Raw genomic sequence first — 57,671 nt, forward strand, 5'->3', positions numbered from 1 at the left:
CTGCGCAGTCGATCGCAGCCTCGTACCTCGGCAGCGGCTACCGGCCCGTGTAGCCGCTGGCGATAGCCTGCGATCGGCCGCGCAGCGGTCGTACGAAGTTTGTCTGGCCTCTCACGGGGCATCTGCCATGGCCTGTGGCCGCACGGCTGGCGCCAGCGGCGACCAGGAACGGTCGCTATTGCGCCTCCCACAAGTGTTGCGTTAGACCTTACACTGGAGCCTTGCGCTGTTCGCCATTCTGGATGTTTTCGCTCATGCCGCTATTGCCCGATTCAGAAACCGACACTGATCCATCCAACGTCCAGACCAAGGTCGTGCCGCCACGCGGGGCGCGCTTGCTGCTTGCCCGAGAAGGGCTTCTGGCGCGCTTGATGGAGGCGCGCCGACAGCGCTGCGTGGTGATCCAGGGCCCAGCCGGCAGCGGCAAGACCAGCACCCTGCTGGCCTGGCGGCGTGAACTGCTGGCACTGAATTTCGATGTGGCCTGGTTGTCGTTGTCAGCCGATGACAATGACCTGGAGCGTTTCTGCCATTGCCTGCAGGCAAGCCTTGCTGAAATAGACCCCACGCTGGTGCGCGAAGCCGGTTTCCTGCTGGGGCGCGACACGGGTGAAATGGCGCTGGAACATTGGGTCATTACCCTGGTGCAAAGCATTGCCGGCCACGGGCGTGAGTTGGTGCTGATGCTCGATGACCTGCACCATGTGCAGGACCCGTTCATCATCCAGGCCCTGCACTGGTTGCTCGACTACGCACCCGCCAGGCTGCACCTGGTGTTCTGTTCGCGGGTGGCCCCGCCGGTGGTCCTCGCACGCTTTCGTGGTCGCGGGCAGGTCAGTGATTTCGACCTGCGCGACCTGCGTTTCAGCGCTGAAGAGTCGGAGCGCTTTCTGCGTGAGCAACTGGGCAGCATTGATCCTCGCGATGCGGCGGTGCTGCATGAACTGACCGATGGCTGGATTGCGGGGCTGCAGCTGTTTGCCGTAGACCTGAAGGCCAAGCAGGGCGGCCGCTTCGACCGGGTGCAGGTGCGCGACCCCGGAGCCTTTGCCAGCTACTTCGAACGCGAAGTGCTGGTACGCCTGGCGCCCGAAGACTTGCGCCTGCTGACGCGGGTATCGATCTGCGAGCGCTTTTGCGCCTCGCTGTGTGCAACCCTGCTCGGCCAACCCCATGCCATTGCCCGGATGCTCACCCAATTGACCCGCCTGGACAGCGACAACCTGTTCATCACTCAGGTCAAGAGTCATGACCAGGAGACCTGGTATCGCCTGCACCCATTGTTGGGCAAGGTCCTGCACAGTCGCCTGGAGGCCGAGGCGGATACTCGCCCGACCGAGCTGCACGCTGCTGCCCGGGGATGGTTCAGCGCCCACGGTCACCTCGACGAGGCCGTGCGCCATGCGGTGAAGGCAGGCGATGCCGAAGCCGCTGCCGATATCGTCGAAGCCTGTGCCTACGACTTGCTCAACAAGGGCAACCTCAGCCAGGTTTCGGGGTTGTTGCGCAGCCTGCCAGCCGAGCAGACCGCCAGCCGCATCGGCTTGCAATTGGTGATGGCGCACCTGTCGCTGTACGCCCGCAATTACCCCGCTGTCGAGCAAAGCATGGCCGAACTGCGCCGCCAGCATGCCGTGCTCGACCGCAATCAACGGCATGTATTTACCGTGCTGCAAGGCAGCCTGGCACTGTTCAAGGACGATACCGAAGCCCTGTTGGCATTGCTGCCTGCGCTGCTGGCCATTCCTGACGATGCCGACGATTTTGCCTACTCCGGGCGTTGCAACACCCTGGCCTGGCTGTACATGTACCAGGGCGAGTTCGAGCGGGCCCGGGCGGTACTCAAGGACGGTGAACGCTTGCAGGGCTCGCCGCGTCGCAGCCTGGTGGGGCGCTGCTTCACCGGCATGAGCCTGGCCCTGGAGGGTCGCACAACCGAAGCCGAGCACCTGTACCGCGAGGTACTCGAACAGGCGGAAAGCCAGGGCGTGGCCTACCTGATCGTCAGCAGCATGGCGGCGGCGCTGCTGGGGATGGCGCTGTACGAGCAGGGCGATTATGAGGCTGCGTGCCAATTGCTGGAGCCGCGCATGAAGCTGCTGCAGCGCGTGGCCATTCCCGACAGCGTGCTGCAGGCCATGCAGACCCTGGCCACGGCCCACTGGCTCGCGGGTAGGCACACTGAGGCCTGGGGTTGGGTTGAACGGTTGGAGCAGTTTGCCTGCAGTTACAACCTCGACCGATTGCTCGCGGCGGCGTTGATACTGCGCATGCGCTGGGCGCAGCAGGGCGGTGATGAAACACAGGCAGATGCTGTGTTGCAGCGTATCGAACAGCTCGACCAGAGCGATGGCCCGCAAGGCGCAGGGACTGCCCTGGAGGTCCGGATCATTGCCCGTCGCGCCGCCAGCGAGCGGCGCCTGCACCAGGGCAACCTTCAGGATGCCGGGCAGCAGTTGCAGGCACTGATCGACACCTCGCGCCAGCATCGGCGCTGGCGCCGGGTGGTCCCCATGCTCTTGCAGCTGGCAGTCAGCGAGCATGGCCTGGGGCGACCCCGAGAGGCGCGTGAGCTCATCATGGAAGCGCTGCGCCAGGGCCATCGCCTGGGCCTGGTACGCAGCCTGCTGGATGCCTGGCCGGGGGGGGTGGCACTGCTCCAGGCGTGGCTGGAAGACGGCGCGCCTGACCCGGTGCTGGCGTTCTATACCCGGCGTTTGCTCGACATCGCCCGCAGCACGGCGGCAATCCAGGCGCAGGTCACAGACGCCGACAGCCCGAAAGTGCTCAGTGCCCGGGAACTGGATGTGCTCAGCCTGGTAGCCCGGACGCTGCCGAACAAGAAGATTGCCAGGGTGCTGAACCTGTCACCGGAAACGGTGAAGTGGCACATGAAGAACATCTTCTACAAGCTGGGGGTCACCGGTCGCGACGAGGCGATTGCCAAGGCTCGCGACCTGGACCTGAAACTCCCCGACAACACCGCGCTGTGATCAGCGCGGCTTCAAGGCATTTCCGATAAAGGTCGCCTTGCCCCGGGCGACCAGGCGCTCACCGTCGAGCAGGTCGAGGCTGGCGTGGTACAGGGTGCGACCCAGGCGGTGGATCTGTACATGCGCTTCGATCCAGGCCCCCAGCGGTGCCGGGCACAGGTAATCCATGCTCAGGTTGATGGTCGCTGGGGGCATTTCGCTGCCAGCGGCAAACTTGAGCGCGCGGCCGAAGGCCGTATCGGCCAGGGTGGCGAGAAAGCCGCCGTGAGCGATTCCCAGCGGGTTCAAGTGCTCGGGGCGGATTCTCGCGGCTATCACGGTGCGCTGCGGATGGAAATACAAGCCGGTGCATTGCGCCACGAAGCCACTGGGCACCATCGGCACAAAGCCGTCCAGTGGTGCATCGTCGCTGGCCAACGCAGCACCCTGGGCAAGGGTGGTGCTCATGATGGCTCGCTCCTGGCCGGCCGAGGCCAGCGGTAGCGCAACGGTTCCTTGCGCATGAAGCGTGCAGTGGCGTCCTTGAAGTAGTCACCCGACATGGCAATGGCCTGGGCCCAGGCTTCATCACTCAACTGGCTGTGCCAGTCATTGTTCAACGATTGGGCCAGCAGGCGCTTGGTCATGGCAAACGCAGAGGGTGATTGTTCGCTCATGCTGCGGGCCAGTTCGCTGGCCCTGGCGTGCAAGCCGGCAGTGGCCACGACCTCCAGCAGGATGCCCATCTCCAGGGCCTGGGCGGCGGTGACTTCGCGTGCCGAGTAGATCAACTCGCGGGCCTTTTGCAGGCCCACCAGCCGAGGCAGGATGTAGGTGGCGCCCATATCGGGCACGGCGCCGATACGCGCGAACGCCATGCTGAACCGCGCGCGCTCCGAGGCCAGGGTGAAGTCCGCCGCCAGGGCCAGGCTGAAACCGGCGCCAGCGGCAACGCCATCCACCGCGGCAATGACCGGGCAGGGCAGCGCGACCAGTTCGGCCACTACACGGTGGGTTACTTCCATGCGTGTGCGCAGCTCTGCCGCTGAGCAGTCCATGCGTGACATGCCGCCGACATCGCCGCCGGCGCAAAAGTCTTCACCGGCGCCGGTGAGTACGACGGCGCGCAGGTGCGGGTCGCGGCGAATCTCGTCCAGCGCTTGCAGCAACGCTGTGCCCATCTCGCTGTTATAGGCGTTCTTGACGCCCGGGCGTGACATCACCAGGGTGGCCACGCCCTCGTGCCTGGAAAACTCAAGTACCGACATGGGAAACCTCCGTTCCAGCAACAAAAACGCCCCGGCCTTGGCAGCCGGGGCGCATCGGATGTATCAGAAAGTGCGTGCGATCAGCTCTTTCATGACTTCGTTGGAGCCGCCGTAGATACGCATTGGACGGGTGTTGATGTAGAGACGGGCAATCGGGTACTCGAGCATGTAGCCGTAGCCACCGTGCAGCTGCAGGCACTCGTCGATGATTTGGCAGGCCTGGGTCGAGGTCCACCACTTGGCCTTGGCTGCCGTGGTTGCATCGAGCTGATGGTTGACCATCTTGCTCATGCAGTCGTCGATGAAGGTGCGCGCGATGGTGACGGTGGTCTGCATCTCGGCCAGCTTGAAACGAGTGTTCTGCATGTCCAGCAGCGGCTTGCCGAAGACCTTGCGATCCTGGGTGTACTTGATGGTTTCTTCTACGGCACGTTCCATCGAGCCCAGGGCGTTCATGGCAATGAACATGCGCTCTTCGGGCAGTTGCTGCATCAGTTGCACAAAGCCTTGGCCTTCCTGCGGGCCGAGCAGGTTTTCCACCGGCACGCGCACGTCGTCGAAGAACAGCTCGGAGGTGTCCTGGCCTTTCTGCCCGAGCTTGTCGAGGATGCGGCCGCGACGGAAGCCCGGCAGGTCCTTGGTTTCCAGCACGATGATCGAGATGCCCTTGGCGCCCAGGCTTGGGTCGGTCTTGCACACCAGCAGAACCAGGTCGGCGAGGTAGCCGTTGGTGATGAAGGTTTTGGAGCCATTGATGACGTAATGGTCGCCTTCGCGAATGGCCTTGGTCTTGACGTTTTGCAGATCGGTGCCGGCGCCGGGCTCGGTCATGGCGATGGCGGCGACCAGCTCGCCGCTGGCCATGCGCGGCAGCCAGCGCTGTTTTTGCGCTTCACTGGCGTAGCGCAGGATGTAGTGGGCGCTGATGGCGCTGTGGACGTTGGTGCCCAGGCTGGTGGCAACGGCGCGAGCGAGTTCGTAGCCGATGATTGCGTTGTGGGCATGGCTGCCGCCGCCACCGCCGTATTCTTCGGGGATGCCGGGGCAGAGCATGCCCATTTCGCCGGCCTTGAACCAGGTCTGGCGGTCGACGTGCTGTTGCTTGGCCCAGCGCTCTTCGTGGGGCACCAGTTCTTCGGCGGCGAAGCGGCGTACCGATTGCTGGAAGATCGCCATGTCTTCGGTTAGCCAGGAGGGTCTGTAGTCGCTCATTGCGGTCCTTGGGTCGGTTGGGGGCTGTGCGGTCATGCTAGGTGGCCGGCCGCGCGGGCAGGGAGCGCCGAAGGGATGATGCTGTGGACGATGCGTGGGCTCGTTCAAAGGGAGGAGTCGGGGGAGGGGCGGGCGTGCCCCGCGATCTGGCTCTTGCGTGCTGGCCATCGCGGGGCAAGCCCGCTCCCACAGGAATTTGTATGCACCGGTGGGCGTGGGCTTGCCCCGCGACGTTACCCCACCCCTTACTCCCGCCCCTCGTTCCTTCGAACGCCTCCCTGGTTGATCCGTAACTTCATCCCTTCGACGGTCGTAGCGCCACCCTTGCCACTCCTAGGATGGGCACCACAACGACCACCGGCCGGCCGGGCGGTTACCCCTCTGAAGTGCATGGCAAAGGACACGAATCGATGAACGACAAAGTGGTGGTAGCCGGGGTTGGCATGATCCCGTTCTCCAAACCCGGTGCAAGCCCCAGCTACACCGACATGGGCGCGCAAGCCACACGCCTGGCGCTCAAGGACGCAGGCATCGACTACGACAAGATCCAGATGGCCTTCACCGGCTATGTCTACGGTGACTCCACCTGCGGCCAGACCGCCCTGTATGAAGTCGGCCGCACGGGTATCCCGATCGTCAACGTCAACAACAACTGCTCCACTGGCTCCACCGCGCTGTACCTGGCCCGCGCCGCGGTGCAGAGCGGCCAGGCCGATTGCGTGCTGGCCCTGGGCTTCGAGCAAATGCAGGCCGGTGCGCTGAAGTCCCACTGGGACGACCGCCCGCAGACCCGCGCGAGTGTCGTTCATGTGATGGAAGACCTGACCCGCGATGTCGACCTGCCACGCGCCCTGAAAACCTTCGGCGGTGCCGGTCGCGAGCACATGCAGAAGTACGGCACCCGCATGGAAACCTTCGCCGCGATCCGCGCCAAGGCCAGCCGCCATGCCGCCAACAACCCGTTGGCACTGTTCAAGAACATCGTCAGCACCGAAGAGGTGATGAACGACAAGGTCATGTGGCCCGGTGTCATGACCCGCCTGATGGCCTGCCCACCCACCTGTGGTGCCGCCGCCGCGGTTGTCTGCTCGCCAGCCTTCGCCAAGAAGCACGGCCTGCGCAGCGATGTAGTGATCCTGGCCCAGTCGATGGTCACCGACCCTGTGGAGTCGTTCGACCCGCCGTCGATGATCGCCTATGCCGGTTTTCACATGGCTCAGCGCGGCGCCAACCTGGTCTACGAGGCGTCCGGCTTCGGGCCACAGGACGTGCGCGCGGTGGAGCTGCATGACTGCTTCGCCCACAACGAGCTGCTCACCTACGAAGCCCTGGGCCTGTGCCCGGTAGGCGGCGGCGAGCAGTTTGTACACGACGGCGACAACACCTACGGCGGCCAGGTGGTGACCAATCCCTCCGGTGGCCTGCTTTCCAAGGGCCATCCCCTGGGTGCCACCGGCCTGGCCCAGTGCTACGAACTGACCCATCAGCTGCGCGGCACGGCCGGCAAGCGCCAGGTCGATGAGCTGAACATCGCTTTGCAACACAACCTGGGCCTGGGCGGCGCCTGTGTGGTGACCATGTTCGGCCGTAACTGAGCCCGACGGCCCCTTACAACAACAAAAGGAACGAGACACATGGCTGACAAAAACCTGATCGGGCACAAGCTCGGGGTATTCAATACCGAGGTGGAGAAAGGCCGCTTGCGCTTCTTCGCCAAGGCTATCGGCGAAACCGACGCCGTCTACACCGATGAAGCTGCGGCCAAGGCCGCCGGCCACAAGTCGCTGCCGGTTCCGCCGACGTTTCTGAAGTGCCTGGAAGGCGAGGGTCGCGACCTGAACACCTTCCTCAAGCTGGTGGACTTCGACCTGGGCCGCATCCTGCACGCCGAGCAGTCGTTCGTGTACCACAAGATGGCCTACGCCGGCGACGTGCTGACCTTCGACGCGACGATCACCGATGTCTACGAGAAGAAGGGCGGGGCCCTGCAGTTCGTGGTCACCGAGTCGCGGGTGACCAACCAGGACGGCGAGCACATCGCCGATGTCCGTTCGTCTCTTGTCCAGCGCTGAGGAATTGCCGATGTCCCTTGCCAACCACGTTCAGTTTTCCGATATCCAGGTCGGCGACGAAGTGCCGCTGCTCAAGCTGCAGCCCGTCAACCGCACCACCCTGGCCTTGTACTGCGGGGCCTCGGGCGACCACAACCCGATCCACGTCGACATCGACTTCGCCCGTAAGTCGCGCATGCCCGATGTGTTCGCCCACGGCATGCTCTCGGCCGCCTACCTGGGTCGCCTGCTGACCCAATGGGTACCCCAGCAGCAAGTGCGCGCCCTGTCGGTGCGCTTCACCGGCATCACCCAGCTGGGCCACGTGCCGACCTGCAGTGGCAAGGTCACTGAAAAATTCGAAGAGAACGGCGAAAAGCGCGTGCGCCTGACCATTCGCTGCGCCAACCAGTACGGCGAAGACAAGCTGCTCGGCGAAGCCGTGATCGCCCTGGCCTGATCCTCAACCCCACGTTTAAGGAACTGATTGATGAAAAAGCTTGAAGGCAAAGTAGCCCTGGTGACCGGTTCCGGTCGTGGTATCGGTCGTGAAGTGGCGCTGCAACTGGCCGCCTATGGCGCCAAGCTGGTGATCAACGATCTGGACGCAGAGCCGGCCGAAGAAGTGGTTGCGACCATCCGCAACGCCGGTGGCGAAGCGGTTGCCTGTGTGGGCAGCGTCACTGCGCCGGACTTTGCCGAGCGTCTGGTCAAGACCGCTGTCGACAACTTCGGCGCCATTGACATCATCGTCAACAACGCCGGTTTCACCTGGGACAACGTGATCCAGAAGATGAGCGACGAACAGTGGTACGCCATCATGGACTGCCACCTGACCGCGCCGTTCCGCATTTTGCGCGCCGCCCAGCCAGTGATCAGCGCCGCCGCCAAGAAAGAAGCCGCCGAAGGCCGCGAAGTGCTGCGCAAGGTGGTCAACATTTCCTCCGGCGCCGCCGGCGGCAACGTTGGCCAGAGCAACTACTCCTCGGCCAAGGCCGGCATGCTGGGCCTGACCAAGACCCTGGCCAAGGAGTGGGGCCGCCTGAAGGTCAATGTCAACGCCGTGGCCTTCGGCCTGGTCGAGACCCGCCTCACTCAGGCCCTGGCCGGTGAAGACAGCAAGACCGTCAACATCGAAGGACGCGAGATCAAGGTTGGCGTGCAGCAGTCGCGTCTGGACAGCGCCAGCCAGACCATCCCCCTCGGTCGTCCGGGCAAGCCCGAAGAAGCCGCCGGTGCGGTGGTGATGTTCTGCCTGCCCGAGTCCGACTACTGCTCCGGCCAGGTCATCTACTGCGGTGGCGGCCCAGGCTCCAACTTCTGATCGCTTTTTTGCCCTGCAGCCCCCGGCGTCTTTGACGCCAGGGGCGCTTCGAACATGAGGTCCGTGCAATGCTGGAAAACTACCGCTCACCCTGGATGACCGAAGACCTGGAGCAGTTTCGCGACATGGTCCAACGTTTTGCCAAGGAGTACATGGAACCCAACGAACTGCACTGGCGCGAGCAACATTGCGCCGACCGCGCCGCCTGGCTGAAGGCTGGCGAGCTCGGCCTGATCCTGCCGGATGTGGGTGAAGAGTACGGCGGCGCCGGTGGCAGCATCGGCCACTACGCCTGTGTGGTGCAGACCATGAGCGCCTTTGGTGGCGGTCTGGGCCTGGGCCTGAGCCACATCGTGGCGCATTACATTCTTGAGTCCGGCACCGAGGCTCAGAAGAAGCACTGGCTGCCCAAGATAGGCTCCGGCGAGGTGATCTGCGCCATCGCCATGACCGAACCGGGCGCCGGCTCCGACCTGCAGTCGGTACGCACCCGCGCGGTGAAACAAGGCGACAAGTACGTCATCAATGGCGCCAAGACCTTTATCAGCAATGGCCAGACCTGCGACATGGTGCTGGTGATTGCCAAGACCGACATCAGCCAGGGCGCCAAGGGCGTTTCGCTGTTCATGGTCGACACCAATACCCCCGGTTTCCGTCGCGGCAAGCTGCTGAGCAAGATCGGCATGCACGCCCAGGACACCTCGGAGATGTTCTTCGACGACGTCGAAGTGCCGGCTGATTGCCTGCTGGGCGAAGTGGAGGGCAGGGGCTTCTACACCCTGATGAGCCAGCTGCCGTACGAACGTGCGCAGATTGGTGTTGGCGCCGTTGCCGTGATGGAGCGCGCGCTGCGCCTGACCGTGGAGTACACCAAGGACCGCAAGGCCTTCGGCAAGCCGGTCATCGACTTCCAGAACAGCCGCTTCGTACTCGCTGACGTCAAGGCCACCGTGCTGGCTGCCAAGACCTTTGTCGACCTGATCGTGCAGCGCTGGATCGACGGCACCCTGGACACCACGCTGGCCTCGATGGGCAAGTTCTGGCTGACCGAGCGCCAGGGTGAGGTGCTCGATCGTTGCCTGCAGTTGTTTGGCGGCTACGGCTACATGAACGAGTACCCGATCGGGCGCATGTGGGCCGACGCCCGGGTGGCACGCATCTACGGCGGTTCCAACGAAATCCAGCGCGAGGTGGTTGCCCGCTCACTGTAGACCTGATGACAGGCAGGGCTGGCGTCGCGTCGGCCCGCCGCACAGCGCGACTCGATCCAAATCAATCCAAAAATAAAAAGTTATTTGGAGTTCAGCATGTACATCACTCAAGGACTGCATCGTCAATTGCAGAGCCGACCGCAAGCGGTGGCCATCCGCGCCCAGGGCCGCAGCACCACTTACGCCGAGTACGGCGACCGGGTGGCGCGGCTGGCCAGTGCACTGAAAGGGTTGGGGGTTGCCAGCGGCGATCGCGTGGCGATGCTTGCATTCAACTGCCAGCGTTACCTGGAGTACTACCTGGCAGTGCCGTGGGCCGATGCCGTGGTCAACCCGGTGAACTTTCGCTGGAGTGTCGCCGAAATCGTCTACTCGCTGGATGATTCGGAAACCACCGTGCTGATCGTTGACGATCATCACAAAGACATCGGGCAAACCATTCTCGAGCAATCCCAGACCCTGCGCCAAGTGATCTACGCCGGCGATGGCCCGACGCCGGCGGGAATGCTCAACTATGAAACCCTGATTGCCAACAGCGCTGCCGTGGAAGATGCACGGCGCGGTGGCGATGCCTTGCTGGGCATCTTCTATACCGGCGGCACCACCGGCTTCCCCAAGGGCGTGATGCTCAGCCACACCAACGTCGCGTTCTCGGCAATGAACTCGGTCAATACCGGCAAGTGCGGCGTCGATGCGCGCTTCCTGCACTCGATGCCGATGTTTCACCTGGCCGACTTCGCCGCCATGGTGGCGCTGTTCGTCACCGGCGGCACCCATATTGTGCTGCAAGGGTTCACCCCTAAAGGCGCATTGGAGGCCATCGAGCAGGAGCAGGTCAACGAAGTGTTGTTGGCCCCGACCATGATCCAGATGCTGCTGGACTATCACCAGGGCGAAGGTCGGCACCTGGATGTCAGTGCGCTGAAGCGGGTCGGCTATGGTGCGTCGACCATCACCCCGGCACTGCTCGACCGCGCCCGCGCCATGTTCATCAACGCCGAGTTCTCCCAGGGTTATGGCATGACCGAACTGGCGCCGGTGGCCACTACCCTGGGCGCCGAGTACCACACCCCCGAGCACCAGGCCAGCGGCAAGATGTACTCGGCCGGGCTGCCTGGTATCTGCGTGGAAGTCCGAATCGTCGACGCCCAGGACAACGAAGTGCCACGCGGCACCGTGGGCGAGATCATCGTGCGCGGTCCGAATGTGATGCTCGGTTACTGGAAAAAACCCGAAGCCACTGCCGAAGCCCTGCGCGGCGGCTGGATGCACACCGGTGACGGCGGCTACATGGACGAGGACGGTTTCGTCTACATCTGCGATCGGCTCAAGGACATGGTGGTCAGCGGCGGCGAGAACATCTACAGCGCCGAAGTCGAAACCGCTATCGCCAGCCACCCGGCGGTAGCCCAGAGCGCGGTGATCGGCATTCCCTGCAAGAAGTGGGGCGAGACCGTGCACGCGGTGATCATTCTCAAGCCCGGCGTCACCGCCAGTGGTGAGGAAATCATCGGTCATTGCCGTGAGCGGATCGCCGGCTACAAGGTGCCCCGCAGCATCGAGTTTCGCGATTCGTTGCCGTTGACCAGTGTCGGCAAGGTGCTGAAGACCGAGCTGCGCAAGCCGTTCTGGGAGAACCAGAAGCGCGGAATCGCCTGAGTTCCTGAGTACTGCGCGGCCAGGGACGGCCGCGCGTTTGTTCCGTTTTCGCAAAGACCAGAACCGCACCCTCTAGTGCGGCACGCCTTCCTTGCGCACCTGTATACCGGAGTCATCATGAACCTGACGAGAATGCGTGGAGCCCGCGCTCCGCACCTGTTGGCCGTCGCCGTCGCGCTTGCCGTGCAATCCCAGGCCAATGCCAAGGATTTCAGCATTGGCGAAATCGAAGGCAGCTTCGATTCATCGCTGTCGATTGGCGCCAGCTGGGCCGTGCGCGGGCCGGATCCTGACTTTATCTCCAACTTCAACTCCCAAGGAGTGCGTGGCAACGCGTCCTCGCGCACCAACGACGACAACCGCCTGAACTTCAAGAAGGGCGAGACCTTTTCGAAGATCTTCAAGGGCGTTCACGACCTGGAACTCAAGTACGGCCAGAGCGGCGTGTTTGTGCGCGGCAAGTACTGGTACGACTTCGAGCTCAAGGATGAAAGCCGCCAGTTCTACGACATCGACGACAGCGGCCGTGATCGTGCGGCCAAATCGTCGGGGGCCATGTTTCTCGACAGCTTCGTCTACCACAACTACAACCTCGGCTCGCTGCCGGGCAACGTGCGGGTCGGCAAGCAGGTGGTGAGCTGGGGCGAGAGCACCTTCATCGGCAACTCGATCAACAGCATCAACCCCATCGACGTCGCCGCCCTGCGTCGCCCTGGCGCCGAAGTGAAGGAAGGCCTGATCCCGGTCAACATGTTCTACCTGTCCCAGGGACTGACCGACAGCCTGACCGCCGAGATGTTCTACCAGATCGAGTGGGAAAGCTCGGTCATCGACAACTGCGGCACCTTCTTCGGCAACGACGTCACCCCGCAGGGCTGTAACGACCGTGCGGTACTGGCCGGCCTCGACCTGCCGCCGGGCGTTGCGAACAACACCGGCACGCCTGGGGTAGCCGACGATGCCTACATTCCGCGCACCAAGACGCGCGACGCCCGTGACAGTGGCCAGTACGGCCTGGCGCTGCGCTGGTATGTGCCGGAGCTGAACGAGACCGAGTTCGGCTTCTATGCCATGAACTACCACAGCCGCAACCCGAGCCTGGACTTCACCCGTGCCACCAGCACCAGCAACCAGGTCGCGGCCATTCGCACCGCCAGCTACAACGTGGTGTACCCCGAGGATGTACGCCTGTACGGCGTGAGTTTTGCCACCAACGTCGACGGCACCTCGATCGGCGGCGAGGTCAGCTACCGGCCGAACATGCCGCTCAACCTCAACGGCGCCGACATCAACCTGGCCGCTATCGGCAACGCTGCCTCGCCGTTGTTCCAGAGCGGCAACTCGGTGAACGTCGCAGGTGCCGATATCGACGGCTACAAGCGCATGCCGGTGCTGCAGGCGCAGGTCAGTGCCACGCACTTCTTCGACCAGGTGATGGGCAGCGACCGCCTGACCCTGGTGGGCGAGGTGGGCTACAACCACATCAACGGCCTGGGCTCCAGCGACGGCACCGACCTGCGCTTTGGCCGCAACACCGTGTTTGGCGCCGGCGAACTGGTCAACCAGGCCGTGTGCGTGGGCGCCAACCAGCCGGTACCGGGCCAGCCGGGCGTGACCGCGGCCAGCAACCCGCAGCAGGAATGCAACAGCCACGGCTTCTACACCAGCAGCTCCTGGGGCTACCGCCTGCGCGGCAAGTTCGATTACCCCAACGTGATTGCCGGCATCAACCTGTCGCCCAACATCGCCTGGTCCCATGACGTGGACGGTGTTGGCCCGAACTTCGAGGAAGGCACCAAGGCCGTGAGCCTGGGGCTGGATGCCGAATACCTGAACACTTACACCGCCAGCCTGAGCTACACCGACTACTTCGGCGGCAAGTGGAACACCAACACTGATCGCGACTACGTCGCCCTCAGCTTCGGCGTGAACTTCTGATTCGCATCAGAGAGGAGAACAACAATGAAACCTGCACGTCTTTTGCTCACCGCCTGCACCCTGTCCCTGTCCCTGTCACTGGTGGCCGCCAGCGTCATGGCCGCTGTTTCCCCTGAGGAGGCGGCCAAGCTTGGCACCAGCCTCACCCCGATAGGCGCGGAAAAAGCCGGCAACGCCGACGGCAGCATCCCGGCCTGGACCGGCGGTCTCAAGGCCGACGCAGCCCCTGTGCAAAACGGCTTCATGGGCAATCCCTACGCCAGTGAAAAGCCGCTGTTCATCATCACCGCCGCCACCGCCGAGCAGTACAAGGACAAGCTGACCCCTGGCCAGCAGGCCCTGTTCAAACGCTACCCCGACACCTACAAGATGCCGGTGTACAAGACCCAGCGCAGCGCGGTGCTGCCGCAGACGGCCTACGACGCGGCGAAGAAAAGCGCGGTGACCACCGAAGCGGTCAACGATGGCTACTCGCTGAAGAACTTCAACGATATCCACTACTTTGCCTTCCCGATTCCCAAGAATGGCCTGGAAGTGGTGTGGAACCACCTGACCCGCTACCGCGGTCATAGCTACATCAACTCCCAGGTCCAGGCCACGCCGCAGGTCAACGGCAGCTTCACCCCGGTGCAGATCGAGATTGCCAGTGGCTTTCCCTGGTTGATGAGCGATGCCAAACCCAAGGACATCAACAACATCCTGTTCTTCGCCAAGCAGACGGTGACCTCGCCAGCGCGCATGGCCGGCAACGTCACGCTGATCCACGAGACCCTCGACCAGGTCGCCGAGCCGCGCATGGCCTGGGCCTACAACGCCGGCCAGCGCCGGGTCCGCCGTGCGCCACAAGTGGCCTACGATGGCCCGGGGACTGCCGCCGACGGCCTGCGCACCGCCGACAACGCCGACATGTACAACGGCGCACCGGACCGCTACGACTGGAAGCTGGTGGGCAAGAAGGAAATCTACATTCCCTACAACAGCTACAAGCTGCAGTCGCCGTCGCTCAAGTACACCGACGTCATCCAGCCGGGGCATATCAACCAGGACCTGACCCGCTACGAGCTGCACCGGGTATGGGAAGTGGTGGGCACGCTGAAGTCCGGTTCGCGGCATATCTATGCCAAGCGCCACATGTTCTTTGACGAAGACACCTGGACCGCAGTGGAGATCGACCACTACGACGGCCGTGGCCAACTGTGGCGTGTCAGCGAAGGGCACACCTTCACCGACTACGTGCAGAAGCTGACCGCCTTCGCTGGCATCGGTACCTATGACTTGATGGCCGGACGCTACGTGGTGTCCAACCTCGGCAACGAAAACAAACAGGGCATCAACTACGCCTACCAGCCGAGCGTCAACGATTTCACCCCGGCCGCGCTGCGCAACGCCGGTATCCGCTAGAACTATCGGTATGGTCTGTTCGCCCCTGTGCGGGCGGACAGCCTCTTTGTTCCCCTTGAGGCTGTCTGATTCTGGAGATTTGTGATGTCGCAAAAACCTTACGTCGTGGGCGTCGGTATGATCCCGTTCGTCAAACCGGGCACCAGCGGTACTTACATCGAGATGGGCTCGCAAGCCATTCGCCTGGCCTTGCAGGACGCCGGCCTGGATTACGGCCTGGTGCAGCAAGCCTATGCCGGTTATGTGTACGGTGATTCCACCAGCGGCCAGGCGGCCCTGTATGAAGTGGGTATGAGTGGCATTGCGGTGGTCAACGTCAACAACAACTGCTCCACCGGTTCCAGCGCGCTGTTCCTGGCGCGCCAGGCGGTGGAGAGCGGGGCAGTTGACTGTGCCCTGGCGTTTGGCTTCGAGCAGATGCAACCGGGTGCGCTGAAGTCGGCGTGGGATGACCGCCCTGCGGCCACCACGCACATGACCCAGTCGGTGATCAAAGAGCTGACCGCCGATGTGGGCGATATGCCTAGTGCATTGCGCATGTTCGGCGGTGCCGGGCGTGAGCACATGCACAAGTACGGCACGCAGATGAGCACCTTCGCGGCCATTCGCGCCAAGGCCAGCCGTCATGCCGCCAACAACCCGCTGGCCTTGTTCCGCAAAGTGGTAACCACCGAAGACGTGATGAACGACCAGGTGATCTGGCCGGGTGTCATGACTCGCCTGATGGCGTGCCCGCCAACCTGTGGCGCGGCGGCGGCGATTATCTGCTCCGAAGCCTTTGCCAAGAAACATGGCCTCAATACCGACGTGGTGATCCTGGCCCAGGCCTTGACCACCGACACCGCGATTTGCCACGAGAGCAAGTCGATGATCGAAGTGGTCGGTTTCGACATGGCGCAGCGGGCGGCCAAGACCGTCTACGAGAAGGCGGGTGTCGATCCGCTGGACATCCGCGTGGTCGAGCTGCATGACTGCTTTGCCCACAACGAACTGCTGACCTACGAATCGCTGGGGTTGTGCCCGGTGGGTGGGGCCGAGCGCTTTGTGCTCGATGGCGACAACAGCTATGGCGGCCAGGTGGTGACCAACCCCTCGGGTGGCTTGTTGTCCAAGGGGCATCCGCTGGGTGCGACAGGGCTTGCACAATGTTATGAGCTGACGCATCAGCTGCGCGGCACTGCTGACAAACGTCAGGTGGAAGGTACCAGCCTTGCACTGCAACACAACCTGGGTCTGGGTGGTGCTTGTGTGGTGACGTTGTACGGACGTAGCTGATCGTAAGCCGTAGTGTTTGCCGGGCCGTGTGCCCGGCTTTTTTTGCCTGGCCATCCAGCACACCGGGTGTTGCCTGGACCACGGCCGCTGCGCAGCAGTCGCCAGATGAGCGCAATGATCTTGAGGCACGACCGCTTCGCGGCCGATCGCAGGCTGTCGCCAGCGGTTGCATCGGCGTGGTAGCCGCTGCCGAGGCACGAGGCTGCGATCGGCTGCGCAGCAGTCGCGATGGGGCTCAATCCTTGACCAGTGCCCGCAATGCCGCTTTTGTCTCGGGGGCCTGGAGCCGCTCGATGAACAGCAGGCTTTCACGCCGAACGGCGGCTTCCAGCTCCGCCCGGTGGGTATCTTTGAGCAACCGCTTGCTGACCCGTAATGCGTCCTGCGGCAGGGCTTGCAAGCGCGCCGCCAGTTGCCGCGCCGCTGCCAGGCACTGTTCGCCATCGTCATGCAGTTCGTTGGCCAGCCCCCATTCGACTGCCTGTTGGCCGCTGAGCATTTCATTGCACAGCAGCAACCGCGCCGCCCTGGCATGGCCCAGCAGTCGTGGCAGCAGCAAGCTGGAGCCAAATTCCGGGCACACGCCCAACGGCACGAACGGCATGCGCAATTTCGCCGAGCGGCTGACCAGTACCTGGTCGCAGTGCAACAGCAGGGTCGTGCCGATACCAATGGCCGCGCCCGACACTGCCGCAATCAAGGGTTTGTCCAGCGCCATCACCACGCGCATCAGGCGGAACACGGGGCTGTCCATGTCGCTGGGCGGGGAGTCGAGAAAGTCCTTGAGGTCGTTGCCAGCGCTGAAGCACTGGGTACCACCGGTGATGAGGATGACGTCGACCTGCGCGTCTTCCGCTGCAGCCAGCAGCAGGTCGCCCAGGAGGCTGTACATGGTGTTGTTCAGGGCGTTGAGTTTGTCTGGTCGGTTCAAGGTCAGGGTCACCAGGCCCTTATTGAAATCACGTGTAATCAGGTCGTTCATGGCAAGCCTTTGTTGTGGTTGTCGTGATGCTGCAGACCGCTGAGTGTAAAACAGGCGAAAGGCGCCCGACGTCGTCCATTCAGGCGATCAGCAGGTAGACAGCGCTCAAGGTGCCGCCCTATTGTCTGACCAGTCATTTGCCTGAGTACAACAACAATGAACCCAACCAGCATCGAGCTGCACCTGCGCCAGGAACTCGCCGCCTGCTACCGCCTGATCGCACACTTTCGCATGACCGACCTGATTTTCACCCATATCTCGGTGCGCATTCCGGGCCCTGAACATCATTTCCTGATTAACCCGTACGGCCTGATGTTCGATGAAATCACCGCCTCCAACCTGGTCAAGATCGACCTGCAGGGGCGCGCAGTGGAGCCCTCGGCATACCCGGTGAATCCGGCGGGCTTCGTCATTCACAGTGCCATTCACGGCGCGCGCGAGGATGCCCAGTGCGTGCTGCATACCCACACCAAGGCTGGCTGCGCGGTGGCCGCCCTCAAGTGCGGGCTGTTGCCGGTCAACCAGATTTCCATGGAGTTTTACGGCCAGGTTGCCTATCACGACTATGAAGGGGTAGCCCTGGACATGGATGAGCAGCAGCGCCTGGTACGCGACCTGGGCGACAAGCCGGTGCTGATGTTGCGCAACCATGGCTTGTTGACCGTGGGCGAGAGCGTCAGCCAGGCGTTCCTGCGCATGTACTACCTGGAAAAGGCCTGCGAAATCCAGTTGGCGGCGCAGGCTGCCGGTGAAATCGTGCTGCCGCCCGACGCGGTGTGTGCCCATACCGAACGTCAATTCAATGAACCTGCACGGCCCTTGAAAGAGGGTGAACTGAGTGATCCGGATGGCATGCAACTGGCCTGGGCTGCCTTGTTGCGACGGGTGGAGAAAGTGGCCCCGGATTATCGCGATTAATCGATTTTTTTGCCGAAAATTTGAACCGCCGCGAGAAGCTGTGCAACGGTAGTTGTAAGTCATTGAATGGCTTGATAAAGCCACTGAAGGAAAGTCATTAACACGTTGGAGCAGCCGTGGCGTGCCCGAAGTTAGGGCGCGCTCACGGCTTTTTTTTTACGGTGTGAATTGATTGGCGCCAGAACCCTGTCAACTCAAAGGTGATGGCAATTGGACTTCTCGGTAACGCCAACTACAGTTCCAAGTAATGGAGCTGTCCGTTTTTCTTACAGGTTTTTGAGGGGGAGCCTCGACGTTGCCCCGAAAATACGGGCATTTCGAGATGATTCGAAGATCGCCGCGACAGAAAAATGACGAATACCGCCAAGCAGTGCAAAAAGAACGGATTATTGACACGGGCAAATTAATACTGTCATCATGCAAGCCGTACATTATGACTATTGGCTATTAGCCAAAATAAAAACAGGCCTAAGGACGATGCTGTAAGTGTTGGCAAATTCAACTTTCAGACCGTGTTGGCAAGGGCGCTCGATTCATTGAGTTAACGCCGCCTTAAACAACTTGTTGCTGGTGTCATTATCTGAGTTCTATCGGGGGGTCGAGTCATGTCTGCTGAACGCATATTGGTAACCGGAGGCGCCGGCTTTATCGGTTCGCACCTGGTCGATAAGTTATTGAGCAGACACTACCAAGTGCGTGTCCTGGATAACCTGTCCAGTGGCAAAAAAGCCAACTTGCCACTCGATAATCCTGGTCTGCAATTGCTGGTGGGCGACGTTGCCGACGCCGAGGCGGTCAACCAGGCACTGCAAGGCTGCAGCGCCGTGGTCCACCTGGCCGCCGTCGCCTCGGTACAAGCGTCGGTCGATGACCCGGCCGGCACCCACCGCAGCAATTTCATCGGCACCCTCAACGTTTGCCAGGGCATGGCTGCGGCTGGCATCCAGCGCGTGGTGTTCGCCTCCAGCGCTGCCGTGTATGGCAGCAATGGCGAGGGCACGGCCATCAGTGAAGACACCCCCAAGGCACCGCTGACCCCTTACGCCGCCGACAAACTGGCCAGCGAGTTCTACCTCGACTTCTATCGTCGCCAGCATGGCCTGGAGCCTGTGGTGTTGCGTTTTTTCAACATTTTTGGCCCGCGTCAGGACCCGTCCTCGCCGTATTCGGGGGTTATCAGCATTTTTGCCGAGAGAGGGCGCAAGCGTCAGCCCGTCACCGTGTTCGGGGATGGCGAACAGACCCGCGACTTTGTCTACGTGGCCGACCTGGTCGAGATCCTGCTGCAGGCCCTGCAAACCCGCGATCCGGCGAGCGGGGCGGTGAATGTAGGGCTGGGGCGTACCACCAGTCTCAATCAGCTGATCACGGCGATCGACGCCGTCACTGACAGCCCGTTGGTGGTCAGCTATCAGGCCGCGCGGCCGGGCGACATCCGCCACTCGCGGGCCGACAACCGCCGCTTGCAGCAGCGCTTTGAACTCAATGAACCCACTGCGGTGGCTGATGGCCTGAGGTTTTTGCTCCAGAGCCTGTGAACCCCTTGACGATTGATCGTCGTATCGTTCGAGTACTTCAAGAGTTGATTATGGAAAATACAGGTGTTCGCTCAATGGCCTGGCGCTGGTGTTCAGCGCTGGCCTTGTGCATGGCAGGGTTTGCCGCACAGGCTCGGGACAACGGACCTGCAAGTGTCGCATTCTGGTACGCCGACAATCCGCCGCTGCCCGAACTTGCCCAGTTTGAATGGGCAGTGGTCGAGCCAGGCCATTTGACCTCCGCTGACGTCAACACCCTGCGCCGCCTGGGAAGCCAGCCCTTTGCCTACCTGTCGATCGGCGAGTTCGATGGCGACCGCGCGGCACTGCAACGCAACGCCCTGACCCAGGCCGCCAGCACCATGCGCAACCAGGCCTGGAACAGCCAAGTCATGGACCTGACCACCCAGGCCTGGCGCGAACACCTGTTCAAGCGTGCCGCCGAACTCAAGGCCCAGGGTTACGCCGGCCTCTTCCTCGATACCCTGGACAGCTTCCAGTTGTTGCCCAAGGCCGACCAGGAGGCCCAGCGCAAGGCGCTGGCGTCGTTGCTGCGCGAACTGCACAGCCGTCAACCGCAGCTCAAACTCTTCTTCAACCGTGGCTTTGAAGTGCTGGGCGAATTGGACGGTGTGGCAAGCGCCGTGGCCGTCGAGTCGATCCATGCCGGCTGGGACCCTGGCGCCAAGCGCTACCGTCCGGTGCCTGCCGATGACCAGCAGTGGCTCGAAGGCAAGCTCAAACCGTTGCGCGACAAGCACATTCCGTTGGTGGCCATCGACTACCTGCCGACCGAGCGCCGCGACGAAGCCCGCAAGCTGGCCAAGCAGCTGAGCCAGGAAGGCTTCACCCCGGTCATCAGTACACCGGACCTGGACGGCATGAGCCTGAGTACGGTTGAGGTGCAGCCGCGCCGTATCGCCATGCTCTACGACCCACGCGAAGGCGAGCTTACCGAAAACCCTGGCCATTTGTTCCTCGGTGGCCTGCTTGAGTACCTGGGCTACCGCGTCGATTACCTGCCCACTGACGAGGCATTGCCCCAGCACCGTTTCGATGGCTTGTACGCCGGGGTGGTGCTGTGGATGACCAATGGTGTGCCGGAGGACAGCGCGGCGTTTTATACCTGGCTGAACAAGCGTCTGGATGAACAGGTGCCGCTGGCGATTTTCGCCGGCCTGCCGATCGAAGACGGCGCGTTGTTACAGCGCCTGGGCCTGAGCGAACGAGCCCCCGGTAAAACCGGCCCGCTGCAGGTGGTCAGCCAGGACGACAGCCTGGTCGGCAAGTTCGAGGCTCCCCTGGTGCCACGCAGCCGTGGTCTTACCCTGGTCTCGGCGATGCCGGACGGGCCGACGCCCGGCCTGGTGCTCAGCGATGGCCAGAACCGCACCTACACCCCGATTGTCACCGCCCAGTGGGGCGGCATGGCCCTGGCGCCTTATGTCATCGAATCCAACGCCGAGCGCAGCCGCTGGGTGCTCGATCCGTTCGCTTTTGTGCAAAAGGCCCTGCGCCTGCCGATGCAGCCGCGCCCGGACACCACCACCGAGAACGGCCGGCGCATCGCCACCGTGCATATCGACGGCGACGGTTTTCCGTCGCGTGCCGAGATCCCCGGCACGCCGTATTCCGGTCGTGTGGTGCTGGATGACTTCATTCGCGCCAACCCTTACCTAACTTCGGTGTCCATCATCGAAGGTGAAACCTCGCCCAAAGGCATGTTTCCGTACCTGGCCAACGAACTGGAGCCGTTGGCGCGTGAGGTGCTGGCCGACCCCAAGGTCGAAGTCGCCACTCATACCTACAGCCACCCGTTCTTCCTGCAGCCCGAGAAGACCGTCAAACGCGATGACTTCCACGCCGAATACGGTTTGCACCTGAAGATTCCCGGCTACGACAAGCTGGATTTTCGCCGTGAAATCGTCGGCTCGCGCGATTACATCAACAGCCGCCTGACCACACCGCAAAAGCCGGTGAAAATGGTGTTCTGGCCCGGTGATGCGCTGCCAAGCGGCGACACCATCAAGATTGCCTATGACGCGGGGCTTGCCAACGTCAACGGTGGCCAGACCATCATGACCAATGCCAACCCGTCGCTGACCGGCCTGTCGCCGTTGCTGCGCCCCACCAGCGGAGGTCTGCAGTACTACGCGCCGATCATCAACGAGAACATGTACACCAACCTGTGGAAAGGACCGTACTACGGGTTCCGCGATGTCATCGACACCTTCCAGCTTACCGACAAGCCCCGGCGCCTGCGCGGCCTGCACCTGTACTACCACTTTTATTCCGGCACCAAGGAAGCCTCGATCAAGGTCATGGCCGACATCTACAAGCACATGAACGCGCAGCAGCCGATTTCATTGTGGATGACCGATTACCTGCCACGCCTGCACGGGCTGTATCAGTCCAGCCTTGCGCGTACCGCCGACGGCAGCTGGCAGGTACGCGGCATGGACGGTTTGCGGACCTTGCGCCTGGATGCCCTGCAGGGCTGGCCGGACCTTGGCCGCTCCCAGGGTGTGGCCGGTGTACGCGACCTGCCGCAAGGGCGCTACGTTCACTTGAGCGATGACCATGCGCGCCTGGTGCTGCGTGCTGACCGCGACCCGCGTCCGGCACTGGAGGAGGCCAACCTGCCGTTGACCGGCTGGCGTTACCTCAACGACCAGCAGGTGAGTTTCGGTTTTACCGGACACACCGACCTGCAGTTTTCGGTGCGCTCGGCCGGCGCCTGCAGCGTACAGGTCAATGGCAAGCAATTTACCGGCAAGTCGGCCCAGGGTCTCTGGCACTTCCAACTTCCCTACAGGCAGGTGAGCGATGCAAAACTCTCCTGTAACTAAGAGCCCCCGGCTGCTCAACGGCTGGGCGTTACTGGCAGTGGCAGTGGTGGTGGGGATTCTGCTGTGGGCCACCCTGCAGAATGAAGACGTGTTCCAGCCCAATGGGCAGGAGCTGGATGAAGTCTCGGCCGGCTACGCCGAGGTGCTGCTCGGGGCCTATCCCGAAGACCAGAAACTGCGTACCCAGTTGCTCGACCTGCTGTTGCAACTGAACAACTTCGACCGGGCGCAGAAGCACCTGGACGAGTGGCCCACTCCGGATCCGGTGCTCAAGCCCTTCTATCAACTGGCGCTCGATGCTCAGGTGATGGCCAGTAAAGCCAGTGCTGACCCCTCTGTCGCGGCCACGGTTACCGATGCCGACCGCCAGGCCCTGGCCGAGCGCTTCCGTGCCTTCGACTACCAGGCACTGCCCGACGCGCAACTGCAGACCCTGGGCAAACTTGCGCTGGGCAGCCAGGTGCCGGCGGTGGCCGCCGACAGTTTTGTCGAGCTGGCCAAGCGCCAACCCGAGCAAGCCACCGGTTGGCTTGAGCAGGCGGCCAAGTGGTACCTGGCCAGTGAGCAGCCGGGCAAGGCTGCCGCAATCTACGTGCAATTGCTTGAAAACAGTCAGGACCCGGCCCTGCGCCAGCAGTATCTGGTCGCCGCGTTCAAGGACTTGGTGGCCACCGACCGCGGTGAAGAAGCCATCGAATTGCTGGCCCGCGAGATCAACGCCCAACCTGATCTCCAGTACGAGTCGCAGTTGCTTGACCTTGCAGTGGATGTTGCCGTGGGCCATGCCCGTCCGGACCTTGCCGAACAGTTCTTCGTGCTTTGGCGCAAGCAGCAGCCCGACACCCCTGAGGTCCTGCGTACTGAACTGCAAAAGCGTCTGGCTTTTGGCGACCTGGCCGGCGCCCGTGCCGCCGGCGAGCAATTGCTTGTGCATGAACCCGAAGACATCGGCCTGCTCAAGCAACTGGCGCTGATTGCCGAATGGCAGGGCGACATCGCCGGCGCACTGCAACACTGGGTAGCGCTGTTCAAGCTGCACAATGAGCCGGGGCAGTACGAGCATGCCTGGCGCCTGGCCTTGCAAGGCTTCCAGTTCGACCAGGGCATTCCACTGCTGGCCGACATCATGAACAGCCGCGCCCTGACTGACACCGAACTCGATGCGCTGATTTATGCCGAAGAATCCCGAGGCACCCCCGAGCATGCCGAGCACTGGCTGCGCAGCTACCTGCGCAAGTACCCCGGGCATCGGCTGGCGCACCTGCGCCTGCTGCAGAACCTTGAGAACACCGGCCAGTTCGACGAGCGCCTGGTGGCCTGGAACAACTTCAGTGCGCACTTCAAGCTGACCACCGCGGAACGCCTGGATTGGGTCGGCAACCACCTCAAGCACTTCGACAACGAATCGGCCTGGCAGGTGATCGATGCGGTCGACACCAGCACCATCAAGGAGGTCGAGTACTGGGAAACCCGCTCCGAGCTGGCCTGGACCCTGGAGCGTGACGACGACCTGCGCCAGAGCCTGGAGCAGTTGCTGGCGCTCAAGGGGCACCTGAACAGCGGTGACGAGAGTGTGCTGATCAACCTCTACCGCCAGACCGACCCGCACAGGGCCCTGCGCATGATGGTCGACAGTTGGCACCGCACCCACGAGACCGAGCAGTTCGTCTATGCCTTGCAACTGGCCCAGGACCTGCAGGAATGGGCTCTGGTGGCCTCCTTGCTCGACGAGGCCAGGCAGGCCCCGCAGGTTGCCGATCGTGCCGAGGTATGGGCGGCGCGCGGTGCCCTGGCAGCGCACAATAAGCAACCCGACGAGGCGATTCGCCTATATCAGGAAGGGTTGCAGCGTTACCCCCACGACAACCTGTTCCGCGAGCGGCTGCTTTGGCTGTACGTGGACCTGGGCCGCACCAACGAGCTCAAGCCGCTGCTGCAACAATGGCGGCCGCTGGCACGGCGCGACAGCACTCTGTGGCTGCCGTTTGCCGCCGCCAACCAGCAGTTGGGCCGCAGCCGCGAAGCGCTGGCCTGGTACCGGCTGTACCTCAAGGGCAACGATGTCGACTGGTTGATCCAGGCGGCCTATGCCGATGCCTTGGAGTCTGCCGGCCAGGTGGACCGTGCCCAGCGCCTGCGCCTGCGTCTGACCCGGGAGATCACCCCCGAGACGGTGGCCGCCACACCGCAGGGCTACGCCACCTGGCTGCGCCTGCTCTCCACCAGCTATTCCTCGCGCAAGGCCCAGGGCCAGGCGTTGCAGTGGCAGGACGGGTCCAAGCCGATGCTGCAGCTGTGGTTCGACCAGATGCTGGCGCGCCTGGACACCATCAACCAGTCGGCGCAGAAGGGCGAGTGGCTGGCCTGGGCGCAGCGGCGCGGCCTGCGTATCGAGCGCGCCGACCAGATCCAGGAAATCCTCAGCGGGCGTGACCGCAAGGCACTGGAGCAGTTGATAGCCGGCAACGAACTGGACCCGGCGCAAAAAGTCGAGGCGCTGAGCAACCTGGGGCGCCCGTCCCAGGCACTGGCCCTGAGCCTTTCAGAACTGGGTGACGAGCAGACGCAAGCGATGCGCGATCAGTTGCGCCAGCAGGCCATTTCCCTGACCGAGGCCACGCCCCAGGGTATCCAGTTCGGCTGGCAGCAGCAGAACTACGGTGGCCCGGAGTTCAGTGGCCCGCGGGTAAGCATGGCGCGTTTTCTGGGCGACGACTGGTACACCCGGCTGGACCTGGAGCAGGGCGACTACAACGGCGACAGCCTCGACAGTTCTGCCCTGGGCACCGAGCGCAATGCCGAGCTGACCCTGCAACGGCAATTGAGCGACGGCGTCCTCAAGTTGATGGCCGACACCAGCCAGCGCGATGACGACGATCGCAACGGCCTTGGCATCAGCCGCAGCTGGCAGGTGACCCCGGGCGACGTGCTCGAAGTGGGCGGTGAATGGCAACGCAAGAACGAAGATACCGGCCTGATGCGTGCGCTGGGCCAGCAGAGCGGCGCCTGGGTCGCAGGCCTGCACCGCTATTCGGCGCGTGATCAGTTGTCGTGGAACCTGGCCCAGCGTTGGTTCGATACCCGTGACGGCGATGACCTGGGCAATGGCCAGGCGTTGCGCGTGGAGTATGTGCATACCCTGCAGTTCGCCGGTCCCAACTGGGAACTGCGCAGTGGCCTGGACTACCAGCACAACAGCCTGGACGACCGCAATCTTGCGCACCTGGCAAGCAGCCGCGGCGGCGCCATCGACATCGCTGACCTGGGCCTGGACGACCCTGATCAACTGCGCCCCAACGACTTGCTGCCCGACCGTTACGGCCAGCTGTACATCGGCAGCTCCTGGCGCCGCGGCTTCCCCGGTGCGCTGAACCGTACCCGCGGGCAGTACACCTGGTTGCTGGACGTCAACGCCGGCTGGCAGTGGCTCGACAACACCGTCAACTACGGCTTCAGCACCGGTATCGGCATGGAGGTCTTCGGCGACGACGAGTTGGCGTTGACCATGGGTTATCAATCGGCACCCGAAGGTGGCGGCGGCGAGTCCGGCGGCACCGTGGGCGTCAGTTACAGCCTGCGGTTCGGGCGCTGAACATGAAAATTTCAACAGGAGTACACAGTATGCAAGCCATTCGTAGCCTGAGTCTGGCCGTGGCGGCGACGCTCATGGTCGGTTGCAGCAGTTTCACCGGCAAGAACAACGCTGAACTGTCCAGTAGTGCCCAGTGGGGTGTGCTGCCGCTGGTCAACTATTCGCAGACCCCCCAGGCCGGCGAGCGCAGCGAACAGATCCTGCTCAGTGTGCTCAGCAGCCGTGGCCTGCAACCGCAGGTCTATACCCCGTCGGCCAAGGTCGACACGGCGCTGCTTGAAGACAACGAGCGCCAGGAAGCGGGCATGCAGTGGGCGCGCTCGCAAAAGCTCGACTACGTGGTGACCGGCAGCGTCGAGGAGTGGCAGTACAAGAACGGCCTGGACGGCGAGCCGGCCGTGGGCATCAGCCTGCGCGTGGTGGAGCCTGCCACCGGGCGGGTGCTGTGGAGCAACAGCGGCGCCCGTGCCGGTTGGTCGCGTGAAAGCCTGGCAGGCTCTGCGCAAAAAGTGTTGGACAAACTGGTTGGCGACCTTCGGCTCGAGTAATAGTGATGAACTCTCCACACATGGATTTCAGCCTCGCCCCGCGAGCCAATGGACCTGCTACCTGGGTTGAGACCGTACTGGTCACGGCCCTGGTGGTTGGCATCGGGCTTTGGTTTGCCCCGCACGATCCGCTGCAGGTGCACGGCGACTTCCCCTGGTCGCTGCTGGCGCCTCTGCTCATCGGTGTGCGCTATGGCTTTGTGCGCGGGCTGTTGAGTGCGAGTTTGCTGGTGGGCGCATTCTTTGTGCTGCGCCACAATGGGCTGGCGGCCTACGCGGCCATTGCCCCGGCCTACATCGTTGGCGTGCTGGTGTGCGGCATGTTGGTGGGGGAGGTGCGCGACTTGTGGGAGCGTCGCCTGCAACGCCTGCAGATGGCCAACGACTACCGCCAGTACCGTCTTGACGATTTCACCCGTGCACACCAGATCTTGCGCGTTTCCCATGACCGCCTGGAGCAGCGCCTGGCCGGCAGCGACCAGAGCCTGCGCAGCTCGTTGCTGGGGCTGCGCGAGCGCCTGCGGGCCCAGCCGGGTGAACACGATGCCCTGGCATTGCTGGCTGATCCCATCCTGACCTTGCTGGGCCAGTACGGCTCGCTGCGAGTGGCCGGCCTGTACCGGGTCCAGGAGCAGCCCAAGAAGGCCCCGCAACTGACCCTGCTGGCGTCCACTGGGGTGATGGATGAGCTGGACAGTCGCGACCTGCTGGTGAGCCTGTGCCTTGAGCGTGGCGAGCTGGTCAGTGTGCTCGAAGAAGTGCTGGACGCTGGCGAACATACCAGCGTCTCGACCTTGCAAGCGTGTATCCCGCTGATCGACACCAGTGGTCGGGTCCAGGCAATCCTGGCAGTGCGCCAGATGCCGTTCTTCGCCTTCCATGAGCGCACCCTGAGCCTCTTGATGCTGTTGGCCGGTCACATCGCCGACCTGCTTCAGCACGACCCGCAGGTGCTGCAGTTGCCATCGGCCGACGCCCAGCACTTCACCAGTCAGCTCAAGCGCTCGTTGATCGATGTCGAACAGCATCAGCTGTCGGCCTGCCTCTATATCTTTGAGCTGACCCGACCCAATGACGAACTGGCGCGCCTGTTCGAGCGCAGCCAGCGCGGCCTGGACCTGCACCTGCCGTTGCGCAACGCGCGCGGCAACGATTGCCTGCTGGTGCTATTGCCACTGACGTCGGCAGAAGGCGCCGAAGGCTACCTGACCCGCCTGGGTCGGCTGATTCATGAGCACTTCGGCATGAACGTCGACTTTGAGAGCCTGGGCGTGAAGGTGCTGGCCTATGACCTGGAGGCAGCCCCGCAACGTGCAGGGCTGCGTAATTTCCTGCATAACGAGTGTGGCCTGAATGATCAGCAAGTGGCTGTTTAGCGGCGCTGTATTTCTAGAAGCGGGCAGTTGGGCGAGCCTGACCCTTGGGCTGCCCGACCTGCAGATGGCGCTGCTGTATGCGTCCAGCCATCTGCTGGCCTGCCTGATGCTGACCGGGGCGATCTGGCTGCTGTTGCCGGCGCGCTACCGCCGGCCGCTGCCTTGGAGCCCACTGTTCATTTTCAGCCTGGCGTTTTTTGTACCGATCCTGGGCAGTGTCGGGGTGATCGCCGCGATCTTCCCGGCGCTGTACCTGCCGCGCAAGCGCGAGCGCCAGTTGTGGCGGGCTATCGGCATTCCCGACCTGCCGTTCCGGGCCAAGACTCAACTGCATTCGCCCACCTTCGCCGACAGTGGCCTGCAGGATGTACTGCGCCACGCCCCGGACCCCGATCAGCGCCTGGCGGCGCTGCTGGCCACCCGCCGGATGCCGGGCCGCGAGGCGGTGCCGATCCTCAAGCTTGCGCTGGGCGACCCCAGCGACGACGTGCGGCTCTTGGCCTACTCGATGCTCGATAAACAGGAAAGCGATATCAACCAACACATCGAGACCGCCCTGGGCAAACTGGCCAAGGCGCGACCCAAGGCGGTCGGCCCGCTGCACGCCACACTGGCGCGCTGGTACTTCGAGCTGGCATACCTGGGCCTGGCCCAGGGCAGCGTCCAGGCCCACGTGCTGGGGCAGGCCGGCGAGCACGCCGAACGCGGGCTGGCTGCCGGCAGGGGCGGCGAGTTGCTGCTGCTGGCCGGGCGCATTGCCTTGGGCCGCGGCGACATTGCCAAGGCCCAGGTGCATTTGCTGGAGGCGGAACGCAGCGGCATGGCGGCCGAAAAAGTTTTGCCGTTCCGTGCCGAGATCGCCTTTGAAACAGGGCTGTACCGTGACATTCCGCTGTTGTTGCGCAAACTTCCCATCGAGATGCAGCAACGTCCGCCATTCGCTTCCCTGCTCAGGAGCTGGACATGAACAAGACTGCGAGTCAGGCGCCGGTCGCCGACGTCTGCCTGCTGCTCGAAGGTACCTGGCCCTATGTACGCGGCGGCGTTTCGAGCTGGATTCACCAGTTGATCCTGGGGCTGCCGCAGTTGACCTTCTCGGTGTTGTTTATCGGCGGTCAGCGCCAGGCCTATGGCGAGCGCCGCTATGAAGTACCGCCCAATGTGGTGCATATCGAAGAGGTGTTCCTGGAGGAGTCCTGGCGCAACCCGAAGCGCTCCCACGGCAAGCAGAAAGCCTCCTATGAAGACCTCGGCGAGCTGTTTCGCTACCTTCACCACCCTGACAAGCCCGGGGCCGAGCTGGGGACACGGGTGCTGGATTCGCTGGCGGTAGGGCGCATCCGCCTGGACGATGTGCTGTACAGCCGGGCCAGCTGGCAGGCACTGACCGAGGGCTACCTGCAGCACTGTGCCGATCCCTCGTTCGTGAACTATTTCTGGACCTTGCGCACCATGCAGTCGCCGCTGCTGATGCTTGCCGACGTTGCCCGGCGCATGCCGCGGGCGCGGGTGCTGCATTCGATTTCAACCGGCTATGCAGGCCTTGTCGGCAGCATTCTCAAGCAACTGTGGCAGTGCAGCTTTTTGCTCAGCGAGCACGGCATCTACACCAAGGAGCGCAAGATCGACCTGGCCCAGGCCAGCTGGATCGCCGAAACCACCGACCAGGCGCTGAACGACAGCCTGGCCACGGATTCCGGCTACATTCGTGTGCTCTGGGTGCGCTTCTTTGAGCGCCTGGGACACCTTATCTATGACAGCGCCGATCGCATCATTGCCCTTTACGACGGCAACCGCCAGCGCCAGATCAAGGACGGCGCCGACCCTGCGCGCACCCAGGTGATTCCCAACGGTATCAACCTCACGCAATGGGACCAGGTCCTCAAAGATCGTGCCCCGGGCATCGCGCCGGTGGTCGGGTTGATTGGCCGGGTGGTGCCGATCAAGGATGTGAAGACCTTCCTGCGCGCCATGCGCGGCGTGGCCACGGCCATGCCTGAGGTGCAAGGCTGGATTGTCGGACCCGAAGAAGAAGACCCGGAGTACGTCGCCGAGTGTCGCAGCCTGGTGGTGAGTCTGGGCCTGGAACAGCAGGTACGCTTCCTCGGCTTCCAGCGGATCCACGAGATCCTTCCGCAGCTGGGGCTGATGGTCTTGACCTCGATCAGCGAAGCGCAGCCGCTGGTGATCCTTGAAGCATGGGCGGCAGGGACGCCGGTGGTCAGCAGCGATGTGGGTTCGTGCCGTGAATTGATCGAAGGCGGTGAAGCGGTCGACCGCGACCTGGGGCGGGCGGGCGAAGTGGTGGCGATCGCCGATCCGCAGGCCACTGCGCTTGCGATCATCGAGCTGCTGCGCAACAACGAGCGCTGGGAGCAAGCCCAGGCCGTGGGGGTTGAGCGGGTCCATCGCTACTACAGCGAAACCTTGATGATCGACCGCTATCGCGCGCTCTATAACGCTGCAATGGAGACTGTCTGATATGGCCGGCATCGGCTTTGAACTGCGCAAGATCCTTTCGCGCGACTCCTACACCTCGACCTTGCATGCCTATGTCTATGCCGGGCTGATCAGCTCCGGGCCATGGGTGCTGTCGATCCTCAGCGTGATGCTGGTGGGGGTGATCAGCCTGGGGCTGGTGATCCCGGAATCGCTCATTCGCCAGTTCCTGATCACGGTGACCTACCTGATGGCCACTTCGTTGATTCTCACCGGCGGCCTGCAGTTATTTTTCACTCGCTTCGTGTCCGATCGCCTGTTCGAGCGCAACTACGACCAGATCCTGCCCAACCTGCTGGGTATCTTGCTGTTGGTCACGGTGGGTTCCGGCGTACTGGGCATTGTGCTGCTGGCGACCTTGTTCGATGAACCGCTGATCTACCGCTTGCTGGTGCTGGCCAACTTCGTGGTGTTGTGCAACTTGTGGCTGGTGATCATCTTCCTGTCGGGGATGAAGGCTTACAACCGCATTCTGCTGGTGATGCTGCTGGGTTATTCGCTGATGGTCGGCAGTGCCTTTGTACTGCGCTACCTGCAGATGGAAGGGCTGTTGCTGGCGTTGCTGCTGGGGCACAGCACACTGTTGTTCTTGTTCCTGTTCGACATCCTGCGCGAGTACCGCGCCGAAAAGCTGGTGGCCTTTGATTTTCTCGACCGGCGCAAGGTCTTCATCAGCCTGCTGCTCACTGGCTTTTGCTACAACCTGGGGATCTGGATAGACAAGTTCATCTTCTGGTTCAACCCCTACACCTCAAGCCAGGTGATCGGGCCGTTGCGCGCCTCGATCCTCTACGACTTGCCGATCTTCCTGGCTTACCTGGCGATCATTCCGGGCATGGCGGTGTTCCTGGTGCGCATCGAGACGGACTTTGCCGAGTGGTACGACAGGCTGTTTCGCGCCGTGCGCGAAGGGGAGACCCTGCAGCACATCAGCCAACTCAAGGTCGAGATGACATATTCGATCCGCCAGGGGCTGTTGGAAATCTGCAAGGTCCAGGGCCTGACTGTGGTGCTGCTGTTCCTGTTCGGCCCGCGCCTGCTGGCCTGGCTCGGGATCTCCAGCTACTACCTGCCGCTGTTCTATATCGACCTGATCGGGGTGAGCATCCAGGTGGTGTTCATGGCCATTCTCAACGTGTTTTTCTATCTGGACAAACGCGCCATTGTGCGCGAGCTGTGCCTGCTGTTCGTGGTGCTCAACGCCGGGCTGACCTGGCTCAGCCTGAACCTTGGGCCAAGCTTCTTCGGCTACGGGTTTACCTTCTCGCTGCTGGCCTGCGTGCTGTTGGGGCTGGCCCGGTTGTCCACGGCCCTGGACGACCTTGAGTTCGACACGTTCATGCGTTCCAACCGCTGACGGCCGTGCCGCGCGTCAGGCCCGGGCAAACCGGGCGCTGATGCGCGGATAATAAAGGCTGGATCCGTGTTGGAGGACACGCCATGAACAGCCATCGGAAAAGCCTTCTGAGTGGTCTCGCCCTGGCATTGGCCATGCTCTGCGTGGCGCCGCTGGCCGCCGCGCAATCACTCGATGAGGCGCCTGTCGACCCTGCTGGGGTACAACTGCAACCTCAGGAACAGAACGGCATCACCTACCTCAAGGGCGGCATCGGCATCGACGAGTCCCGAGCCATGCAGCAGATCCGTGGCTACAACCTGCAGATCACCCTGTCATCGGGGTCGGACAACAAGTACCAGAGCGGTGCTGAAGTTCGCATCGAGTCGGCAGGGGGGCAACCGGTGCTGACGCTTTCGGATGTTGGCCCGATGCTCTATACCAAGCTGCCGAATGGGCATTATCAGGTGCTGGCAAATCTCAATGGTGAACAGCAGCGCCAGCAAGTGGTGATCGATGGCAGCGCGCCGGTCAAGCTCAACCTGCATTGGCGAGAATGACCGCGCATGGACCTGGAGGCGTCCCTTGGTGCCTTGCACCGTGACGGTTTCGTGCTGTTATCCGGTGTGCTGGAGTGCGCGCAGATCGACCAGTTGCAAGCGGCCATCGACACGCTAAAACCCCAGCACTGGGACTACAACGGCCTGGTCGAGCACTATAAGTGCGTGTTCAACCGCGACCCACTCTGGCTGAAGTATCTTGACTTGCCGGGGGTGATCGAGCTGGCTGAAGCAGCGCTGGGCGAGGATTGCCACATCATCGGCCAGACCGCCTGGCGCAGCCATCCAGGCTGCCTGGGCATGCCCCTGCACCTGGACTACCTGGCGATGGCCTTGCCGCCATCGCTGTTGGCCGACCCCGGCTTCGAGCTACCTATGCAGGTCTGTACGCTGCAGTGCTACCTGGACGATGTCGATGCCGACCTGTGTCCCACCCGGGTACTGGCCGGCAGCCATCGGGCAGGGCGCAAGCCGCTGCCGGGTGAGCAGCAGTGGCAGGGGCAGGTGGCGCAAAGCATTTTGTGCCACGCGGGCGATGCGTTGATGTTTCGCAGCGAGCTGTGGCATGGCGGCAGCGACAACCGAACCACCGATCGCTGCCGCTCGATGTTGCAGGTTCACTACGGCCGGCGCATGGTCGCGCAGAAGTTCTCGCCGTACCTGCACTGGCAGTTCAGCCCGGCGGTGCTGGCTGCCGCCACGGCCCGCCAACGGCGCTTGCTGGGCGAACACGCCGAGGCCGAATACGACTGACGCTCATGCCTGGGCCCTGATCGCCAGCACGTTGCACAGCGGATGATCGACCACATGCTCGGTGGTGCTCCCGGTCATGCGTTCCATCAGCGTGCGCGTGTGGTTGCCCATCACCAGCACGTCGGTGCGGCTGTGGGCGACGAACTCGGCGATGCTGCGGGTGATCGGCGCCGAGAGGAAGTGCTGGCGCTCGACCGGTATTTCATGACGTTCGGCCAGGTGCTCGAACGCCTTGTGGATCGACTTGCGCACATCGCTGCCGAAGCCTGGCATGGTGATAGTGCCGGCACCGAAATCGGACATATGGGTATGAGCACTGTCGCATACATGCAACAGGTGCAATTCGGCGTTGCACTGCTGGGCGAGGTCGGCGGCAGCCTTGATGACGGTTTCGTTGAGGTCGCTGTAAGGGTGTTCGGGGTGGGTGGGGTCCACGGCCGCCACGACAATGCGCGGTAGCGGGCAATGCACCGCGCTCACCAAATGCACCGGGCATGGGCATTCGCGCAACAGCTCCCAGTCGAGCGGTGTATTCATCAGCCGTTTGAAGGTTGATTGATGCTGCACATCCTTGATCAGCAGATCAGGGCCGATTTCGACCACCTGCGTGAGCACCGCCTGGCGTACATCGCGGGTCAGCATCACATCGGTGGTCACCCGGATACCATTTTCATGCAGCAGGGTGGCTTCGTCGGCCAGCCACTGGCGATTGTCGCTAACCAGGGTCTGCAGCCGCTGCTCATCGCCGCTCATCAGACCGAGGGTGTCGACCTCTTCGATAAAGGCGGTGATGTGCAGCGCGGCGCCGGTGACACGGGCAAGCGCCGCGGCGCGCTCCATGGCCGGGGTATGGCGCAGGTCCGACCCGACCATCAGGAAAAGGCGTTGGTACTGGCTCATGGTGCACCTCCGATTGTGTGGCATTGCCAGCCCCCGAGCTTGAGTTTAGCCCATTGCCGGCAGGGGGTTTCGGGGCGTGGCCGCAGGCAATCTGACAAGCGGTCAAGGCTGGTCTAGGCTGCGCTACAGAGCGTTGCAAGCCAGTAACCAAGGAGCACGGCATGGGGCGGGGTGGTGTTGCGGGTTGGCTGTTGATGGGTTGCCTGTTGCTGACGGGCCTGGCGGTAGCCCAAGAGGTTGCTACACCTTCGAGCGAGTCGGTCGAGCTGAAGGTGTTCAACCGCAGCATTATGCTGTTTCGCGCCACCTTGCTGGGCGAAACACCCCAGCAACGGGTCAGGCGCGCGCAGGCGGTGATTGCCGAAACTCTGGACGAGGATCGCGAGCTGCAGGTGCGCACCGACCCTATCCAGGACGCCTACCTGGTGCTGATTGGCGACAAGCGCGCCTTTATTGTCACCCCCCACGATATCGACCCGCTGACCCAGAGCTCGGTGCTGGAGGCCGCCAACCAGGCCGCCGCCAACCTGCGCCAGGCAGTGGAGGAGCGCCGTGAGGCACGCAACCTGCAATTTCTGATGCGCGCACTGCTGGCGGCGGCCATTGCCACCGCGTTGTACCTGGCATTGCTGTGGCTGATTGCGTACGTGCGGCGCAAGCTGCACGACAAATTGCCTGCGCTCATGCGCCGCCATGCGCGCAGCCTGACCGTAGGGCAGACCCCGGTCATCGACGCCAACTATATCTACACCCTGATCCGCCGATTGCTGACCCTGGTGCGCTGGCTGTTGATCGCCTTGCTCAGCTACGAGTGGCTGGGCTTCGTGTTCTCGCGCTTTCCGTATACCCGGCCCTGGGGTGAACAGCTCAACGCCTACCTGTTCGAGTTGGCCCGCTACCTGCTCGAAGGCATGCTCAGCGCGATTCCGGGGCTTGTGGTGGCGCTGGCGATTTTCTTTATCGCCCGTGGCGCGGTGGCCTTCAGCCGGCGTGTGTTGCGGCGCCTGGCGATGCCCGGGACCCTCAGCTGGCTGAACCAGGAAACCCTGCAACCCACCACGCGGCTGACGGCCCTGGCCATCTGGCTGTTTGCCCTGGCCATGGCCTACCCGTACTTGCCGGGGGCCGGCACTGAAGCGTTCAAGGGCTTGTCGGTGCTGATCGGCCTGATGATTTCCCTGGGCGCCACCAGCGTGGTAGGCCAGGCGGCCTCCGGCCTGATCCTGACTTACACCCGTACCTTGCGGCCCGGGGAGTTCGTGCGTATTGGCGAGTATGAGGGCACGGTGACCGAGCTTGGCATGTTCACCACCCGTATCCGTACCGGGCTGGGAGAAGTACTGACCTTGCCCAATTCGATGATCACCGGCAGCGTGACCAAGAACTACTCGCGGATCGTGGAGGGTGAGGGTTATGTGGTGGATACCACCGTGACCATCGGCTATGACACGCCCTGGCGGCAGGTCGAGGCGATGTTGCTGGAAGCGGCGGGGCGTACCAATGGCATTCTCGAACAACCCAAGCCGCAGGTGTTTCAGACCGCGCTGTCGGATTTCTATCCCGAGTACCGCCTGGTGGCCCAGGCCATACCCAGCCAACCCCGGCCCCGGGCGGTGCTGCTCAGCGAGCTGCACGCGCATATCCAGGATGTGTTCAACGAATACGGTGTGCAGATCATGTCGCCGCACTATCTGGGCGACCCGCCCGACGCCAAGTGGGTGCCCAGGGAGCACTGGTACAGCGCCCCGGCACAGCCCCCGAAAGAGCCATGACGGGGCAGGGGCTCAAGCGCGGCGGTCGAGCCATACGGTCTGGGCGTTGCAGAACTCGCGCACGCCAAAGTGCGAAAGCTCGCGGCCAAAGCCGCTCTTCTTGACGCCACCGAAGGTCACGCGCGGGTCGGAGGCGCAGATGCCGTTGACGAACACGCCACCGGTGTCCAGTTCATCGGTGAGCTGGGCGGCCAGCGCCAGGTCCTGGGTGTAGATCGTCGAAGCCAGGCCGAACTCGCTATCGTTGGCCAGCGCCAGGGCATGCTGGGCATCGCGGGCGGTGATGATCGAGGCCACCGGGCCGAACAGCTCCTGGCGGAACGAAGTCATCTGGTCGGTGACGTCGGCCAGCACGGTTGGCTCATAGTAGTTGCCCACGCCTTCGGCCTTGTGCCCGCCCAACAGCAATGTGGCACCTTCGGCCAGAGTGGCCTGGACCTGCTCGTCCAGTTCGTCGCGCAGGTCATAGCGTGCCATCGGGCCCAGGTAGGTCTGCTCATCCAGCGGATCGCCCATCACCAGCTTGCGCGTGGCTTCGACGAATTTCTCGGTGAACGCCTGCACCACGCCTTGCTCGACGATCAGGCGCTTGGCAGCGGCGCAGACTTGGCCAGTGTTGGCGTAGCGGCCAATGACAGCGGCGCGAACGGCTTCATCGAGGTTGGCGTCGTTGAGCACGATGAACGGGTCGGAGCCACCCAACTCCAGCACACACTTCTTCAAGGCGGCGCCGGCCTGGGCACCGATGGCCATGCCGGCACGCACGCTGCCGGTCAGGGTCACGGCGGCGATGCGTGGGTCCTTGATGGCTTGGGAGACGCCTTCTGGGGTAACGTTGATGACCTCGAATACGCCTTCAGGCAACCCCGCCTGCTTGATCACGTCCAACAGCAGGTAGGCGCTGCCCATCACGTTCGGGGCGTGCTTGAGTACGTAGGTGTTACCGGCAATCAGCGCTGGTACCGCGCCACGCAGCACCTGCCAGACCGGGAAGTTCCACGGCATCACCGCCAGGATCGGGCCCAGCGGGCGGTACTCGATACGCGCCGTGCCATTGTCCACCAGTGTGGACTCGGCGCTCAGCATGCCCGGGCCCTGGGCAGCGTACCACTCGCACAATTGCGCACATTTCTCCACTTCGCCGCGAGCCTGGGCCAGGGGCTTGCCCATTTCCAGGGTGATCATTCGGGCCATGGCCGGCGCGTTCTCACGGAGGGCGCCGGCCAGGTTCAAGATCAGTCGGGCGCGCTCGCTGACTGCGGCACGGCGCCATTGGGCAAAGCCCGCTGCGGCACGTTGCAGGGCGGTATCCAGGGCGGCTTCGGATTCGTACGGGTAATGACCGATGGCCTCGCCGGTGGCGGGGTTGATGGACACAGCGTGGGTATGGTTTGGGAACGCGGTCATGGCACAGTCCTGCAAATGTTTGGGAATGACGCCAGCGTAGGGGGCTGTGCCTATTGTGGAAACTGAATAATAATGAGCCTTTCATTCATGAAAGGAGAATGCTGTGGACCTGGTCCAGCTGGAGATCTTCAAGGCCGTGGCCGAGCATGGCAGCATCAGTGTCGCGGCCCAGCATATCCATCGGGTGCCGTCGAACCTGACCACACGGATCAAACAGCTGGAATCGGACCTGGGCGTCGAGTTGTTCATTCGTGAAAAAAGCCGCCTGCGCCTGTCGCCGGCTGGCTGGACTTTCCTCGACTACACCCGGCGCATCCTCGCGCTGGTAGACGAGGCGCGCCTGACCGTGGCGGGCGAGGAGCCCCAGGGGCCTTTTGCCCTGGGCTCGCTCGAAAGCACGGCGGCAGTACGTATTCCGGCGCTGTTGGCTGCCTATAACCAGCAGTACAGCAAGGTCGAACTGGACCTTTCTACCGGGCCGTCCGGGGCGATGATCGAAGGGGTGCTGGCCGGGCGACTGGTGGCCGCCTTCGTCGATGGCCCGGTGCTGCATCCGACCCTGGACGGCGTGCCGGTATTCAAAGAGGAAATGGTCCTGATCGCACCCCTCAACCATGGGCCGGTCGCCCGTGCCCAGGATGTCAACGGCGAGAACATCTACGCCTTTCGCGCCAACTGCTCCTATCGCCACCATTTCGAACGCTGGTTCAGCACCGATGCCGCAGTGCCGGGAAAGATCTACGAGATGGAGTCCTATCACGGCATGCTCGCGTGCGTAAGCGCCGGCGCCGGCCTGGCGCTGATGCCGCGCAGCATGTTGCAGAGCATGCCGGGGTGCGCCACGGTGAGTGTCTGGCCACTGTCCGAAGACTTTCGCTACCTCGACACCTGGCTGGTCTGGCGACGGGGCACCGTGTCGCAGAGCCTGTCGAGTTTTGTCGATCTGCTTGAGGCGCGCCGGGCGGACGCGACCGTCGAACAGGCGGGATAAATCGCGCGGTACGCCGGTGTTCATTGGCTATATTGAATCCAGCGCACTCATGCCATGTGCGAGCCGGAGCAGTCATGCTTGATTATTTTGCCTTGGGTCTGTTGATCTTCGTGGGGCTGGTGCTGTTCTACGGCATCATCGTGCTTCACGATATTCCCTATGAAATCGCCGTTCACCGCAACCATCCACATCAGGATGCCATCCATGCCACGGGGTGGGTAAGCCTGTTCACCTTGCATGCGCTTTGGCCGTTTTTATGGATCTGGGCGATGCTTTACCGCGAGGATCGCGGCTGGGGCATCGGCTCGGGCAGCGCCCAGCCTTCGGCAGCCGACCTGCAGCGAGAAGTACAGGAGCTGCAACAACGGGTGGCCCAGCTGGAAGCGGCCCAGGCCCGCGCACGTGATGCGCGTGTCGAGTCGGGCGGGGGGATCTAGACCATGGACCTGCTGCTGGTGCTCACTTACGCCGCGATCTGCGTGGCGATCTTCAAACTGTTCCGCATCCCCCTCAACAAATGGACCGTGCCCACGGCAGTGCTGGGTGGGGTGCTGATTATCGGTGCGCTGATTTTCACCATGAACTACAACCATCCCTATTCGGAGGTGGCGCGTTCCTATTTTGTCTCGGTGCCGGTGATTCCGGTGGTCACCGGCAAGGTCATCGATGTGCCGGTACAGGGCAACCAGCCGCTGGAGGAAGGCGATGTGCTGTTTCGTATCGATCCGGCGCCGTTCCAGTACCGACTTGCCTCGCTCAAGGCCCAGCAGTTGTCGGCCAAGGGGGATCTGTACCGGATCAATGAGTTGATCAAGCGCAACTTCGGCACCCGGCGTGAGCAGGAAGCGGCCATCGCCCGGGTCGATGACTTGCAGGCGCAGATCAACAACGCCCAGTTCGAGCTGGACAGCACGGTGGTGCGTGCGCCAAGCAAGGGGTATGTGACTCATGTATCGCTGCGCAAGGGGATGATGGCGAGCAAGCTGCCACTGCGACCCTCGATGGTATTCATTCCTGAAGAGGGGCAATACTTTGCGGCCTGGATGCGGCAGAACAGTTTGCTGCGACTGGTGCCTGGCGACGAGGCGGAGGTGGCATTCGACGGTATCCCGGGCAAGGTGTTCAAGGGGCGGGTGAAGAATGTCATCGCCGTGATTGCCGAAGGGCAGGTGCAGCCGTCGGGGAACCTGATCGGCTTCACCGGTTCGCCGCCGGCGGGGAGGGTGCCGGTGATCATCGAGATCACCGACCCGGAGTTTGCCAAGTACAGTGCACAGATGCCGGGTGGGGCGTATGGGCAGGCGGCGCTGTACAGCCAGCACTTTCATCACATTGCAGCGATGCGCAAGATCCTTCTGCGCATGGCGGCCTGGATGAACTACGTCTTCCCGTTCCATTGAGGTAGGCAGGAACAACGGTCTTGCCCTGACCTTTGCGGGAGCCGGTCTTGCCGGCGATCGACCGCAAAGCGGTCGAACCCCATCTGGAAGTTGTATCGACCTCTACAGGCTTTGTCGCGGGGCAAGCTCGTCCTGCAAAGGACTGGGCTCGGGTTTGTCGACGGCCAGCGGTTGCGCCACCCAGGACATGAACAGCTCATAGCCAACAGCCAGCAGCACAGGGCCTATGAACAGGCCGATGATGCCGTTGGTGAGCATGCCGCCCAGGGCGCCGATCAGTACCACCGGCATGGGCACGGCGACCCCGCGGCCCAGCAGCAGCGGCTTGAGGACGTTGTCGGAGAGTCCGGCCAGGATGGTCCAGATGGCGAAGATCACAGTGCTGGCGCCCACGCCGTCATGGGCGAAGACGTAGACCACGATCGGCAGGGTGATCAGCAGGACCGGCAACTGGGTAATTCCCAGCAGCAACACCAGCAAGGCCAATACCCCGGCAGCAGGCACGCCCATGATCACCAGGCCGATGCCTACCAGAATCATCTGGATAAAGGCGATGCCCACCACGCCCTGAGCCACGGCACGGATGGTGGAGGTGCACAGTTCGGCCAGCTGTGGCCCGCGTTCAGGGCCGGAAATACGCGTGGCGATGGCAACCCCGGTGCGATGACCGGTTTCGCCCTTGGCCATGATGATGCCCGCGATGATCAGTGCCAGCACAAACACCAGAATGCCTGAGCCGATACCTGCCAATTGAGTCAGCAAGGTCTTGCTCACGCCCTTGAGGTGCGGCGCCACTTGCGACAGTGCCCAGCTCAGGTCGGAGCTGGCGTGTTCCCAGATGCCGTACAGCGGGGCACCGATCAGGGGCCAGTCGCGCACGTTGGCAGGCGGTGGCGGGATTTCGATGACCTGGTCTTCAAAGCCCTGGATACCCGCATGCACCGACTGCGCAATCGAGGTGCCAAGCAGGCTCAACGGACCGATCAGGCAGGCCAGGCCGACGATCACCAGCAGTACTGCCGCCAGGCCATTGCGACCGCCCAGCCAGCCACCCAGGCGCTGGTTCACCGGGTACAGGGTGATGGCCAGGATCACCGCCCACAGCATCAGGCTGAGGAACGGCTTGAAGATATCGAAGCAGAACATCACCAGCACCGCGATCAAGCCTGCGCGGATAAGTACATCTAGCAGTTCCCTGCCGTTGCCAAAGTGGATGGGTCGATGCTCGGCCATGTGAGATTCCTTCCTGATGTTCGAGGGGGTATGTCATTCGCGGGGCAAGCCCGCTCCCACAGGCTAGGGTGGGAGCGGGCTTGCCCCGCGATCAATGCACCGCTGGGCAGCGACTGGCGCCGCCACGGGCTGCCTGGCTGACCTGTTCGGTAAAGCGTTTGATGTTCTGTTGATGGGCCACCACCAGTTCTTCGATGGTGCCGCCCGCCGGGGTCTGGATCACACTGCGGCAATTAAGGGCCCCGGCATCGCTGCCGCCGGCCGCACGCAGGCGCCAGCGGGCATCGAACAAGGCGTACTGCCCCGGCACCGAATCAAATCGCTGCACATCCACCCGCAAGCCCATGCCCGGCTGGGCACTGTTGCTGGAGAACTGGTTGATCAGGGCGTTCTGCAGCTCATCGGCAAGGCTTGCGCCCCACCATTCGGTTTCCAGGATCGCCAGGCTGCTGTTGCTCTGGCGGATCACCAGTTGCGGCCGATCAACCTGGGGCGGCACGCTGATCATCTCCAACTGCACATCAACGCTGTTGACCGGCACCGGCTGCTGGGGGATCAGGGTGTGGTAGTGGATCGGGTCGCTGCGGCAAGCGGCGAGCATCAAGGTCAGGCCCAGTAATGCGAATTTGGTGGCGTGCGCCATGGTCGGTGCTCCTGCAGTCAATTGCGCGACGGTTTCAAGGTGTCAGCCGGGGCATCCTTGGGCCTGCCTCGCAGCAGTGACTCAGGATTTCGGCCCAGGTAGTCAGCCAGTTCACGCAAGGAGCGCGACATGCGTCCCAGCTCGTCGAGGGTCTGGGTCAGTTGCTCACGCTGCGGCGAGTCGTCGGCCAGGGTCGAGTTCGCCGATTGCAGCGTCTTGCTGACTTCCGCCAGCGTGCCCTGAACGCCCGGCAAGGTGCGGTTGTTGAACTGCTGCAAGCCCTTGCGCAGTTCCACCAGATTGGCATCCAGGTTGTTGGCGATGCGCTCGATCGGCAGGCGATTGAGACGGTCGACCATGACTTCGAATTTTTCCTGCAACTGCTCGAGGCTACCCGGTACGGTGGGAATCATGATTGGCCGGGCAGTGGGGTCGAAGGTCACTTTGGGCGCCTTGGGGTCGAAGTCCAGGGCGATGTACAACTGCCCGGTGAGCAGGTTGCCGCTGCGGGCCTGGGCGCGCAGGCCGTTGTCGATGAACATGCCCAGCACCTCGGCTGCACCTTGTTCGTCTTCGGGGTTGTGCTTGAGGGCCTTGAGCAACTTGGTGTGGGCATTGCCCAGGCGTTGCGGGTAGATGACGATGCCGACATTGACCGGAAAGCTGCGTTGCTTGAGGTCAAAGTCCAGGTTTACCGACACCACCTTGCCGATCTCCACGCCAAGGAACTCCACCGGGGCGCCGACCTTCAGGCCGCGCAGCGCCTGGTCGAAGCGCAGGGCCAGGTATTGCGCCTTGCCGTTGGGCGGGGCGAGGGCGGTCTGCTCGTTCTCGAACAGCTCGAACACCTTGTCTTCGCTCGCCACCTGGTCTTCGGGGTTGAACGGCGGGGCGCGAAACGCGATACCGCCCACCAGCAGTGACGACAGCGACTCGGTGCGCACGGCAAAGCCATTGGCACCGGCTTCGACATCGATGCCGCTGGCATTCCAGAAGCGCGTGTTATTGGTGACAAACGCATCATTGGGCGATTGCACGAATACTTCGATGTCCACGCCCTTGCCATCTTTGCTCAGTTGGTAGGACACCACCTGGCCGACGGGGATCTTGCGAAAGTACACCGGCGAACCAACCCCTAGCGACCCCAGGTCGCTAGTGTGCAAGGTAAAGCGCTTGCCTGGCTCGTCGTAGGTGATGGGCGGCGGCATTTCAAGGCCGGTGAAGGATTTTGCCCGGGCACCTTCCTTGCCGGCATCGGCACCAATGAAGTCACCCGAAAACAGCGTGTCGATACCCGACACGCCGCCGGCACCGATACGCGGCCGCACCACCCAGAAGGTGGAGTCCTTGCGGGTAAAGTTTTCGGCGTGCTTGACCAGTTGCACGGTAGCGGTGACGTGTTTCTGGTCATCGCTGAGCTCAACGGTGGAGACCTTGCCGATGACCACATTACGGTATTTGACTTCGGTCTTGTTGGCGGTCAGGCCCTCACCTGTCTTGAAGGTGATCTCGATGGTCGGGCCTTGCTGCAACCAGTTGTGTACCACCAGGGAGATACCCACCAGCACCGCGATAATCGGCACGATCCACACCAGTGAAACGCTGAAGCGCCGGGTTTTGACGGTTGCTGCGCCTGGCACTGGCGGTTCTTCAGTGACTGCTGACTTCATCCATGCGCTCCTTGGGTTCGGGGCTTTCCCAGATCATTCGAGGGTCGAAACTCATCGCGGCCAGCATGGTGAACACCACCACCAGGCCAAAAAACAGAATGCCCGGGCGCGGTTCGATGTCGCCCAGGGCCTGGAACTTGACCAGTGCGGCGACCAGCGCCACGACAATTACATCGAGCATTGACCAGTAACCGATCAGTTCGACGAAACGATAGAGTTTGGAGCGCTCTTTCTGGGCCCAGTCGCTGCCGCGCTGCACGGTGATCAGCAACAGGCCCAGAGCGACGAACTTGGTCGCCGGTACGGCGATACTGGCAATGAAAATGATCGAGGCGATGTCCCAGGCGCCGTGGGCCCAGAACTCGATCACCCCGCTCATGATGGTGCTGTCGTCCGCGCTGCCGAGCATTTTGGTGTTCATCACTGGCAGCAGGTTGGCCGGTATATAGAACACCAGCGCGGCGATCAGGTACGCCCAGGTGCGGGTCAGGGAATTGGGTTTGCGCTCGTGTACCGGGGCGCCGCAGCGCGGGCACTCATGCACGGGGCCTGCGGTGGTGTCGCAGGCCTTGCCGCAGGCGTGGCACAGCACCAGGTTGAGCTCGTTGGCCAAGGGTGGACGGTTCATGGCAGTTCGTCCCACAATTCACGGATATCGCGGCCGGCGACGCGGATGATCAACAGGCTCAGGGCCGCCAGGGCCAACAGGCCGATACCGGGCAGCACATCCAGCAAACCGGCCAGTTTGAACACCGCGACCATGGCGCCGAGCAGGCAGACTTCGAGCATGCTCCAGGGGCGCAGGGTTTCCAGCCAGCGCATGCACCAGGTGAAGCCCGGTGAGCGTTGTCCCGCCAGGGCGTAGGTCAGTACCCAGATCAGCAGCACCAGCTGGAACATCGGCGCGATGATGATGGAGACCGCTGCCACCAGCGCGATAAAGGTGATCGGCCCGGCGGCCAGGGCATGCACCGAGTCCCAGAGGGTGGCGCTGTTGGAAAAGCCCTGCACGCTGATGCTCATCACCGGGTAGAAGTTGGCCAGTATCCACAGCACCGCGGCGGTGAGGGTCAGGGCCAGGCGCTGCTGCAGGTCAAGGCCGTTGTAGCGTTGCAGCACGGCACCACAGCGCAGGCACAAGGCCTTCTGGTGCTTGGCGAGGGGGACCTTGTGGTACACACAGTCGCAATGTTCGCAGATGATCAGTTGATCGGTTTGCAGCATGGTACGCGCTCAGACTGCCGGCGGGGACTAGCTCAATATAGACGGCATGCGGACAAGCTCACGGATTTTTCCCACATCTGCAGCCAGTCGATTGACTTGGGCTATACCTAACTGGCTCGAACCACCCGCACGGAGTGCGCCGATGAAGCCTGTAGACTGTGTTCTTTGCCTGCTGTTGACGGCCCAACCGCTGTTCGCCCTGGCCGAAGAAGCGCCAGCGGCCACTGACGCGCAACCCGTGCGCAACCCCCAGGTGATCGACAAGGTCATCGACATGGGCGAATACCTGCGCAGCCTCAAGGCCTTCAAGGTGACGGCCCAATCCACCCGCGACACGGTGCTGGACTCGGGGCAGAAGATCAAAAGCGAATCGCTCAATGTGCTGCAGGTCGATGGCCATAACCACTTGTATGCCCGCAGTGACGGCGACACCCGAACCCTGGAGTTCTTCTATGACGGCAAGAAGCTGACCCAGTACTCGCCGTACCTCAACTACTACACAACGGTCGATGCGCCGCCCACCCTGGAAGAAACCCTGCACCGCCTGGAGAACTACTACGGCATCCAGATACCGCTCGAAGACCTGTTCCTGTTCGGCCGCGACCAGGCGCAGATCGATGCGATCAAGAGTGCCCTGTACATCGGCCCCTCGACCATCGAGGGCCAGTTGTGCGACCACCTGGCGTTTCGCCAGGACGATGTCGACTGGCAGCTGTGGCTGACGCGCGCCGACAAGCCGCTGCCGTGCAAGCTAGTGATCACCACCCTCAACGAGACGAGCGCGCCCGAATACACCGCCGTGTACAGCTGGAACCTCAAGCCCGACAACAAGAAGGTGAAGTTCACCTTTGCGCCGGGCAAGGGCGATGTCGCCATTCCACTGAAAAAAGCCAGCGAGTAAGGGAGCGCCGCCATGTTCAGGATCGCCTCGTACACCGTGCTGTTGTCGCTGTTGAGCGTGTCGCTGCTGACCTTCCTGCCGGTGCCGGAGGCCGATGCCGGTCCCCGCGCCATGGGTCACGCCCGGGCATCGGTGAACCGTGCTCCGCCCCGGGGCGCACCGCATGCACAGCGCATCAATACCCGCCAGAATGTGTCGGGCAACCGTGTCAACAGCAACCGGCAAGTCCATACCAATCGCCAGGTCAACAGCAACAACCGTCACGTCAACGCTGGCAACCGCGCCTACGTCAACAATGGCACGCGCAATGTAAACATCGACAACCACCGCGATGTCGACATCGATGTCGATGGTGGTGGACGCTACGGTTATGACGATGACTACCACCCGATCGCGACTGCCGCTGCCGTGACTGCGACGGTCGTGGCCACCTCAGCGGTGGTCGGGGCGATCTTCCGGCCTTCGCAGATGCCGTCCGACTGCGTGCAAGTGATGCGCTACAACACCGCCTACCTGCAATGCGGATCGACCTGGTTCCAGCCGCAGTACCAGGGCAGCAATGTCACTTACGTGGTGGTCGATGCGCCATGAAGGGCATAGAGTACAAATGTACTCCTTGCGCTGTTTACACATGACGTAACGATTACCGGGGTGTAACTCTTCCCACGGGGCTAAGCTTTTTTTCTTGCGCTGTCTTTCGCACAGGAGCCTTGCCATGCCCACCCGTCGCGATTTTCTGGCGGCCAGCGCCGCCCTGGCTGCCGGTGTCGGTTGCCTGAGTCTGTCTGCTTTCAGCTTTGCCCAGATCGCCAGCGGCGTCATGCTCACCCGCAAGATTCCGGCCAGTGGTGAAGCACTGGCAGCGATTGGCGCCGGCACCTCCGGCAGCTTTGAAGTGGAGGCTGGCTCGCCCGAGTACCAGCAGCTCAAGCAGGTACTCCAGGTATTTTTCGACGGGGGCGGGCAGGTCATCGACACCTCGCCCAACTACGGCGGCGCCGACGCGGTGCTTGGCCAGTTGCTGGAGGAGGGCGGCTGGCGCAGCAAGACCTTCCTGGCCACCAAGATCGCTGCCGACAGCCGCGCCGCCGCCGAGGCGCAGTGGGCCGGCACCTTGCGCAGCCTGCGTACCGACAAGGTCGACCTGTTGCAGATCCACAACCTGCGCGATTGGCAACGCCAGTTGCCCTATGCCCGGGAACTCAAGGCGCAAGGCCTGACCCGCTACGTGGGTGTGACCCACTACATCGACAGTGGCCTGGACGAGCTGGAAGTCATCCTGCGCAAGGAGCCACTGGACTTCATCCAGATTCACTACTCGGTCAACTCACCCGGTGCCGCCCGCACGGTACTGCCGCTGGCCCAGGACAAGGGCGTGGCGGTGCTGATCAACCGGGCGTTCGACGACGGTCGGCTGTTCGCCAAGGTCAAAGCCCAGCCCTTGCCGGCCTGGGCTACGGAACTGGGCGTGGGCAGCTGGGCCCAGCTGTTTCTCAAGTTCGCCATCAGCCACCCGGCGGTGACCACGGTGATCCCGGCCACCAGCCGCCCGGATCGCCAGCTCGACCAGCTCAAGGCCGGGCATGGCCCGCTGCTCAGCGCGGCGCAAAGCAAGCAGTTGATTGCCCAGTTCGCCTAGGGCAAACGACCCATGACCCGGTTGGCAGCCCGTCTGTTCAACGTCCGCGACGGCGAGCTGCCGATCGTGGTGGCAGGGCTTGCGCTGTTCTTCCTGTTGTTCGCCGGCTACTTCATGCTGCGCCCGGTACGCGAGACCATGGGTGTGGCTGGCGGTGTCGAGAACCTGCAGTGGCTGTTCACCGGCACCTTCGTGCTGACCCTGATCGCCTTGCCGCTGTTCGGCTGGCTGGCCTCGAAGGTGCAACGCCGACGCATCCTGCCGTGGACCTACGGTTTCCTGGCCAGCAACCTGCTGGTGTTTGCCGCCGTGTTTGCGCTGCAACCCGACAACCTGTGGAGCGCCCGGGCGTTCTACATCTGGTTGTCGATGTTCAACCTGCTGACCATCTCCCTGGCCTGGAGCGTGCTGGCCGACCTGTTTTCCAGCGAACAGGCCAAGCGCCTGTTCGGCCTGCTGGCCGGTGGTGCCAGCCTGGGCGGGCTGGTGGGGCCGCTGCTGGGCACCGTGCTGGTAGGCGTAATCGGCCATGCCGGGCTGGTGCTGCTGGCCACGGCCTGTTTGCTTGGCAGTATCGTCGCGGCGACCTACCTGCAGCGTTTCAGAGACCGGCATCCCCTGCCGGCAGACACCGAACTGCCCCGTTCGCGGCCCTTGGGCGGCAACCCGTTCGCCGGTGCCAGTGAAGTGTTTCGTTCGCCTTATCTGTTGGGTATTGCGCTGTTTGTGGTGCTGTTGGCCAGTGTCAGCACCTTCTTGTACTTCGAACAGGCGCGGCTGGTGGCGACGCACTTTACCAGCCGCACGGAACAGACCCAGGTATTCGGGGTGATCGACAGCCTGGTGCAGTTCCTGTCGATCCTCACCCAGGTGTTCATCACCGGGCACCTGGCGCGCAAGCTGGGCGTCGGTGTGTTGTTGGTGGCGGTGCCGCTGGTGATGGTGGTGGGGTTCCTGTGGTTGGCGCTGGCGCCGTTGTTTGCGGTGTTCGTGGTGGTGATGGTGGTGCGCCGGGTGGGTGAGTACGCCCTGGTGCGGCCGGGGCGCGAAATGCTCTACACCGTGGTGTTGCCCGAGCAAAAGTACAAGGCCAAGAACTTTACCGACACCGTGGTCTATCGCGGTGGCGATGCGCTCAGTGGCTGGGTCAAGCGTGGGCTGGACGTGCTCGGCGACCACCCGGCACTGGCGATGTTCATCGGCGCTGCCATAGCGCTGGTGTGGGGTTTGACGGGCGCCTGGCTGGGCCGACAGCAACGCAAACGTGAGTAGATTCGGTGGGAGCAACTGTCTTGAACCGCGACACCGGCAATCGGTAGCCGCTGCCGAGGAACGAGGCAGCGGTCGTATTCCAGGCAACTCCAGATGCGGTGCATGCAAGGGCCTTTCGCGGGGCAAGCCCGCTTCTACCGGCGAATACAGTTCGCTGTCTTGATCAAATCTTGAAAAATCCTTGAGTCTGCCTTGAAGAAGGGAATTTAGGCTTGCCTGGTTCTTTTCTTAACCCTCAAAGGAAAACCACGTGAGCACTGTAAAAAATGGGCGTTGCAAAGGACTGATCACGACCCTGGCATTTAACGCCACCCTGGCTGCCGGGTGCGCTCAAGCAGAAGTCCCTGCCAGCATCTGGGGCGACACCACGGATGTCTCGTTGGGCCTGGCCGCCAGCTACACGCCTCGTTACATGGGCTCGAAAAACTACACAGCGGCTTTCCAACCCATGCTGCGTATGGAACGCGGCATCTTCTTCCTCGACTCGCTGGAGGGCCTGGGCGTGCAGTGGCAATCGAACACCGGTTTCAGTGCCAGCGCCTCGCTGGGTTACGACTATGGCCGGGCCGACGGCGACAGCAACTACCGCCACGGCTCGGACACACTTAAAGGCATGGGCGAGGTAAGCGGCGCCACTGTGCTCAACCTCAATGCATCCCAGAAAATCACCTCCTGGCTGTCGCTCAATGCGCAAGCTGAGCTGCGCATGGCAGGCGAAACGCGGGGCGACCGATATGCTTTCGGCGCGCAGGCTACCTTGCTGGACAGCGACTACGACACGGTTACCTGGCGCGTCGATGCACATGCCGGGAGCGGTCGATTCAACCAGACGTACTTCGGTGTAACGCAAGCCCAGAGCGCGACCTCGCGCTTCGCGCTGTACACACCTGACCAGGGTATTTATGCCTATACCACCGAACTGGCGTGGCGCCATGCCTTCGATCAACATTGGTCGACTGCCGCCGTTGTTGAACTTACTCATTACACCGACCAGGTCAGAAACAGTCCGATCATCAGCAAAGAGACGACGACTACCAGCTATGTCGGTGTGAGTTACATATTCTGACGCGCCAGCCAGTATCACGAAGTCGAACGCGATCAAAGCCGATCGGTTAAAGTCGCGACCGCCAAACTTGAATCACCTAGTTGCACGCCGCAGCAAACCACGCTGCGACGAACTGCATTCGCGAGGCCCGTGTGAGCAACCCATTGATTCTGATTGTCGAGGATGAAGCCGACAGCGCGAACATCCTCGAAGCCTATTTGAAGCGCGATTTCTTTGACGTGGCCATTGCCGAAGATGGCCTCAAGGGTGTGGAACTGCACCAGCGGCTCAAACCTGACCTGATTCTGCTCGACATGATGCTGCCCCGGATGAATGGATCCGAGGTGCTCAATGTCGTGCGCAAGCGTGGCAATACCCCCGTCATCATGGTCACCGCCCTGGGTGACGAGCCGGAAAAGCTGGGGGCCTTGCGATACGGCGCCGATGACTATGTCGTCAAGCCCTACAACCCCAAGGAAGTGGTCGCTCGGGTTCAAGCGGTGCTGCGCCGGACACGGGCCAATAGCACGGGTGAAGCCAGGCTTCGTTTTGGCGCGCTGTGGCTGGATCCGTGCAGCAGGACAGTGGGCGTATCCCAGGACGAAGGCATGAGCGCGTTGATCGATCTGACACCCACTGAGTTCAACCTCTTGTCGGTGCTGTTCAATGCCCCGCAAAAAGCATTCAGCCGGGAAGAACTGCTCGAACGGTGCCTGCCAGAAAGCGATGCGCTCGCCAGGGTCGTCGATACACACATCCACAATGTTCGCCGCAAACTTGAAGTTCACGGCGTCAGCGACCTATTGGTGACCGTTCGCTCTATCGGTTACCGGTTCCAGTAAGGGGTAGGCATTGAAACGGCAAGTCAATCTCTGGCAATGGGTCGGTTGGCGCATGGGGCTGATTGCAAGCGGCGCGGTGGTGCTGATGGCGCTGATCATGTGGTCTCGCTTCCTTTGGTGGAACGTTGAAATCCAGTCAAAGATTCCACCTGCTGCCAGGGTTGAGTTGGAAAGGCTATTCGAGAATCCACAGGGGAATGAAGCCGAGCTGTGGGCTTACATGAGTCAGTACTACCACTTCGATGACATTCTTCCCGGCATTACCGGCAATGACTGGTGGACAATCGCGTTTCTGTTGTGTGCAGCCCTGCCCGTTATCGTCGTGACGGGGTTCCTGCTGCTTCGCCCGCTGTCCAGTCGGTTCGTCGACATCGCACATGCCGCGCAGAAAGTTGCCGGAGGTGATCTGAGCGTAAAGCTGCCGCTCAACGAGCAGATGCCGCTTGAGGTTCAACAGCTCAGCTCGGACTTCAACAGCATGACGCGACGCCTGCAGTTGTATGAACAAGAGGTGCAAGCGTCGAGTGCCGTTCTCACCCATGAGCTGCGGACCCCGCTGAATGCAGCCATGGGGCGTGTAAGGGGTATGTTGGATGATGTGTTTCCGGCCAATCCTGAGCAGTTGGGGATGGTGCTGCATCAACTCGAGAACATCAACGTTCTGGTCGACGACCTGCTCCTGTTGTCGCTCGCACAGGCCGGCCAGCTTCCGCTGACGAAAACCACGTTCACCCTCCAGAGTCTGCTGGACGAGCGAATCAACTGGTTCAAACCGTATCTTGCTGCGGTGGGAAGGGACGTCTTTGTTGCGGCGCTGCCCTTCAGGCCCATCCATTGCGACCGAAATCGCATTGGCCAGGTGATCAACATATTGCTGGAAAACTACATCCGATACGCATCCGCCGCCGGTAATCTGGAGATCCGCGGCACAGCGGATCAGCGCGGCATTACGCTCATTTTCAGTGATCGGGGCCCGGGTTTGTCCGGCAATGAGCTGGAACGGGTATTCCAACGGTTTTGGCGGCAAGAACCCTCACGAGACCGTCGCGCGGGCGGGAGCGGGCTGGGCTTATCCATAGCGCTTGCCATCTGTACCGCCCATGGGGGCGCGATCGCTGCTCGTCGCCGTGGCGGCGGTGGCATAGCGTTCGAGGTGTTCTTGCCATATACCTGAGGCGAGTCGAGATCGTTCAAGGCAACGCATACAGCTTGAACAACTTGCGAATGGTCTCGGTAGTGCCGCCCAGGTACGTCCCATAAGCCTGTTCGATCTCTCCGGAGCGATACATCTGGCTCAACACGGTATCCACCAGCAGTCGGAGTTCCTCGTCACTTCGCGGCAGCACCATCGATACAGGCGCATATTCATAGATGTGCTCGAGCAACCTCAACGCCGTGCCATCGTCCTGGCCCGCAAGGAGGTTATTGAGCACCATTCGCTCGGAGAAAAAAGCATTCGCCTTGCCCTGGGCAACCGCGTCGAGCCCGGCAAGGTTGCTCTCGACGGTGATTACCGTGGCAATCACCCCAAGACTGCGCAATTGCTGACGTACCCATTGCTCGCTCACCGCCCCCGACACCACCGCAAAGGTCTGGTTGGTCAAGCCACGGTTGAGCGTGGCGCGCCAGGTCGGACCACTGTGAGCCTGTTGGCCGCTGAGCACGTTGAGCAGCGCCTCGGGTGCATCCTGGCGGACAACCGCTGTAAGCCCTGCCGTGTATACGGGCACTGAAAAGCTCACCTGTTGGCGCCGCTCAAGGGTCGCCACCGTGGGCGTGCAGAGGATATCGACCTGGCCGTTGCGTACAGCGGTGATTTCATCGGCCATCGCCACCGGTTGATAGCGCACCTGCAGCTGCGCAAGATTCAGGGTCGTCTTCACTTGCCCGGCGATCCTGGCGCACAGGTCGATGGCGTAACCTCGGGGTTGGTCACCGTTCTGCGTACTGAAGGGGGCAAAGTCCGGCAAATAGCCCAGGGTCAGGGTGTTGCTGGCCCGAACCCGTTCCAGGGTGTCGGCGTGGAGATACAGCGGCAACAGACTGAGCAAACAGGCCACTATTTTCATTTTCATCGGCGGTTCTCGCTCAAGGCAGCTCGGCGCGTTCGACCGCCGCCTGCTGGATGATGAAACGCTTGGCCAGAAAGCCATACAGCAGATACCCGAAGGCCAGCACCAGGGCACCGCCGAGCACCGCTTCCATGCCGCAGGCATAGAGCGCGTACAGCGAATAGCCCACGGCCACCAGCAACACCACGGTATTGCGGGTGTACACCGCTGGGCTTACCCGGGCTTTGTACATGATCGCCAGCAGGCCGGTGAGGGCGGTGACGTAGGGAATCAGGTTGGTGACTGCCGCCAGGCTCACCAGCTTGCCAAACTGGGCGCTGGCATTGGGCGAGATGGTCGACAGCGCCATTGCCGTCTGCAGCACGCCGCACACGATCATGCCGAGGATCGGCGCGTTACGGGCGCTGAGTCGGGAGAATAGCGAGGGAAACAGCCCCTGGTCAGCTGTCATCTTCGCGGTCTGCGCCAGGGTGAACTGCCAGCCCAGCAGCGAGCCGATGCAGGCCATCACCGCCAGCGCCATGATGATATTGCCGACCAGCGGGTTGAACATCTTCGCGTACACCAGCGCGAAGGGCGCCGATGCATTGGCCAGCTCCAGATTGGGTACGATGCCCTGGATGACCGTGGTCGACAGCACATACACCACCGCAGCGCCCAGCGTGCCGAACAGGCAGGCCAGCGGTACGTTGCGCTGGGGGTTCTCGACCGCATCGGAGGCCTGGGCCGCCGACTCCATACCCAGAAAGGCCCAGAGCGTGAGCGGAATGGTTTTGCCGATGGCCTCCCAGATGGGCAGGTCATTGGGGTTCCAGGCCTGGGCAAGTATCTTGCTGTCGAACCAGAACCAGCCGATCACGCTCAAGCCCGCCACTGGCACGATCACTCCCCAGACGGTAAGGGCGCCGATCTTGCCGGTAATGTTCGGGCCGCCGAAATTGGCCAGGATGGTCAGCCAGATCAGGCCGGCCGTGCCGACGAACAGGGTCGTTGCACTGCTGCCCAGCCAGGGAAAGAACGCCGTCATGTAGCCCACCGCAGAAATCGCCACGGCAACGTTGGCGATCGCCAGCGAGAGAAAATACAGGTAGGAGCAGAGAAAGAAGCCTGACTTGGCGTGGGCCTCCTCGGTATAGGCCGACAACCCGCCTGGCCGGGTGCAGAACACCCCGCACTGGGTGAAGCTGTAGGCAATGGCCATGGAACCGACGGCCGTGACGGCCCACGACAATAGCGACACCGCCCCCAGCTGCGCCATGCTGGTGGGCAGCATGATGATGCCCGAGCCCATCATGTTGACCGTCACCAAGGTGGTCAGCCCGATCAGGCTCATCTTTTTCGACTCGGCCATGCCTTTCCCCAATGCGTGATAAGCGGCTTATTGGGTATAGGCCATGTTGCCGTTGCGCAATGCGTGAGTTGGAGGAAAATTTGGAACGTCCGGGCGCAAGGTTTTTCCTATTGAGAACAGGCAACGGTTTTTCACTGATCCAGCGGAGGTGTTTATGACCGTGTCCATGCAGTTTCAGAACTCCACGCCACCCAGGCCCGAACCTGGCAGCGGCGAAGAACCCGCAGGGGAGACGCCGGATAGCGACGACAACAAGGAGCAATACCCCGACGACAAAGACATGCCGTTGCCCAATGACTGACAAAGACGTTGCCGGCTGAGGAGTGCAGTGATGTCCATAGAACGCACAATCCCCGAACTTGAAGCCTGGTACGCGCAATACGACGATGAAAGCTACCGTCGCGAGTCGCCGGACTTTTACCACAAGGCGCTGATCCGCACCGCCGAGGCCTTGCGTGACGATGGCGCCATCGACTGGGACGATTGGCTGGCACTCAAGGGGCTGGCCGACGAGGTTCATCTCAATGCACTGGGGGACGCCGTGGAGGCCAAGCTCGATGATCCGGATACCTGAGCGATGAAAGCCCTGAAAATCGCCACCTTCAACATCAACGGCCTGCGCGCGCGGCTTCCCAACCTGCTCGATTGGCTGCAGCGCGAACGCCCGCACGTGGTCTGCCTGCAAGAGCTCAAGGCGCCCGACGCGAGCTTTCCTGCCACCGCGTTCGAGGCCCTGGGCTACGGCACCTTGCACCACGGCCAGGCCTCGTGGAATGGCGTCGCCATCCTGGCCCTGGATGCCGAGCCACTTGAGAGCCGACGCGGGCTGCCCGGGATCGACGATAGCCAGAGCCGTTACCTGGAAGCGGCGGCCCATGGGGTACTCGTCGGCTGCCTGTACCTGCCCAACGGCAACCCCCAGCCAGGGCCAAAGTTCGATTACAAGCTTGCCTGGTTCGAACGCCTGATTGCCCATGCCGCGGGTTTGCAGGCCAGTGAGCTGCCCGTGGTGCTGGCCGGTGACTACAACGTGGTGCCCACCGATTTCGATATCTACAACCCCAGGTCCTGGCTCAAGGACGCTTTGCTCCAGCCTGAAAGCCGGGCCTGCTACCAGCGCCTGCTGGACCAGGGCTGGACCGATGCCATTCGGCATCATTATCCCAATGAGCGGGTGTTTACCTTCTGGGATTATTATCGCCAGCACTGGCAGAAGAATTCGGGGCTGCGCATCGATCACTTGCTGCTTAATCCGATCCTCGCCCCGCGCTTGAAGGATGCCGGGGTGCATGCCTGGGTCCGCAACGAACCGCATGCCAGTGACCATGCACCGGTATGGATCGAAGTCGGCTAGCGGCTGGCTTCGTAGTGCGCCAGCAGCGGCTGGGTGCTCAGCCCGTGGAGCACGATGCTCATGGCTACCACCGACAGGGTCAGGTTGATGCAGACCGTGGCCAGTCCGGGGCTCAGGCCCTGATTGAGGCTGTAGAACAGGTAGTAGAGGCTGCCGATCCCGCGAATACCGAACCAGCCCACCAGCAGGCGCTGCGGACGATCCAGCAGGGTGCCCCAGGGCAGCAGCAGGGTGCCCAGCGGGCGCAACACCACGAACAGCATCAGGCCTACGACCAGGGCTCGCCAGTCCCAATGGCTGGCCAGGACGATGCCCAGCAACGTCACCAGGAAGACCTCCAGCGCCCGTTCCACCAGATCACCGAACGCCAGCATGTCGCCCATCATGATACCCGCAGCCACTTGTTTGTCCGGCAACTGGCGAGTGTCGCCGTGGGTTGCCTGCTCCGGCGCCAGCTGGTGATGGCCGACCAGCGGCTGCACCAGGTGTTCGGCGGGTACCGGGGCATGGTCGCTGGAGCTCATCTCGGTGCGGCGCAGCCCGAGCCCGGCGGCAAATACCGCGAGAAAGCCATAGGCCTGGATCAGCTCGGCGCCGACATACGCCAGGGCAATCAGGGCCAGGGCCAGGTAGTCGTTGGGCGACAGGGTGCTGTCATCGTTACGGATACGCAACGCCAGGCTCAGGCGCCCGACACCCTGGCCCATGGCGTAGCCCAGCGCCAGTCCGGCGCTGACCGCCCACAGCAGGTCATACAGGGCCCAGTGCAGCAGGGCGCCTGCAGTGGGTTGTGCCTGGGCGATCAGCAGCAGGCCCAACAGCACGAAAGGAAAGGCTACGCCGTCATTGAGCCCGGCTTCACCGGACAGGCCGAAGCGCATGGCATCCTGGTCCTTGGCATCGCTGACCTGCACCAGCGAAGCCAGCACCGGGTCGGTGGGCGCAAGAATGGCAGCAACCAGCAGCGACAACCCCCAGGAAAACTGCATCCACAGGTGCAGCAACAGGCACAGCCCGGCAATGCTTACCAGCATCAGCGGGCCGGCCAGGCCCGCCACCACGCGCCATATGCGCCGGCTGAATACCAGGCGCAGCTTGAGGCCGCACACAAACAGGGAAAACAGCAGGGCCACCTCGGTCAGGTGTTCCATCCAGGGTGCCGCATTGGCCACGTCCAGCTGCAACAAGCCCAGGCCGGCCGGACCGATGGCGATGCCCAGGCCCAGGCACACCGCCGAAGTGGTCACTGGCAACCAGCGCAGGTACGAGGCAGTCAGGGCCAGCGTCAGCAGCACCATGCCCAGCACGGCCACCCACACAATAAAGCTCATGGCGCCACCCCGTGTGCCCGCACGCCGCGTGCGGCTTTGTACATTCGAGGGGCGGCGCAGGTAGGGGTTCAACCTGACCCAGGTCGACCCAACGCCAAGGCGATTCAGGCGCCGGTCGAAACGCGACCTGCCGGTACTTGATTCGGTTTGAACAGATAAGTCCGGACTTCCCGCAGAGCCGGCAAGGGGTCGGCGAAGTCGCGGTTGATCAGGTGCAGGTGCTCGATAGCTTCCAGATACTTGTCGCTGGCTTTGTGCCGCAGGCGCTGGTACTGGGTGAACGTTTCGGCATCCAGTTGCGGGTGGTCGAGCAAGGCAAAGGCCTGGTGATCGAGGTTCCAGGCCTGGTGGAACAGGCGCTGGTTCTGCTTCAGGGCGAACGTGCGGCACGCCTTGAGCTGAAAGCGATGGTGGGCGTCGGACATGGCGGGCTCCTTGGCAAAAGGGTGGCATTACAGATGGGACTGACGCCGCCATTGGGGAGTGCAAAATCAATTGCGTTAAAAACTTTACGCAAACGCACCAAAATAGTGCTGTATTGATCATGTTTTTCGAACGATGACCCACAGACGCGCAAAAAATTCGAGTCGGCGGGAGGCCGCTGGCAGGCGCCCTGAGGCACTTTTTAGCGTTTTGCGGCTCTATTCATCGCCAGACGGCGCCGAACCCCGGCGCCGCCCCAGAACCCAGACCCGGTGCCGATGGTCGAGATCGCCCCTGTTCGTTCCCTGCGAGTGCTGTACCAGCCGTTGCTGGCCGGTGTCTTGCTCCTGTGTGCCAGCGCCTGCAGCCAGCAGCAAGGCCGCGACATCGCCACCCAGTTCAGCCAGGGCAACCCCCAGGAGTTGTTCCAGACCAGCGTCGACCGCATGGCGACACTGGCGATGCGCGACAATCTGCGCAGCCTGTACCTGCTGATGAACAAGTTGTACCTGCGCAACCCCAACCAATGGCGCCTGTCCGGATTTGTCGATGCCACCACCGCCGAACGGCAGATCCGCCAGGCCATCGAGCAGCGCCAGACGTTGCCGCAACTGGGCGAGCGGCGTGACCTGGCAGCCCTGAGCTACGCCCTGAGTCCGGAGTTTCGCGGGGACCGGGCAGGGGCGTTCATCTACGCCATCGGCAGCATGTTGGTAACCGCCCATGGCGGGCGCAGCGAATTCTTCATGACCGACACCATCAACCCGCAGTTTGTCAGCAACGCGGCGCGCAACATTGAAAAGGCTACCTGGATGCTCAGCCAGCGCCAGGATGAGAACGGTGTGTTGCTGCTGTTTTCCAACGAAATGACTGAAGAGGGCAGCAACCTCAGTTTCGCCGTTGAATTCGGCAAGATCGTCGCCCGGCTCGACCTGCTGG

Annotated in this window: 51 protein-coding genes (1 of these 51 running past the window's edge); 36 read left to right on the forward strand and 15 right to left on the reverse strand. The window is 62.6% G+C overall.

Going from position 1 to position 57,671, the window contains the following annotated elements; translation table 11 throughout:
• Window positions 1–254: 254 nt before the first annotated feature.
• On the forward strand, window positions 255–2,993 hold the full coding sequence (locus H621_RS27340) for a winged helix-turn-helix domain-containing protein (protein ID WP_051270665.1): 2,739 nt from the start codon (window positions 255–257) through the stop codon (window positions 2,991–2,993).
• On the opposite strand, the gene H621_RS0119560 is transcribed toward H621_RS27340, so the two are convergent.
• From H621_RS0119560 to H621_RS0119570, 3 genes are all read right to left on the reverse strand, one after another.
• Window positions 2,994–3,440, reverse strand: coding sequence for a PaaI family thioesterase (locus tag H621_RS0119560; protein ID WP_028944992.1), 447 nt, complete (start codon window positions 3,438–3,440; stop codon window positions 2,994–2,996).
• Window positions 3,437–4,240 (reverse strand): enoyl-CoA hydratase/isomerase family protein, encoded by an 804-nt coding sequence (locus H621_RS0119565; RefSeq protein ID WP_028944993.1) that lies wholly within the window; start codon window positions 4,238–4,240, stop codon window positions 3,437–3,439. The genes H621_RS0119560 and H621_RS0119565 overlap by 4 nt, the downstream gene beginning before the upstream one ends.
• A 63-nt stretch (window positions 4,241–4,303) precedes the next feature.
• Entirely contained in the window at window positions 4,304–5,452 is a 1,149-nt protein-coding gene (locus H621_RS0119570) for an acyl-CoA dehydrogenase family protein (protein WP_028944994.1), read from the reverse strand.
• Between the two features lie 410 nt (window positions 5,453–5,862).
• Between H621_RS0119570 and H621_RS0119575 the strand changes: the two genes are divergently transcribed.
• The 9 genes from H621_RS0119575 (at window position 5,863) to H621_RS0119615 (ending at window position 16,311) form a co-directional block, all read left to right on the forward strand.
• On the forward strand, window positions 5,863–7,047 hold the full coding sequence (locus H621_RS0119575) for a lipid-transfer protein (RefSeq protein WP_028944995.1): 1,185 nt from the start codon (window positions 5,863–5,865) through the stop codon (window positions 7,045–7,047).
• Between the two features lie 39 nt (window positions 7,048–7,086).
• Window positions 7,087–7,524, forward strand: a complete 438-nt coding sequence (locus H621_RS0119580) for a MaoC family dehydratase N-terminal domain-containing protein (protein WP_028944996.1) — start codon at window positions 7,087–7,089, stop codon at window positions 7,522–7,524.
• A gap of 10 nt (window positions 7,525–7,534) precedes the next feature.
• On the forward strand, window positions 7,535–7,963 hold the full coding sequence (locus H621_RS0119585) for a MaoC family dehydratase (RefSeq protein ID WP_028944997.1): 429 nt from the start codon (window positions 7,535–7,537) through the stop codon (window positions 7,961–7,963).
• Between the two features lie 30 nt (window positions 7,964–7,993).
• On the forward strand, window positions 7,994–8,827 hold the full coding sequence (locus H621_RS0119590; protein ID WP_028944998.1) for an SDR family NAD(P)-dependent oxidoreductase: 834 nt from the start codon (window positions 7,994–7,996) through the stop codon (window positions 8,825–8,827).
• A gap of 68 nt (window positions 8,828–8,895) precedes the next feature.
• Window positions 8,896–10,038 (forward strand): acyl-CoA dehydrogenase family protein, encoded by a 1,143-nt coding sequence (locus H621_RS0119595; protein WP_028944999.1) that lies wholly within the window; start codon window positions 8,896–8,898, stop codon window positions 10,036–10,038.
• A gap of 96 nt (window positions 10,039–10,134) precedes the next feature.
• Window positions 10,135–11,697, forward strand: coding sequence for a long-chain-fatty-acid--CoA ligase (locus tag H621_RS0119600; protein ID WP_028945000.1), 1,563 nt, complete (start codon window positions 10,135–10,137; stop codon window positions 11,695–11,697).
• Window positions 11,698–11,814: 117 nt separating this feature from the next.
• On the forward strand, window positions 11,815–13,635 hold the full coding sequence (locus H621_RS0119605; RefSeq protein WP_028945001.1) for a DUF1302 domain-containing protein: 1,821 nt from the start codon (window positions 11,815–11,817) through the stop codon (window positions 13,633–13,635).
• A gap of 24 nt (window positions 13,636–13,659) precedes the next feature.
• Window positions 13,660–15,036, forward strand: a complete 1,377-nt coding sequence (locus H621_RS0119610) for a DUF1329 domain-containing protein (protein ID WP_028945002.1) — start codon at window positions 13,660–13,662, stop codon at window positions 15,034–15,036.
• 84 nt (window positions 15,037–15,120) lie between these two features.
• Window positions 15,121–16,311 (forward strand): lipid-transfer protein, encoded by a 1,191-nt coding sequence (locus tag H621_RS0119615; protein ID WP_028945003.1) that lies wholly within the window; start codon window positions 15,121–15,123, stop codon window positions 16,309–16,311.
• A gap of 235 nt (window positions 16,312–16,546) precedes the next feature.
• Here H621_RS0119615 and H621_RS0119620 read toward each other — a convergent pair whose 3' ends face one another.
• The gene (locus H621_RS0119620) at window positions 16,547–17,293 is read right to left on the reverse strand and encodes an enoyl-CoA hydratase-related protein (protein ID WP_028945004.1); all 747 of its coding nucleotides are present in this window, start codon (window positions 17,291–17,293) and stop codon (window positions 16,547–16,549) included.
• A 156-nt stretch (window positions 17,294–17,449) separates the two neighbouring features.
• Between H621_RS0119620 and H621_RS0119625 the strand changes: the two genes are divergently transcribed.
• From H621_RS0119625 to H621_RS0119675, 11 genes are all read left to right on the forward strand, one after another.
• Window positions 17,450–18,211, forward strand: a complete 762-nt coding sequence (locus H621_RS0119625) for a class II aldolase/adducin family protein (RefSeq protein WP_028945005.1) — start codon at window positions 17,450–17,452, stop codon at window positions 18,209–18,211.
• 605 nt (window positions 18,212–18,816) lie between these two features.
• Window positions 18,817–19,749: an NAD-dependent epimerase/dehydratase family protein gene (locus H621_RS0119630; protein WP_028945006.1), complete on the forward strand. Its 933-nt coding sequence runs from the start codon at window positions 18,817–18,819 to the stop codon at window positions 19,747–19,749.
• Between the two features lie 50 nt (window positions 19,750–19,799).
• Window positions 19,800–22,598: a bifunctional glycoside hydrolase/polysaccharide deacetylase family protein gene (locus H621_RS0119635; protein ID WP_036990165.1), complete on the forward strand. Its 2,799-nt coding sequence runs from the start codon at window positions 19,800–19,802 to the stop codon at window positions 22,596–22,598.
• Window positions 22,576–26,190, forward strand: a complete 3,615-nt coding sequence (locus H621_RS0119640; protein WP_028945008.1) for a tetratricopeptide repeat protein — start codon at window positions 22,576–22,578, stop codon at window positions 26,188–26,190. Before H621_RS0119635 ends, H621_RS0119640 begins: the two co-directional genes overlap by 23 nt.
• A gap of 29 nt (window positions 26,191–26,219) precedes the next feature.
• Window positions 26,220–26,738: a hypothetical protein gene (locus H621_RS0119645; RefSeq protein ID WP_028945009.1), complete on the forward strand. Its 519-nt coding sequence runs from the start codon at window positions 26,220–26,222 to the stop codon at window positions 26,736–26,738.
• Between the two features lie 5 nt (window positions 26,739–26,743).
• Complete coding sequence (locus H621_RS0119650; RefSeq protein ID WP_028945010.1) at window positions 26,744–28,114, forward strand: PelD GGDEF domain-containing protein; 1,371 nt, start codon at window positions 26,744–26,746, stop codon at window positions 28,112–28,114.
• The gene (locus tag H621_RS0119655; RefSeq protein ID WP_028945011.1) at window positions 28,092–29,081 is read left to right on the forward strand and encodes a HEAT repeat domain-containing protein; all 990 of its coding nucleotides are present in this window, start codon (window positions 28,092–28,094) and stop codon (window positions 29,079–29,081) included. The genes H621_RS0119650 and H621_RS0119655 overlap by 23 nt, the downstream gene beginning before the upstream one ends.
• Entirely contained in the window at window positions 29,078–30,595 is a 1,518-nt protein-coding gene (pelF, locus tag H621_RS0119660) for a GT4 family glycosyltransferase PelF (protein ID WP_028945012.1), read from the forward strand. The genes H621_RS0119655 and pelF overlap by 4 nt, the downstream gene beginning before the upstream one ends.
• A gap of 1 nt (window position 30,596) precedes the next feature.
• Entirely contained in the window at window positions 30,597–31,970 is a 1,374-nt protein-coding gene (pelG, locus tag H621_RS0119665) for an exopolysaccharide Pel transporter PelG (protein WP_028945013.1), read from the forward strand.
• An 83-nt stretch (window positions 31,971–32,053) separates the two neighbouring features.
• A complete protein-coding gene (locus H621_RS0119670; protein ID WP_028945014.1) occupies window positions 32,054–32,509 on the forward strand; it encodes a hypothetical protein in 456 nt (151 codons plus the stop codon).
• A gap of 6 nt (window positions 32,510–32,515) precedes the next feature.
• Entirely contained in the window at window positions 32,516–33,262 is a 747-nt protein-coding gene (locus H621_RS0119675) for a phytanoyl-CoA dioxygenase family protein (protein WP_028945015.1), read from the forward strand.
• A 3-nt stretch (window positions 33,263–33,265) separates the two neighbouring features.
• On the opposite strand, the gene H621_RS0119680 is transcribed toward H621_RS0119675, so the two are convergent.
• Window positions 33,266–34,162, reverse strand: a complete 897-nt coding sequence (locus H621_RS0119680) for a universal stress protein (protein ID WP_028945016.1) — start codon at window positions 34,160–34,162, stop codon at window positions 33,266–33,268.
• 194 nt (window positions 34,163–34,356) lie between these two features.
• On the opposite strand from H621_RS0119680, the gene H621_RS0119685 reads away from it, so the two are divergent.
• Entirely contained in the window at window positions 34,357–35,934 is a 1,578-nt protein-coding gene (locus H621_RS0119685) for a mechanosensitive ion channel family protein (RefSeq protein ID WP_371919703.1), read from the forward strand.
• 12 nt (window positions 35,935–35,946) lie between these two features.
• On the opposite strand, the gene H621_RS0119690 is transcribed toward H621_RS0119685, so the two are convergent.
• Window positions 35,947–37,341 carry an aldehyde dehydrogenase family protein gene (locus H621_RS0119690; RefSeq protein ID WP_028945018.1) on the reverse strand — a complete coding sequence of 465 codons (1,395 nt, stop codon included), beginning with the start codon at window positions 37,339–37,341 and terminating at the stop codon, window positions 35,947–35,949.
• Between the two features lie 103 nt (window positions 37,342–37,444).
• On the opposite strand from H621_RS0119690, the gene ptrR reads away from it, so the two are divergent.
• The 3 genes from ptrR (at window position 37,445) to H621_RS0119705 (ending at window position 39,732) form a co-directional block, all read left to right on the forward strand.
• A complete protein-coding gene (gene ptrR / locus H621_RS0119695) occupies window positions 37,445–38,332 on the forward strand; it encodes a putrescine utilization regulator PtrR (protein WP_028945019.1) in 888 nt (295 codons plus the stop codon).
• A 74-nt stretch (window positions 38,333–38,406) separates the two neighbouring features.
• Entirely contained in the window at window positions 38,407–38,769 is a 363-nt protein-coding gene (locus H621_RS0119700) for a DUF3302 domain-containing protein (RefSeq protein ID WP_028945020.1), read from the forward strand.
• A 3-nt stretch (window positions 38,770–38,772) separates the two neighbouring features.
• A complete protein-coding gene (locus H621_RS0119705) occupies window positions 38,773–39,732 on the forward strand; it encodes an HlyD family secretion protein (protein ID WP_028945021.1) in 960 nt (319 codons plus the stop codon).
• A gap of 102 nt (window positions 39,733–39,834) precedes the next feature.
• Here H621_RS0119705 and H621_RS0119710 read toward each other — a convergent pair whose 3' ends face one another.
• The 5 genes from H621_RS0119710 to H621_RS0119730 form a co-directional block, all read right to left on the reverse strand.
• The gene (locus H621_RS0119710) at window positions 39,835–40,965 is read right to left on the reverse strand and encodes an AI-2E family transporter (RefSeq protein WP_036990168.1); all 1,131 of its coding nucleotides are present in this window, start codon (window positions 40,963–40,965) and stop codon (window positions 39,835–39,837) included.
• A gap of 91 nt (window positions 40,966–41,056) precedes the next feature.
• Entirely contained in the window at window positions 41,057–41,608 is a 552-nt protein-coding gene (locus H621_RS0119715) for a PqiC family protein (RefSeq protein WP_028945023.1), read from the reverse strand.
• Window positions 41,609–41,625: 17 nt separating this feature from the next.
• Window positions 41,626–43,278, reverse strand: a complete 1,653-nt coding sequence (locus H621_RS0119720; RefSeq protein ID WP_028945024.1) for a PqiB family protein — start codon at window positions 43,276–43,278, stop codon at window positions 41,626–41,628.
• Window positions 43,259–43,906, reverse strand: a complete 648-nt coding sequence (locus tag H621_RS0119725) for a paraquat-inducible protein A (RefSeq protein ID WP_028945025.1) — start codon at window positions 43,904–43,906, stop codon at window positions 43,259–43,261. Before H621_RS0119725 ends, H621_RS0119720 begins: the two co-directional genes overlap by 20 nt.
• A complete protein-coding gene (locus H621_RS0119730) occupies window positions 43,903–44,502 on the reverse strand; it encodes a paraquat-inducible protein A (RefSeq protein ID WP_028945026.1) in 600 nt (199 codons plus the stop codon). The genes H621_RS0119725 and H621_RS0119730 overlap by 4 nt, the downstream gene beginning before the upstream one ends.
• A 142-nt stretch (window positions 44,503–44,644) precedes the next feature.
• On the opposite strand from H621_RS0119730, the gene H621_RS0119735 reads away from it, so the two are divergent.
• From H621_RS0119735 to H621_RS0119765, 7 genes are all read left to right on the forward strand, one after another.
• Window positions 44,645–45,403, forward strand: a complete 759-nt coding sequence (locus H621_RS0119735; protein WP_028945027.1) for a DUF2092 domain-containing protein — start codon at window positions 44,645–44,647, stop codon at window positions 45,401–45,403.
• 12 nt (window positions 45,404–45,415) lie between these two features.
• A complete protein-coding gene (locus H621_RS0119740; protein ID WP_028945028.1) occupies window positions 45,416–45,994 on the forward strand; it encodes a hypothetical protein in 579 nt (192 codons plus the stop codon).
• Window positions 45,995–46,118: 124 nt separating this feature from the next.
• Window positions 46,119–47,042 (forward strand): aldo/keto reductase, encoded by a 924-nt coding sequence (locus tag H621_RS0119745; RefSeq protein ID WP_028945029.1) that lies wholly within the window; start codon window positions 46,119–46,121, stop codon window positions 47,040–47,042.
• Window positions 47,043–47,054: 12 nt separating this feature from the next.
• Window positions 47,055–48,314, forward strand: coding sequence for an NTP/NDP exchange transporter (locus H621_RS0119750; RefSeq protein ID WP_028945030.1), 1,260 nt, complete (start codon window positions 47,055–47,057; stop codon window positions 48,312–48,314).
• Between the two features lie 250 nt (window positions 48,315–48,564).
• The gene (locus H621_RS0119755; RefSeq protein WP_028945031.1) at window positions 48,565–49,380 is read left to right on the forward strand and encodes a MipA/OmpV family protein; all 816 of its coding nucleotides are present in this window, start codon (window positions 48,565–48,567) and stop codon (window positions 49,378–49,380) included.
• Between the two features lie 131 nt (window positions 49,381–49,511).
• On the forward strand, window positions 49,512–50,201 hold the full coding sequence (locus tag H621_RS0119760) for a response regulator (protein ID WP_028945032.1): 690 nt from the start codon (window positions 49,512–49,514) through the stop codon (window positions 50,199–50,201).
• 10 nt (window positions 50,202–50,211) lie between these two features.
• On the forward strand, window positions 50,212–51,375 hold the full coding sequence (locus H621_RS0119765) for an ATP-binding protein (protein WP_028945033.1): 1,164 nt from the start codon (window positions 50,212–50,214) through the stop codon (window positions 51,373–51,375).
• A 16-nt stretch (window positions 51,376–51,391) separates the two neighbouring features.
• Here H621_RS0119765 and H621_RS0119770 read toward each other — a convergent pair whose 3' ends face one another.
• On the reverse strand, window positions 51,392–52,276 hold the full coding sequence (locus H621_RS0119770; RefSeq protein WP_028945034.1) for an amino acid ABC transporter substrate-binding protein: 885 nt from the start codon (window positions 52,274–52,276) through the stop codon (window positions 51,392–51,394).
• A gap of 13 nt (window positions 52,277–52,289) precedes the next feature.
• Window positions 52,290–53,624, reverse strand: a complete 1,335-nt coding sequence (gene potE / locus H621_RS0119775) for a putrescine-ornithine antiporter (RefSeq protein WP_028945035.1) — start codon at window positions 53,622–53,624, stop codon at window positions 52,290–52,292.
• A 154-nt stretch (window positions 53,625–53,778) separates the two neighbouring features.
• Between potE and H621_RS28565 the strand changes: the two genes are divergently transcribed.
• The 3 genes from H621_RS28565 to H621_RS0119790 are packed head-to-tail and all read left to right on the forward strand — an operon-like array spanning window position 53,779 to window position 54,978.
• Window positions 53,779–53,925, forward strand: a complete 147-nt coding sequence (locus H621_RS28565) for a hypothetical protein (protein ID WP_156905638.1) — start codon at window positions 53,779–53,781, stop codon at window positions 53,923–53,925.
• Window positions 53,926–53,955: 30 nt separating this feature from the next.
• Window positions 53,956–54,198 (forward strand): hypothetical protein, encoded by a 243-nt coding sequence (locus H621_RS0119785; RefSeq protein WP_028945036.1) that lies wholly within the window; start codon window positions 53,956–53,958, stop codon window positions 54,196–54,198.
• A 3-nt stretch (window positions 54,199–54,201) separates the two neighbouring features.
• Window positions 54,202–54,978, forward strand: coding sequence for an exodeoxyribonuclease III (locus H621_RS0119790; RefSeq protein WP_028945037.1), 777 nt, complete (start codon window positions 54,202–54,204; stop codon window positions 54,976–54,978).
• Here the strand turns inward: H621_RS0119790 and H621_RS0119795 are convergent.
• Window positions 54,975–56,309 carry a cation:proton antiporter gene (locus H621_RS0119795; protein WP_028945038.1) on the reverse strand — a complete coding sequence of 445 codons (1,335 nt, stop codon included), beginning with the start codon at window positions 56,307–56,309 and terminating at the stop codon, window positions 54,975–54,977. The two genes, H621_RS0119790 and H621_RS0119795, sit on opposite strands and share 4 nt — an antisense overlap.
• 104 nt (window positions 56,310–56,413) lie before the next feature.
• Window positions 56,414–56,734, reverse strand: a complete 321-nt coding sequence (locus tag H621_RS27345; RefSeq protein WP_051270632.1) for a hypothetical protein — start codon at window positions 56,732–56,734, stop codon at window positions 56,414–56,416.
• Between the two features lie 276 nt (window positions 56,735–57,010).
• Here H621_RS27345 and H621_RS0119805 point away from each other — a divergent pair, with 276 nt between their 5' ends.
• A protein-coding gene (locus H621_RS0119805) for a hypothetical protein (RefSeq protein WP_051270634.1) crosses the window boundary here: on the forward strand, window positions 57,011–57,671 show its 5' portion. It continues 86 nt past the right edge of the window; 661 of the gene's 747 nt are visible here — the first part of the coding sequence; the start codon lies at window positions 57,011–57,013; its stop codon lies off the right edge, out of view.

Origin of the sequence: Pseudomonas vranovensis DSM 16006, from assembly GCF_000425805.1 — a bacterium.
Lineage (GTDB): Bacteria > Pseudomonadota > Gammaproteobacteria > Pseudomonadales > Pseudomonadaceae > Aquipseudomonas > Aquipseudomonas vranovensis.

Coding starts and splice junctions, on each gene's coding strand:
- H621_RS0119785 (WP_028945036.1), top strand. CDS start 53,956: ATGTCCATAGAACGCACAATCCCCGAACTTGAAGCCTGGTACGCGCAA.
- H621_RS0119715 (WP_028945023.1), bottom strand. CDS start 41,608: ATGGCGCACGCCACCAAATTCGCATTACTGGGCCTGACCTTGATGCTC.
- H621_RS0119725 (WP_028945025.1), bottom strand. CDS start 43,906: ATGAACCGTCCACCCTTGGCCAACGAGCTCAACCTGGTGCTGTGCCAC.
- H621_RS0119645 (WP_028945009.1), top strand. CDS start 26,220: ATGCAAGCCATTCGTAGCCTGAGTCTGGCCGTGGCGGCGACGCTCATG.
- H621_RS0119670 (WP_028945014.1), top strand. CDS start 32,054: ATGAACAGCCATCGGAAAAGCCTTCTGAGTGGTCTCGCCCTGGCATTG.
- H621_RS0119615 (WP_028945003.1), top strand. CDS start 15,121: ATGTCGCAAAAACCTTACGTCGTGGGCGTCGGTATGATCCCGTTCGTC.
- H621_RS0119575 (WP_028944995.1), top strand. CDS start 5,863: ATGAACGACAAAGTGGTGGTAGCCGGGGTTGGCATGATCCCGTTCTCC.
- H621_RS0119655 (WP_028945011.1), top strand. CDS start 28,092: ATGATCAGCAAGTGGCTGTTTAGCGGCGCTGTATTTCTAGAAGCGGGC.
- H621_RS0119745 (WP_028945029.1), top strand. CDS start 46,119: ATGCCCACCCGTCGCGATTTTCTGGCGGCCAGCGCCGCCCTGGCTGCC.
- H621_RS0119650 (WP_028945010.1), top strand. CDS start 26,744: ATGAACTCTCCACACATGGATTTCAGCCTCGCCCCGCGAGCCAATGGA.
- H621_RS0119610 (WP_028945002.1), top strand. CDS start 13,660: ATGAAACCTGCACGTCTTTTGCTCACCGCCTGCACCCTGTCCCTGTCC.
- H621_RS0119720 (WP_028945024.1), bottom strand. CDS start 43,278: ATGAAGTCAGCAGTCACTGAAGAACCGCCAGTGCCAGGCGCAGCAACC.
- H621_RS0119790 (WP_028945037.1), top strand. CDS start 54,202: ATGAAAGCCCTGAAAATCGCCACCTTCAACATCAACGGCCTGCGCGCG.
- H621_RS0119710 (WP_036990168.1), bottom strand. CDS start 40,965: ATGGCCGAGCATCGACCCATCCACTTTGGCAACGGCAGGGAACTGCTA.
- H621_RS0119595 (WP_028944999.1), top strand. CDS start 8,896: ATGCTGGAAAACTACCGCTCACCCTGGATGACCGAAGACCTGGAGCAG.
- H621_RS0119640 (WP_028945008.1), top strand. CDS start 22,576: ATGCAAAACTCTCCTGTAACTAAGAGCCCCCGGCTGCTCAACGGCTGG.
- H621_RS0119590 (WP_028944998.1), top strand. CDS start 7,994: ATGAAAAAGCTTGAAGGCAAAGTAGCCCTGGTGACCGGTTCCGGTCGT.
- H621_RS0119580 (WP_028944996.1), top strand. CDS start 7,087: ATGGCTGACAAAAACCTGATCGGGCACAAGCTCGGGGTATTCAATACC.
- H621_RS0119600 (WP_028945000.1), top strand. CDS start 10,135: ATGTACATCACTCAAGGACTGCATCGTCAATTGCAGAGCCGACCGCAA.
- H621_RS0119570 (WP_028944994.1), bottom strand. CDS start 5,452: ATGAGCGACTACAGACCCTCCTGGCTAACCGAAGACATGGCGATCTTC.
- H621_RS0119585 (WP_028944997.1), top strand. CDS start 7,535: ATGTCCCTTGCCAACCACGTTCAGTTTTCCGATATCCAGGTCGGCGAC.
- H621_RS28565 (WP_156905638.1), top strand. CDS start 53,779: ATGACCGTGTCCATGCAGTTTCAGAACTCCACGCCACCCAGGCCCGAA.
- pelF (WP_028945012.1), top strand. CDS start 29,078: ATGAACAAGACTGCGAGTCAGGCGCCGGTCGCCGACGTCTGCCTGCTG.
- H621_RS27340 (WP_051270665.1), top strand. CDS start 255: ATGCCGCTATTGCCCGATTCAGAAACCGACACTGATCCATCCAACGTC.
- H621_RS0119565 (WP_028944993.1), bottom strand. CDS start 4,240: ATGTCGGTACTTGAGTTTTCCAGGCACGAGGGCGTGGCCACCCTGGTG.
- potE (WP_028945035.1), bottom strand. CDS start 53,624: ATGGCCGAGTCGAAAAAGATGAGCCTGATCGGGCTGACCACCTTGGTG.
- H621_RS0119635 (WP_036990165.1), top strand. CDS start 19,800: ATGGAAAATACAGGTGTTCGCTCAATGGCCTGGCGCTGGTGTTCAGCG.
- H621_RS0119730 (WP_028945026.1), bottom strand. CDS start 44,502: ATGCTGCAAACCGATCAACTGATCATCTGCGAACATTGCGACTGTGTG.
- H621_RS0119685 (WP_371919703.1), top strand. CDS start 34,357: ATGGGTTGCCTGTTGCTGACGGGCCTGGCGGTAGCCCAAGAGGTTGCT.
- H621_RS0119675 (WP_028945015.1), top strand. CDS start 32,516: ATGGACCTGGAGGCGTCCCTTGGTGCCTTGCACCGTGACGGTTTCGTG.
- H621_RS0119795 (WP_028945038.1), bottom strand. CDS start 56,309: ATGAGCTTTATTGTGTGGGTGGCCGTGCTGGGCATGGTGCTGCTGACG.
- H621_RS0119750 (WP_028945030.1), top strand. CDS start 47,055: ATGACCCGGTTGGCAGCCCGTCTGTTCAACGTCCGCGACGGCGAGCTG.
- H621_RS0119680 (WP_028945016.1), bottom strand. CDS start 34,162: ATGAGCCAGTACCAACGCCTTTTCCTGATGGTCGGGTCGGACCTGCGC.
- H621_RS0119690 (WP_028945018.1), bottom strand. CDS start 37,341: ATGACCGCGTTCCCAAACCATACCCACGCTGTGTCCATCAACCCCGCC.
- H621_RS0119560 (WP_028944992.1), bottom strand. CDS start 3,440: ATGAGCACCACCCTTGCCCAGGGTGCTGCGTTGGCCAGCGACGATGCA.
- H621_RS0119605 (WP_028945001.1), top strand. CDS start 11,815: ATGAACCTGACGAGAATGCGTGGAGCCCGCGCTCCGCACCTGTTGGCC.
- H621_RS0119735 (WP_028945027.1), top strand. CDS start 44,645: ATGAAGCCTGTAGACTGTGTTCTTTGCCTGCTGTTGACGGCCCAACCG.
- H621_RS0119625 (WP_028945005.1), top strand. CDS start 17,450: ATGAACCCAACCAGCATCGAGCTGCACCTGCGCCAGGAACTCGCCGCC.
- H621_RS27345 (WP_051270632.1), bottom strand. CDS start 56,734: ATGTCCGACGCCCACCATCGCTTTCAGCTCAAGGCGTGCCGCACGTTC.
- H621_RS0119630 (WP_028945006.1), top strand. CDS start 18,817: ATGTCTGCTGAACGCATATTGGTAACCGGAGGCGCCGGCTTTATCGGT.
- H621_RS0119620 (WP_028945004.1), bottom strand. CDS start 17,293: ATGAACGACCTGATTACACGTGATTTCAATAAGGGCCTGGTGACCCTG.
- H621_RS0119700 (WP_028945020.1), top strand. CDS start 38,407: ATGCTTGATTATTTTGCCTTGGGTCTGTTGATCTTCGTGGGGCTGGTG.
- H621_RS0119770 (WP_028945034.1), bottom strand. CDS start 52,276: ATGAAAATGAAAATAGTGGCCTGTTTGCTCAGTCTGTTGCCGCTGTAT.
- H621_RS0119705 (WP_028945021.1), top strand. CDS start 38,773: ATGGACCTGCTGCTGGTGCTCACTTACGCCGCGATCTGCGTGGCGATC.
- pelG (WP_028945013.1), top strand. CDS start 30,597: ATGGCCGGCATCGGCTTTGAACTGCGCAAGATCCTTTCGCGCGACTCC.
- H621_RS0119740 (WP_028945028.1), top strand. CDS start 45,416: ATGTTCAGGATCGCCTCGTACACCGTGCTGTTGTCGCTGTTGAGCGTG.